This is a genomic window from Neptunomonas sp. (genome assembly GCF_016744175.1).
Taxonomy (GTDB): Bacteria; Pseudomonadota; Gammaproteobacteria; order Pseudomonadales; family Balneatricaceae; genus Neptunomonas.
The window spans coordinates 17,996-74,877 of record NZ_JADGEV010000009.1; the positions used below are offsets into that span (position 1 = coordinate 17,996).

Here is a 56,882-nt window from a genome sequence, read left to right on the forward strand (position 1 = left end):
CAATCATAAAAATATCAAACCAAGATGTAGCAACAGAGTTTGGTCTAAATATTGATAACAACCCCAAGCACCCTTCTTTTTGTAACAAAGACTGGGTCTTATCTGATTTTGATAGGGGTGAAGAGTATTTTATATACACAAGTGGAAGCATTGGTATTGGGTGTGTTGCTTTTGAAAGCCCCACACCTTCCATTTGACGTTCTGTACATGAATTTTGATGTAGTAAACTACTCGTAATCAGCAGGGGCAGCGGCTTGTCTATCAGTGTTTAGTCCGCCGTGATGCCAGCTTTATGAACGGCACAACTTACAGTAGAGGTGAATATGGCTGGATATGTTATACATCATTACAAGATCACTGATCGCAGTAGAATTGATGAACTCACTCAATTGTCGTTACCTATCAATGAGAAGTATGGCGCTAAAGTAATAGTCGGTAGCCCGACGAAAGCTCTTGAAGGTGAGATGTTAACTCATATGGTCATATTGGAATTTGAAAGTTTTGAAGCGGCACAACTCTTTTATCACTCTCCTGAAAATCAAGATCTCACTAAGCTCAGGTGTAGCATTACAGAAGGCTGGACAACAGTTGTTCCTGGAGATGTTGAAACCCAAAAAGTTGTGGCGTCTGGTTACTTCTCAAAATGATAGTAACCTGTAGATTAGTCGGTGCGGCTTTTTGCGGGTACTAAAACGTACCTATGATATACAACTATGATGTTGCTTAGAGGGATTTATGAATACTGATACTTTACTCATCTACATTTTGGTTTCATTTTTTTATGTTATCAGCCCAGGTCCAGCTATTTTGTTGGCTATCTATAATGGTGCGATGAATGGAAATAAAGTAGTGATGGTTTCTGCTTTGGGTAACATTATTGGTTTAATGTTCTTATCAACGTTATCTATTAGCGGCCTAAGTGCTGTGCTCTTGGCATCTTCGACTTTGTTTGCAGCTGTCAAAATCATAGGTGCTTCATATCTGATTTACTTAGGTATACGCCAACTTTCTTCAAAAAAAATTGGGCCAAATAATAAAACGTTATCGAGCAAAACCCAAAATACAACGGGTACAAACCGGACTTTGTTATCTTATTTTAAAGAGGGGCTATTTGTTGCGGCAACGAACCCAAAACCTATACTTTTCTTTGCTGCACTGTTCCCTCAGTTTTTAGATACGGCTCACCCGGTTATTCCGCAGTTCATGCTGATGACACTTATATTTATGGTGTTTTCTTTCTTATCATTGTCAACTTATGGCTATTTAGCACAGCGAGCAAAAGGCTTCTTATCCAATGAAAAAAACGTGAAGTGGTTTCATCGTTTAAGCGGTGGTTTGTTTATAGGTATGGGAACCAGTATTTTCTTCATAAAAACTGAAAGCTAGTAGGAGGGCGCTTTGTCTCATCTGATGCGATTTCAGAGAAAACTTTTCCGTTATCCTCTCTCGCGGCAGCTCAAAAAGAGTTCCTTGAGAAAAAGCATGTAGTAAATTTGTTCTAATCCCTTAGGTAATGGTATTAACCATCATGGATTTTCCTGAAATAGCCTTCAATTATCAAAAAGCCGGTAATATTGGTATTGAATCGATTCGTCTTGAAGATCTATATAACAGAGCTCAAGTTATCGAGCCTACTCCAATCACACCTCATCGCTTAAATTTTTATAATCTTATCTTTGTCGAGCAAGGGGCAGGTAAGCATCTTATCGACTTTATTGAATACAGTTTTGAACCAGGTAGTTTTATTCTGGTTCACCCTGACCAAGTACATGCCTATGATTTGGATGCTGAGACAAAAGGTGAGGTGCTACTTTTTACAGGATCTTTTGTAGAGCTGGTGCTTAACAATATGCGCATGCCTGGCTTTTCACCTAATCACTTGGGTGTTAACTATCAGCCTGTGATTAAACCTTATAAAGCAGGCTTGGCTAGCTGTGTACTGTTGATGGAGGAGTTATCTAAAGAGTTGGCAAACCCAAGTAGAGATGTGCTTATCTTAATGCATTTATTTTCTTGTTTGTTGCTGATGTTAAGAAGAGAGCAGCCTGAGGCCGATAATAATACGCTTTCAACGGGACAAATGGATAGACTTAATCGTTTTCTAAGTCTGCTGCATAGTAATTTTACGACGATGCGGGATGCTAGCCTGTATGCAGATAAACTACACACTACGTATAAAACGCTGAATCAAGTTTGTAAGAAAGGGACCGGACAAACCGCTAAACAATTAATCGACGCCTATACACTGCTGGAGGCTAAGCGACGTTTGGTGATAGACAACTGTACCACTCAGCAGCTGGCATGGGACCTAGGCTTTAATGATGCCAGTAATTTTGTGAAGTATTTTAAGAAACACGCACACTACACGCCTTCCGATTTTAGAAAGCTATATGCTCGTACTTCCTCTTAACGTGTCGTACTAAAAAATCACCCAAAAACGAATAAGGTTCGATATTCACCATTTTTAGGCTCTCTCTCACCGCGCTAATTCTGTTGCTCACTAGTAATCTATCGTCATCTTATTTGGAGACGAAAATGAATAAAAAATTCACGAAACTGATTACTAGCGCAGCAATGACTACTGCAATTTTGGCATCCACTGGATGCTTTGCAATAACCGAGGATAAAGAGATGAGCCTGTCTATCACAGATAAAGCGGTTAGCCTGATCAGAAGTATTGAAACGGGCGATCAAGCGCCTGTTGCTTACATAAATCCTGAGAAGTACATTCAACATAATCTTGCGGTGGGCGATGGTTTGGCTGGTTTTGGTGCTGTGCTTCAAGCGCTACCTAAAGGCAGTGCAAAGGCTGATGTTAAGCGCGCTTTTCAAGATGGTGAATACGTTGTACTGCACACCAATTATAATTTCTTTGGGCCTAAAGTTGGGTTTGATATCTTTCGTTTCGAAGAGGGGTTAATCGTTGAGCATTGGGATAACCTCGCTGAAAAGACAGAACCTAACCCAAGTGGTCGTACGCAATTAGATGGCCCGACTGAAATTCGGGATCTGGATAAAACCTTAGTAAATAAACAGATCATTGCCGGTTTTGTTGAAACTATCTTAATCAAAGGTGAGATGGATAAGATTACTGACTATATTGGCACAGAAGAGCAAAATTACTTGCAACATAATGCAGCGATTGGTGATGGTTTAGGTGCTTTAGGTGCCGCTCTTGGGGCTTTGGCAGAGCAGGGAGTGCCTATGGTCTATACGCAAAACCATAAAATACTTGGACAAGGTAATTTCGTGCTGAGTATTAGTGAAGGGCAGTTTTTAAATGAGCATGTTGCCTTCTATGACTTGTTCCGTCTTGAAGGTGGCAAAATTGTTGAGCATTGGGACACAATAGAAACCATTCCAGCGAAAGCAGATTGGAAAAATGAAAACGGAAAATTTAATTTCTAAGCGTTAAAGCAAATAATCAAAACGCAGTTGCTTAATTCAGAGCACTGCGCCTTTGTGTCTGTATTATTCTTTATATACTTATGTGTTAACTCATTGATTTTTAAAGTAAGTGGTTTATGCTCTTTCGGAATGTGCAAAGGTGAGTGCATGTTTAGTGTGGTGCAAGCTAAACATGCGCTACCCTGCAACTGTTCGCATTTTAAGTATAGGTTAGGAGTATTATCACTGTATGTCTGAGTTAACTATTCGCTCTGTAAGAGAAGAAGATCTTGATAGATGCTTTGAAATAGAGTCTGTGTCTTATGCTGGTGATGAGGCTGCTACAAAAGAAAAAATACTAAAGCGAATTACAACATATCCCCAAGGCTTTATTGTTCTAGAAAACCAAGAAGAAATCATTGGTTTTATCAATGCTGGAGCAACTCATAACGTAGTGCTATCAGACGAGGAGTTTAAAGAACTAATCGGTCATGATCCAAGTGGCGAGCATATTGTTATTATGTCTGTTGTTGTTCATCCAAAATACCAAGGCAACGGTATGGCTGATAAATTAATGAGCAGTTTCATTCGTATTATGCGAGAACTAGCCAAAACAGAAATATATTTAATTTGCCAAACTGAGCTAATTGACATGTACGCTAAGCACGGTTTTGTTCATCTCGGTGAGTCAGACTCTGATCATGGTGGGCTTCACTGGCATGAGATGTCACTCTCGCTGAAAAATACATAATTGAGTGTTGGCATGCATAGGGAGCGCTAGATGTTCCCATTTTGAACCACAACCAATCACTCGCCTTATGCTTAAAAAATCAAACCGCTGTGCGCCAGACCAAATAGGGCGTATAGTCAAACGGTTAGTCTTTCCCTGTATCGAGCCTACTGGCCAACACGCCTCTATCCTCCTTATCGCGATTCTATTTGCTCGCAAGCGAATAGATTAGATTCATAGCACCTGTTATTTGCATTTCTCTATCTTAATGAGAACAGCTAGATTTTTTGTGTAATTCTGTTCGTTTGAACAGAGAGACGCCGCGCGTGAAATTTTTTATGCGTGAATACAGGTGCGCCCTTTATTTGTACTTATTCCTTTTAGGAGCACCATGACCACAGGCAACGAAGAAGTCCAAGAGTTACAACCCACTATTATTTCCTATGTAAAAGATCTACCTAATTTGTGCTCACTTGCTGGATTAGCCTGCACGGTATTAGCGATCTACTTCAGCATTACGGGTGTTTACTATGCCGCAATGATTGGCATGATCTGGGCCGTTGCCTTTGATTGGGCCGATGGTCTGGTTGCACGAAGAATGAAAGGGCGTACAGGAAGTGATCGCATTTTTGGTGGTCAACTTGATCTGTTAATAGACATAGTGAGCTATGGCGTTACACCGGCAATTCTGTTGCTCAGTTTTGGGAAGTTTGATCCAATATTCCTGCCTGTCGCTTTTATCGTACTTGCTGCTAGCGCGATACGCTTGAGCTACTTCAGCACCTTTGGTTTGTCTGACGAGTCTAAATACACAGGGCTGGCACTGGATAACAACAACATTATATTGGTTTTTATCTTTCTTTTAGAGAGTATTTTTCCCATTGGATTTTTCTCAGTACTCCTCTATATCAGTGCCCTAGGGTTGGCAGTCCTCAATGTATCTCAGATTAAAACGCCAAAATTCTCTGGCAATCCAAGGAATGTTTTTTTGCTTGCGTTTTATACGCTCGGAATAACAAGTATTTATGTTTGGAAACTTTTGTAGCCGTTATTAGCAGTAATAAACCTGTTGATAGAAATTGGCACTGATAATTATTTTTGAGAGATTAAACAGCACATGATTGTATATACCGTAGGTACGTTTGATTTGTTACATGTAGGCCACCTTGCTTTACTAGAGTACTGTAAATCATTAGGTGGTGTTTTGGCCGTTGGCGTTGCCTCAGATCGAGTTGTAAATTCCTATAAGCCTAATGTGCCTGTTATTCCTCTTGAGCAACGCATGGAGATGCTGCAAGCTCTGCGTTGTGTAGATATTGTGCGTTCTTATGATGAGCTGGAATATGTATCTGGTTGCAAAGAAGTGAATGCTGATATTTTCGTGATTGGCGAAGATTGGGGGAACAAGCCTCACAATCTAGCGGTGGAGTCTTATCTGAAATCAGCAGGGAAGCAGATCAGCCAAGTGCTTTATAACCCTCGGACATCATCAACCACAATAAAACAGAATGTCATGGCTCAGTCTTATAAAGCGGGTAGTTCAAAGATAGCTGTTGCGGAAAGGCTTAATTAACAGGATTTTAACTGCCTACATATCTGTGATTGATAGCATTCTTTTATAACGTACTTGGATTTTGGGAATGGAGACGATAAATCTCAAGTGCGTAAAAAAGTGTAAAGTGAATAGAGAGTATTTAGACAGGGCTTGTAAAGCGAAATCAGATATGTGGATGAGAACACTAAATAGTCACTTTGATCATCATAAACACCCGTGCAGACAAGCCGTTTATGCGCATTAATGGAAACACTAAGCAATACTGTTAGTCTTAACGCATCAAGGTTCGGATATTTTCATGCATGTATTCATTCTTTACATCCTTGGCTTCTATTCTTGTGTAACAGGCACATCATTTCCTGGCCATCTTATAGAAGCCACTTTTTCAGCTTCTAATTCTATCTTGTTTTCGTAGGCTACCCTCTTCAATTTTTGCGTTACAATATTGAAAAATCTAATGATGTACCTTTCTTAATGCTTACTAAAAAATCAATCTATAGTCTTCTTATCATCTGTTTTGTAGCTTTTGTTAGCTTACTGATTTACAGAACCTTTTTGTTAAATAGCACTAAATTTGTCAGCTTTGATGAACAGTTGGAAGAAATATCGGGTATAGAGTTCGATAAAAAGCAGCAGTTGTGGGCCATAAATGATGGTGGCGACTTTCCCCGATTGTATCAGCTCGATGGTGTAGGGAAGGTTGAACGCAGCATTAAAATAGAAAATGCAAAAAACTGGGATTGGGAGGATATGACCCAAGACGATTTTGGACATTTCTTTATTGGTGATTTTGGCAACAATGATAATGACCGCCAATGGTTGACGATTTATAAAATTGAAAACCCTACCGATATAAAATCTGATACTACACGTGCAGAGATAATCAAGTTTACTAATCCTGAATTTAAGGCTGGTTTAGATGAAAACGTCCGTAAAAATGCGCATTACGATGTAGAAGCATTTATTTACTTCAAACGTAGCCTTTATCTTTTCACTAAAAATCGTTCTAGCCCATTTGATGGTAAAACACGCCTTTATCGTATTGGTGATTATGCCGGAAACTTTAAAGCACAATACATAAATGAGTTCTCTACCTGCACTATTATTAAAGAGTTATGTTGGGTGACCTCTGCGGCACTAAGTCCTGATAGGAGCAAGTTGGTGTTGTTAGATTCAGAGCGTTTATGGCTATTTGAAAACTGGCAAGGTGATGATTTTTTCTCTGGTGATATATATCAAATTGATCTTGGAATAGTGACTCAAAAAGAGGCTGTTGCGTTTTATACTGACAATATTATTGTTTTCACCGATGAAGTCTTTAGTGGGATTGGTGGTAATGGCTATGTTATTAAGCTGGATAATGTGAAGAAAAAATTGATTCGAAAATCTGGAAAGAAAACGAGTGACTCTAGTGTAAATACGCAACCAATAAGAGAAAAGTAAGTAGTTATTAGCTTTCTTCCCTCTAAAACGACCTACTTATAAATTCACTGAGTGGTATTGGTTTAGAATACAAATATCCTTGAGCATAATCACATTTCATTTGCGCAAGCACCTTTTCCTGCCCCTTTGTCTCTATACCTTCTGCGATCACTTTGATTCCAAGTCTATGTGCCATAACAACGATAGATTCACATAAAACGCTAGAATCAATAGATTCTGGCAGTTGTCTAACAAACTCTCTGTCTATTTTAAGGTAATCAATATCATATTGCTGGATATATGCCAGCGAGGAATAACCGGTTCCAAAGTCATCAAGTGCGACCTGAATACCTGCATCCCTAAAATTAATCAGTGTTGATAAGCTTTCCTCACTGCTTGTCATTAACAGCCCTTCGGTAATTTCTATAACGAGAGATGATGCGTTGATGCCATACTCCGTTAATTTTTCAAGCCATGGAAGGAGCCCCGTTTCTGATTCTAAAAACTGAACGGGGGATACGTTGATACTTAGTTCAAAGTCAGGTCCAAACGCTTGCTGTAATTGCTTTAATGATCGACAGCCTTCGTTGAACACCCACTCACCTATACCTGTTATGAGCCGCGTCTCTTCGGCAAGAGGTATGAAGTCACACGGCGGGACTAACCCATGTACTGGATGGTTCCAACGAATGAGGGCTTCAGCTTTGTATGCTTTTCCTGTCGTTAAGCAAACAATTGGCTGAAAATAAAGTTGAAACTGTTCAGACTCAAGAGCAAGGTGCAAATCATTGATTAACTGCATGCGTTGCACCACATCATCTTGCATTGACTTAGTAAAACAGTGGAAACAGTTTCGGCCAGATTCCTTGGCAGCGTACATGGCTTGGTCGGATGTCTTTAATAATTCGGCGCTATTACATCCATTGTGAGGGTAAAAGGAAATACCAATACTCACTGAGATATGTATTGCTTTTCCTTCAATCTCGAAGGGTTCGATGAAACTATGTCTGATTTCTTCAGCGACTCTAATGACAGGGGATGTGCTCGGGAGACTCCCCATTATAATGATAAACTCATCTCCGCCTTGTCGGCCAATCAGGTCTTCTGATCGAACATTGGCTGAGAGCCGTGTTGCAACCAGTTTAAGTAGCTGGTCACCCTTATCATGCCCTAGCGTATCATTGACGTGTTTGAATTGGTCGAGATCTAGAAACAGAGTGGCTAATAGAAGATCATGACGTTGGGCTTTGGTAATTTCGTGAGTTAGGTGGTCAATCAACGTTTTTCGATTGGGCAGTCCGGTAAGGTGATCGTAGTGCGCTTGTTGCCAAATTAGCTCCGTAGCTTTTTTCTGTTCAGAGATATCACGATAGAGTGCGACATATTGAACAACCTGATTATGTTCATCGTAAATGCTATTAATATTGAGCCATTCGGGAAAGACTTCACCATTTTTTCTGCGGTTGTAAATTTCTCCTTCCCAACACCCAAACTCTGTTAAGGCTGCCCACATCGTATTGTAAAAAGCTTTATCTTGATGACCCGATGATAAGGTGCTTGTTTTACGGCCTAGGATCTCTTCTTTTGTATAGCCAGTAACTTTGGTAAAAGCTGGGTTAACATCAATAATAGAGGCGTACTGATCGGTAACCATCATACATTCACTGCTGTTTTTAAAAACGGATGCCGACAATAACAATGACTCTTCATATTCTTTCTTTCGAGAAATATTTCGGATAACAAGAATAATGTCGCTAGAATTACTTATCGTATTTGCTCGTGCTTCAAAGAATTCGAGTTTCCCCTTAATTTCTAAGGGATATTCCCATGTAATTACTTTCTTATTATCAGCACATTCAAGAAGTTTTTCATGAAAAATATCGCCTATTTCCGGCGGTAAAACTTCTAGCATGTTGTGACTAAGAAATAGCTCAGGGGTAACGTAAAGATCATTTGGAGACGATGTGCGGTAATCAAGAATGATGTAATTTTTATTAAGTTTGAAATAGAGATCTGGTAATGCACTGAAGATAGCGTTTAATTCATTATTACGTTTCTTAGCGTCTTTTTCTGCCTGTAAACGTGCTTCAGCCATTTTTTTAAAGCGCTCACCGAGTATGGTTAACTCCATGGCTCCATGGGTTTGCAAACTTCCAGTTAGCTCACCTTGCTCAAGTTTTTCTGTGGCGCCTGTAATTTGTTGTAGAGGTTGTAAAATACTTGAACGTAACCCTTTTATTGCCAAGATAGTTACGAATCCTAGGAAGGCCAAAAAATACACAAGGTTTGTTATGAATTGATAATTTGCTTGCTCTAAAGCCTTGTCTACAGGGATTCCAACACTAACGGTTACTGTTTTTCCATTGGCTTTTTTATATAAAGTTTTATGTGTGAATATACGCAAAAGACCATCGGTACCTTGAATGACTTCAGTCTTGAGTTGGTATTCCCGTGATGCTTCTATGTTGACGTTGTACTGACGTGGTTTAAGGCCATGTAAAGAAATTTGAATAGGGAAATTTGCTACGATTGAAGTGTCTTCATCGGATATAAATGCAATTGAATCTAGAGGAAGGTTGTAATCTGAAAGTTGATTGCTCCACCAATCTAGTGAAACGACAACGACAGTCATTGCGGTTACTGTGCCATTGGAGTCGATGACCGGATATGAGAAATTAACACTGGTTCTTTGTGCTACCCGATCGTACTGATAGGTACCAATCGCAAATTCTTTATTCTTTAATGAGTGTTGAAAATAGGCTCTATCGAATACGTTTACCTTTTTATTTAAAGGTAAGGCACTACACAGTAATTCGCCATCTGATTTTGGTACGCCTATGTTGATATAGGCAGTATTTAGTTTAAGAATACTACCAAGAAAATTCTGGCAGGATGCGCTACTAGGGTTTTGGATCTCTTTAACTGAAGAGAGGTATTTTAGATACTTTTCAGTATCATTAATAATCACTTGTTGTGTCTGTGCAAGCCGCCGGGCCGTTTCAACAGCTTGGGCGGTATGCTCCTCAATTGCTAAGGCTCTCTCCTGTGTGGCTTGAAAAAAAATTGTTATTACACCAGGTAAAGCAACAATGAGAACTAAAATGTAAAGTCTAGACTTCAGTGAACTAAACATACCAACTGAAAGGCCTTAAGATTTATATGAGTATAGATAATAAAATAGCTGAATTTTAGATAACTATCGAGAAAATAGTCATTTTTAGTCTAGCTTTACGTTGACGTAAGTCGAGAATATTCTTGTTTTTACTTACGAAGTATTTAGCAGTAATAGCGATGATATTAAGCTCGCTAACACAAAGTAAAATTAGGTAAAGACCTGATTTTCTATCAGATCTTGTCAAGGAGCTGAGTAACGTCGATCAGTGGCTTTCAGTTTTATTTTTTTGTGCTTCAAAGTGCTCAATGTGCTGATCTAAATTCTCTTCTAACATTTCAGAGTATTGGTTTGAAAACCATGCCAATGCATCGTTGCGTTCTGCTGCTAAATCTTTTGATTTATACGCTGTTTCATGAGCACTAAAGCGTGCCGCTGCATAGCGTAATGCTGCGCCAACATCTTCTAAATCTTTATTGTCTGATGTCACTAAGCGATTAGCTACATCAATAAATTCATCGGCCATTTTGAATAAGTTTGCAGCAGCTTCTTTATCAATCATTTTGGGACTACCTAATTAAGTTGGGTTGTTATTAAGAGGTAAAACAACCTCCTACTTTTTTGGGTGTACTTTACAGCGGGTGTCTTGCTGGTGCAATTAGGCCTGATACTGAGCCTTGCGTGGAGTGCCTAGAAAATTAGTTTAACTGCAGGGCGTTGTATCCGCTTGAGGTGTTCTTAATTGTTGGTTGAGGTCATGCAACTGTGTTAATAAAGCGTTAAAGCATTCTGGTGCTAGCCCCGTTGAGCAGGCAACTTCTTTTTGGATAGTGGCGATATCATCATGTAGGGCTTTTGCTTTTGGAGTGAGGCTAATCATTACTTTGCGCTCATCATCGCTGGCTCTTTGGCGGGTGACGAGTCCAGATTGTTCCATCCGTTTTAATAAGGGGGTGAGTGTTGCTGAATCAAGATAGAGTGCTTGGCCTAGATCTTTGACTATCATTGAATCTTGCCCGCTTAAGACGAGGTACGCTAAGTACTGTGGGTACGTCATATTCAACTTTGCTAAGCTTTTTTTGTACTTTTTAATAATAGCTTGAGAGGTGGAGTATAAGGCAAAGCACAACCGCTCATCGATAGGGGAGAGTGTGGATGTGTTTGTCATTTTATTATTACCTATGAGAGCAGTTTGTGATTAGTGTAGCGCTCGTGTAGAGCAAGGCAAGTAGGTTTTTACTTCTGAGGCTGAGTTAGACAATAAATGGTTTTACTTAAGTAGCTCAGCCGTTGATAACGGGGTTGATTTTAACCCCGTTACAATAGTGTTTTATGTATGACCTATAAGAGACTTTTTTTACTTTAAAACTAGATTGAAACTAACTGGGATCGAATGCCCAATATTTGATAAACCTGCAAGTTCTCGCAGTTTCTCTATTCCTGTATCTAGGCCAAAATCAGCTGCTTTTATAATAATAGGCTGTTGCGTAGAGGCTAGAATCGTTTTGCCATCAGACATCATAGTGATATTGGCCGTAATAGGCTTCTTAAAACCATGAAAATCCAATACCCCATCAACGCTGGCGTTAAGAATGCCTCCTTGTTTAACGGCACCGAGTATTTCAGTTGATAGCTGTGCCTCTATCGTTGCCACTTTAAAATTAGTCGTATCAAATAAGTGCTCACGTAATCGTATATCACGGATATCGACTTGGGTCTTGATGCTATCTAAATCAAGCTTAACCTTTAATGCACCGGTGTCGCTTAAGCTACCCTGCAGTTTTGTTATCTGGAATATTTCTGCCGCATTTACTTTTTTAATAGAAATGAAACTTAATGAAGATTGCGAATTATCTACATGCCAATCTGCTTGTGCGCTTAGGCTCAGTAAGCTAGCAAAAGCAGCAGTAAGTAATACTTTGGGTAGAGACAGTTTAGGTGAACGTTTAATCATGGTAGATCTCCTTATCATGCATAATTTTACGATATGAGGTTTAGTATCACATCAAGGTTACCACGTGTGGCGTTAGAGTATGGACATACATGATGTGCTTTGTCGATCAACTCTTTTGCATGAGCACTCTCAATGCCTGGTAGAGAAATGTTCAATGTGGTGGTAACAGTAAAAGCATCACCGATAGGCCCAATACCGACTTCACCGGATACGATTGTACCTTCAGGGAAGGTTACTTTCTCGCGTGTGCATACAACGCGTAGTGCACCAATAAAACAGGCTGCATATCCTGCGGCAAACATCTGCTCAGGATTCACGCCAAATGTACCTGCACCGCCTAATTCTTTTGGTGTAGTTAGTGCTAAATCCAACGCACCATCATTTGATTTGATATGACCTTCACGGCCACCGGTTGCTTTTGCGTATGCGGTATAAAGAATTTTTTCTGGTTTCATTGTTATTCTCCAAACATTGTTTGATACGATTATTATATATCGCGCTATTCAATAGTGCGATATATAATTTTATATGTAAAGCATTTTTAATTAATGCAATGAGCCTTCTAGTGATAGCTGCTGTTGTAAGCAGTTATAAAATTTATCGCTAAGGTTAAGGCTCACTTGGTATGGTATTAGCTCTTTTACGCAAAAGTGTTTTGCCTATAAAAGCAATACAGGGCACCGTTAAGATATTGAGCGTGCCTGTGAGTGGGCGTAATCTTCCTCAATATTGTTTAATTCTTTAAAAGGTAATAGTTGGCTATGCAGACGAGGGATTATCGATCGCAGTTTTGGCAAGGGGTAAGGGATCTGATGCCACTGGTTTCAGGCGTGTTACCGTTTGGTTTAATTGTGGGAGCTAACGGTGTGGCTCTAGATATGAGCCCTGAACTCATTATGGGAATGACGGTGTTATTTTTTGCGGGGTCGGCACAGTTAGCCGCGATGCAGCTTATCCAAGAAAATGCAGCGTTTGTGGTAATTGTGTTGACCACCATCGTCATTAATTTACGTTTTGCTATTTATAGCGCTACGTTTGCACCGCTTTTTTATCCCCTGAAAAAGCGGTATCGATTGCCCTTTGCATATATTTTATCCGACCAAGCATACGGTTTGTGTATTGCACCCGATCAGCAACAGCGCTCGGATGCTGAGCGTATTAGTTATTACTTAGGCACGGCAGTGGCGTTGTTAGTGAGCTGGGTACTGTCTGTTATTTTAGGTATTGCTGTAGGGGCCAGTATCCCGCCTGAATGGATGCTAGGATTTACGATTCCATTGGCGTTTCTTGCAATGCTAATGTCGACGATTACCAATCGACTGTTATTAATTGTTGCGATAGTTTCAGGGCTAGCCGCTATTTTTATGCAAGGACTGCCGTATAACCTCGGTTTTATTTTAGCGATTGTGACGGGTGTTATTGCCGGACTTGTATTGCCTCGTTTAGCTGGCCGATCTTTCAACTCAGTTATGGGGCGCCCACATGAATGATCTTACCTTATGGGGTCTGTTTTTTGTGTGTGGTTTATCTACATACTTGATACGCCTTTCCTTTATTCAGTTACACGGAAAGCTAGGGCCGTTGTTAGCAAAGTGCCAGCCAGTACTTTTGCTATTGCCTCCAGCTATTTTGGCCGCTTTATGCATTCCTCCGATTGTTTTCAGTAAACAGAATGATGGTCTACAAGTTGAGCTGGCACAAATTCTTGCAGGGTGTGTTGCTATTGTTTTGGCTAACTATTTTAAAAGCCTGCTCTGGCCTATTTTGGGTGGTATGACCTTTTTATGGGGTTACCGTTGGTTAATCGGCTAACAGGTGAGTATGATAATGATAAAAGTCCAACCCTTCATGGTAGATAGATCTAATGAAATAGCTGATTTATTTCATCAGTCAGTTCATAGCATAGATACGTCTATATACACACCTGAGCAGCTAAATGTGTGGGCTTCGACTCCTCCTGATTATCTCCTGTGGTCAACGAGGTTAGCTGCTAAAAAGCCGTGGTTAGCTATGATTAATAATCGAGTAGCAGGCTTTATTGAGTTAGATACAGACGGACATATCGATTGCCTATATACGCATCCACACTTTCAGGAGCTCGGTGTGGCTGGTGCATTATATGAGCACCTGCTCACTGCAGCTAAGTCGAGGGGCTTTAGGCGTTTATATGTTGAGGCATCGATAGTAGCTAAACCATTTTTTGAGCGCCGCGGGTTTACAAAAGTTGCAGAGAATAATGTTCAACGAAAAGGTGTAAAGCTGATTAACTTCACTATGGAAAAATACTTGGATTTAAGTCAATAATTCACTGATTGGAATTTCCGTATGCATATTTATTTTATAACAGCCATATAGGCTTTTAAGTGGCTTTTTCATGTGCCTGATTATATGGTTTTATATTGTTCACTCATGCTTGTTCGAATTATTTTAACTTGTTTTTTTAATGTAACTGTTTGTTTGTTATGGTTATTATTCAGGTTTTTTTTGAATGTGTTTTCTTTGTTGTGTTTAGTGTTTGTATTATCAGTAAATTGAGTATTCGGTATGGGGTTATCTATTTTACTTATTAAGCCCTATATGTGGTATGGTTGTATTTAATTTGACGCGTCTTATCTTTTTGAGAAGACAAGTAAAGTCCTCATTTTTATCATTTAATCTCTCAACCTTTTGGCAATGAATTACGTGTTTTTTCATCGGTGCCATACACAGACGATATATTAAAACCTTCTTCGCTTATTTGTTTTTTAGGCTGTGGATTTCAGTATTTTACGCTGTGACATAAAAATATTTAAAGCACATAATAAATATATGTAATGAGCGAGTGTTTTAATAGAAATATTAAAGTTTAGTTAAAAACTCATGTGAGAAATGAGTTTATTAATCGCTTAAAAAAGGAGCGATATGAATAGTTTAATGGTCGGCGTTATTGGGACATCGAAAAAAGAAGACGAGCGACGCTTTCCCATTCACCCAGCGCATTTGAGCCGAGTTCCTGAACCGGTTCGCCGCCAATTGATATTTGAAGAAGGTTATGGAGCAGCATTTGGTATTACAGATGCTGAGATTGCCGCTCAAACGGGTGGTATTGCTACACGGCATGAAATACTGGCGGTTATCGGCAGGGTTATTATCTCCAAACCAGTACTCGCTGACCTACTAGAACTGAAAGAAGGCGGAACCCTATGGGGTTATGTGCATTGTGTACAGCAGCAAGATATTACCCAAGCGGCACTGGATCGTAAGTTGACACTCATTGCCTTTGAAGACATGTTTGTTTGGTCTCCAAATGGTAATGTTGGTCGCCACACATTCTATAAGAATAATGAAATGGCAGGTTATTGCGCTGTGTTACATGCCTTACAGCTTAAAGGCATTGACGGGCATTACGGGGATCAGCGCAAAACGATCATTTTCAGCTTTGGCTCCGTGAGTCGCGGTGCAATTTATGCACTTAAAGCACATGGGTTTAGAGATATTACCATCTGTATTCAACGCCCAGATCATGAAGTACGAGAAGAAGTACTTGATTGCCACTACGTTAAAATTCGCGAAGGCATTGAGGGTGAAGCTCGTATGGTAGTGGTGGAACATGATGGTTCTACGCGACCGCTGGCTGAACTGATTAGTGAAGCAGATATTATCGTAAACGGGACTTACCAAGAAACGAGCCATCCGACAGACTTTGTGACTGAAGCAGAAAGCTCATGCCTTAGACCCAATAGCCTGATTATTGATGTTAGTTGTGACGAGGGGATGGGGTTCTTTTTTGCCAAACCGACCACATTTAAGAGTCCGATGTTTAAGTATGAAAGCATCGATTATTATGCGGTGGATCATACTCCCAGCTATCTCTGGGAAAGTGCAACGCGTTCCATTTCAGCGGCTCTCATTGTCTACCTAGATACAGTTCTAGCTGGACGTGATGCTTGGCAAGCAAATGAAACTATTCGAAAATCGATAAATATTGATGCCGGTGTGATTCAGAATCCTTCTATTATATCTTTTCAGAATCGTGAGCCAAACTACCCCCACGCATTTTTAAGTTAGGTTTAATAGCCTCCTTAATTATACTGGCATCTTTCATTGCCATTAGATCAGCGCACTTTAGTTATACTGAAGTGCGTTTCTTTGATGGGTCCACAATCATAGGGCCAGTGTAGTTTGATAGTTACGGAACTTATACTTCAGCAACAATCTGTCCGATAAAATCTCCTACCTGCATATCGCTTAAACGGCCAAAGTGATTGAGCCTTATTTGCCCCTGTTGATCGATTACTATAAGCGTAGGAGTGCCTTGCATATGGTAGGCGGTCATCGTATGAGGGATAGGCCCTGTGCTTGATGGGGCATCCACCGCTATTGGGAATGTGAGTCGATACTCAGATGCAAAAACTTCGAGTGCTTCTACGGTCATCACTTTGTGGTGCTCAAAAACAGTATGTAGGCCAATGAGTTGTACATCGTCATGTGAATATAACTCATGTATGGCACTTGCTTGCGGAATGCCATGCACTACACAAGCCGGACATAACATTTGAAAAGCGTGGATGACGACAACCTTTCCTCTTAAATCGGATAAGGAGAGAGGTTTTTCCGTATTAAGCCACGTGACTGCTTCTAACTCGGGAGCTTGTCCGTAGGTGATGATGCTCTTCATGTTGTCACTCCTTTTCTTTATGCATCGAAGAAAGAAACATCCTTGTCGCTACGTTTGCTGTTTATTGGTTTGCTTTGCCTGGAAGGCTTAAATCGCCAGAAGCAACATCCATGACATTAACCACACATAACAGAGGAGCGTGTACACTTTGGTTAACACGTAAGCCTGCTGTGACGCCATCAAATGAGGTTTTCTCAAAAACTGTAATGTCATCAAAAGCGACGTTAACTTCTACAGTATCACCAATAAATACAGGATCCCAACCGGGGCTGTCTAGCAAGATAGGAAGTCCGGGCCAAGTTTTAGGTAATTTTGGTGTAGTGCCTTCGGGGATATCAACAACGCCGAGTGCTCCTTTACCGCACTGCTCATTGGGTTGTAGTACCACCCAGTGGCTGTGCCAAATATCGCCATCATTACCTGGGTTATTGTCTGAGTTTTCATCGTAGAGTGGCGTATCGTCAAAATCGGGGTGTGCTGTTACCGCCAGTGCCAAAATACCTGCGTTACTTTCAAATCCTACTGTCGCGCTATCAAGGCTGGTGGGCCATACGTATGAGTAAACCGAACTCCCCGCTAACTTGCCGCTCGCACTGGGTTTACTGGTACCTGCTTGTGAGGCGACTGCCATATGAAATGTGGCGATATTGTTTTGCGTAGTAATTTTGGTGTGAATAATGTCAAAGGTGGATTCAATATTTTGAGATGTGTTTGGCTTTGAATGTATGCCGTGATTGTGGGATTCGGCAAGGCTTGCTGAGCTGGCGAGCATTGCTGCAGTTAGCGTCGCTGTAGCCATTGTGGCTGTTGTTAGTGTGGAGGCGGTGAGAAAATTTTGAATCTTCATGGTTAATAACCTTTTTTAGTATTGAGTCGAAACTATATTATAATGAGGTGATTTTATTCACTTGTCAACAAGGTGTTGATTCGATACTATTTGCTTATGAATAAATTGATTAATCAACAATTACTGGAAAGGCTGGCGAGTTTACTGCGAAGTGAAAGCAGAGGAATGCTCCTAGAGCATGGTTTGCAGCCTGTACAGTTTGAAGCATTACAATACATCGCGAACTGTAATCGCTATTCAGATACGCCGATGGCAGTAACTGATTTCTTGGGACAAACCAAAGGTACGGTATCGCAAACACTTAAAGTGCTTGAGAAAAAAGCATTGATCGAAAAGCTCACAGATGAAAAAGATAAGCGTGTTACGCATCTAAAAATAACCGAAGCGGGGAGGTCAATAACACAACATATGTTGCCTTCCCCTATTCTAAAAACAGCCAGTGATCATATGAATACTGATGAGGTTGCCATGATCAACTCATCGTTACACACCTTGCTGTATCAACTACAGAGCGCTAATGATTTTAAACCTTTCGGCCAATGCTCTAGCTGTATCCATAATACTAAGCAAGCGTCTGGTGAGTACTTGTGCGGCCTGACTCAAGAACTGCTCACGCCAAATGATGTTCAGCTGATTTGTCGTGAGCATCAGTACTCTTAAGGGATAAAGGCATAGAAGGGCCTCTATCACGACTTTTCTTTACGGTGTTGAATAAAGACATATAGATTTATACCTAGTTAAACTAGGTGAATTGTTTGATTGTATTCAAAATCTTAATCTTATAATGTCACTAGGTTTACTCATATATAATATAAGTGCTTCGGTATCATCTATAGGTTGCTTAAATTGATCCATTGATACTCACCTTAACGGCCATATGAAATTTAGGAGATTAATGAAATGTCTACAGCTGAGCACCTAGCGCAGTACGGTGTCACCCTTGAGCAAGCTAAAGATTTTATTTTATCCAATATAGCTGCGCCTAACGTTATATATGAAACTTCCCTTCAGTTTGGAGTGACTGCTGCAATGCTGGCGGAAATCTATGGTGGAGTGACGAAGGAAGAGGTTGTAGGTTTTTTCGATGCTCAAGGGCTTAATGGTTCTGCATTGGATGCAGGAGGTAGTTCTACAACAACGGTATTACCCTCTGGCGGCATTTTTAATTTGAACTTTACTTTAGGAACGTCAGAAGCTGATCAAATTTTATCGGGAGCAGGATCGTTGCCTTCTTTAGCGGTGGCTATCGGCATGGAAGGAAATGACCAACTGGTTGCTAATAACTCTACAAGTACGGTACTGCTAGGTGGTAGTGGAAATGATACTTATACATTAGGAAGTAGTGGCCAATACTTGATATTAGATTCGTCCGGAAGTAACGATCATATCAATATGTCCACTTCTTTTTCCGAACTGGACGCAGAACTAATCAATGGAGGAAACGATTTAATACTCTTTGATAGCAGCTTGGCACTGTTGTTGCCTGACTGGAAAAACCCTGAAAATCGTATCGAAAGCTTTTCTCTCAATGGTGAAAGTTATACGTACAGCCATCTTGTTGCTGCCGTTAATGCTTACGGTGTCACTATTGATAATTTTTCTTTCAACGGGATGGATTCAAGTTCAATCGATAAACACCTTAAGCTGTTTGATAAACTAGCGTTAGTCGATTCTACGAATGCTGCGCAGGAGTTAGATTTTGATACCACTCAGGTTGTTGGTTCAGACTCACTGATCGATTACTACATGTTGTAAAATCCAGCGGTCAGTTTGGTTTTCACCTCGTTGACCGCATTTCTTCCTTCCCCATTTACTATTAAAAAGAGTGCACAGCATTAACACTTCTCTAGTGTCTATGCAAAAAAATGAAGGGCATAGTGGCGGAAGCGATCAGATTATTTCAATTATTATTACTTTTCTTGTTGGCGTAATACAAAAGTTTTGCGATCTATACCGCGATGCCTAGCCAACATCTCTTCAACCTTTGCTGGGTTGAGAGGGTCGTTGCCTTGTAGGTAGATTTCTAAATGTTCTTGCTGATCATTACCCCAGAAAAGCTCGTTGTCCACAATGAAGGTGGGTACTCCAAAAACACCTCGTGCAATCGCTTGTGTGGTTTCTTGCTGGAGTTGGGTTTTTACATCGTCTGTTTTAATTTCACTGAGCATTCCTATGCTGTTTAAACCGAGTGCATCCAGTACCTTGGCAAGGTCGGCTTCAGAGGCTAGGTCTATTCCGCGAGACCATCCTGCTTCAAAGATAGCGCTAATAACCTGGTGCTGGGCATCTCCTGCAACGCTGGGCAGTGATAAGCGTAATGCCGGTAATGGGTTGTATGGGTGGTTGCGGGGCGGATCAAAATCAAAGCCATTGAGCTGTGCGTAGCGGTAGCAGTATTTATAGAGCGCAGTTTTTTTAGGCGGTACTTCTGCAGGCCCAAGTTGCCCCCAGTGATCTAGTAGCTTTCCAAATACAACGGGGTGCGCATTTAACGTGAGGCCATATTTTTCACATAGCGGTTGTACCCAACGCCAGCTAAAATAGGCATACGGAGACAGGTAGTCGAAGTAAAAATCCAATTTCCGCGTTTCCATAACAACCCCTTTATAGTTTGTTTATTTCAGTGTTATTTTTGTTTTTCTATTTGAAAGCACAAACGACAAGATGCCAGATGTGAAAATGATTGCCAAGCCTATGAGGCTGTAAGCATCTGGCCATTCATTAAAGAGGAAGACGCCTAAAATAGCGGCGGCGACCAGCTGGGAATATACGAACGGCGCTACAATATTGGCATCTAAACGGCGGTTAGCTTCAATAATAATTAGGTTACCCAAGGCCGAGGCAATAGAAGAGACCAACACTAGCCAAATAATACGACTGTCGATTGTTTGCGGGATAGATTCAATACCGGCGGGTGTTAATGCGATGCTTCCTGCCAATAATGTTGATAGTAAAATCAAGCGTGGCCTAAAGAAGCCAGCCAGCCAGCGGTTAGCCACCAACATGCAGCCATAACAAACACCCGCAACGAGAGCGAATAGCATACCTGTGGTTATACCAATACCTGGTTTTACAACAAGCACAACACCACCAAAGCCAATAAAGAGTAGTAGCGAGCGCAGTAATGTTATCTGCTCTTTAAGCACGGCGGCGGCTAAAAAATAGGCAACAATGGGCCCGATAAAAAAGATACCAAAGACGTTGGCGATAGGCTCAGTTTTAAGTGCTGATATCATACAAAATATTGCGCTGGTAAATAATGCGGCACGTAGCAACATACGCCAGTCAAAGAGATGCTTTATCTCGGTGCGCACTAAGCCACTAAAGGGAAGAATAAATAAAAATCCCACTAACAGCCGGCTCCAAGCAACAAATACCGGAGAGACATCCATTTCTGTGAGCAGTTTTCCGGCAGAGTCGCCTATGGGAATTAAGCACATCCCCAGTAGGATCATCGCCAGTAGCATATGCTTATGTTGAGAAATCATTCGCTTTATTGCTACACCAAGAATATAAAGAAGCAGACAATCTAAGGGGTTAGCCGGTATAAATCGAGAGGTTTACACTAATAGAGGGAAATAAATACCTCTGGCCGTTATTTTTATATCGCCATAAGGTCATCTTACTGTGCACATCCGCGTTATTAAAAGGCTCGAATAACTTTATCTACCTAAAACATCTCTTAATTGGGGCGCTGCCCAGTCTAAAAAAGCTCTCACTCTGATCGAAAGTAAGCGGTTATGAGGGTAAACAAACTGTATAGGAATGGATGTTTTTTCATATTCAGGGAGCAGGCGGACTAGTTGGCCTTTGCTTAATGCTTCATCTACTTGGTAGTGGAGTAAGCGTGTCGCTCCTAAGCCACTGATAGCGGAGGCGAGGGTGCTATCGACTTGGTTGGAAGACATAACGGTATTCATGTCATAGGTGTTGAGTGTCTGGTTGTTATTAAACGTCCATTGGCTACTTTGCGGATTAAAAACAACGAGAGGCCAATGGCGTAATTCCTCAGGCGTGCTTGGTTTTCCCATTGTTTTTACTAAGGAGGGGCTGGCGCAAATGATATGGCGGTTGAGCCCTAAAGGCATAGAGATAAGAGATGAATCTGCAAGATGCCCTATACGTATGGCAAGATCAAAACCCTCATCAATAATATCAACAATACGGTCAATCAAGGTGAGCTCAACGCGCAGGCCCGGGTGCTCGATCAGGTAACGGTTCAGTAAAGGGACAATATGCAAACGACCAAACATCATGGGGGCTGTGATGGATAACTTACCCTCGGGTGCCCCGCGGCGGGCATCCAGTAAAAATTCTGCGTCGTTGATATCAGCCAGAATACGCCGACAGCGCAGTAGATAATCTCGTCCTTCATCAGTGAGGGAGATACGTCGAGTGCTGCGGTTAAGTAAACGCACACTTAAGTGGTTTTCTAAATCTGCGAGTGCCCTGACAACAGAGGCTGGAGAGCGATTAATTGCTTCAGCAGCCGCAGAAAGGCTTCCTCTATCGACGATCTCTACAAAGGTCGCCATCGCTTTGAGTTTATCCATGGTCGGCTCATTTGTGCATTTTATGCAAAGAACTTATCAGTATATGAGTATTTATTGCAACTGATGAATAAAAGATACTGTTGTCTCTTTCTATCAGGAGTAAATGATGAAAAGCATCCAACCTGTGTCGCCAATGCCTGAGATGATTCGCGCATTTGATCATATAGGTATTCGCGTCAGTGACCGGCAACAAGCTACGGCGTTTTATGCACGGCTCGGGTTTGTAGAGACTGCTTACTTTGCCGCATATGAGGCCAATGAGATGGTAGCGGGTGATGGAATAAGGATTAACCTAATCTTTAATGCAGCCAAGCAACCTCAATCTCGTAATGCATTGCTTGATATGCCCATTAAATACCCTGGCGTGACGCACCTAGCATTTGTAGTGGATGACCTATATCGGCTGCGGGATTGGCTCTTGGAAGAGGGTATTACTATTACGGAAGATGTTCATCCCATTGGCTCTCGTCGGGTAGCACTCTTCTTTCGTGATCCAGACGGTAATGTGCTCGAATTTAATCAATTGACTCAAGCTATTTCAAACTAATAACTTTCATATTATAAAAAGGACAATTAGGCATGAAACTTTACGATTTAGAACCTTCTGGTAACTGTTATAAAATTCGTTTGTTTGCCTCGTTATTGCAAATAGACCTTGAGCTTGAAGCGGTCGACTTTTTAGATGGAGCGCATAAGCGTTCTCCGGTCATTGATCTTAATCCGTGGGGGCAAGTTCCTGTATTGGTTGATGGTGACGTTGTGTTGCGTGACTCACAGGCCATTCTTGTTTACTTAGCTCGACAGTACGGTGGTCATGCCTGGTGGCCAGAAGGTGCTGCTCAACAGGGCGAGGTAATGCAGTGGTTGTCTACGGCCGCCAATGAAGTCCAAAATGGGCCGGGTGCTGCGCGTTTAGTCGACAAATTCTCTGCTCCACTTAATAAGCCTCAAGCGTTGGCAGTGAATGAGGGTATTTTGCCTTTATTAGAGAGTCATCTTTCTCAACATAATTGGTTAGCCCTAGGGCGCCCAACCATTGCTGATATTGCTGTTTTTCCGTACGTTGCATTAGCACATGAAGGTGGAATAGACCTCTCTTCTTATACGGCTATTTTGACATGGTTTGAGCGTATTAAGTCCTTGGATAACTACATCCCGATGTCGGGTATCTAGAACGATAAACACAAAGGTTTAATCATGCATGTAGCAGAGGCTGGTATGCTTTTGCTGCATTTATTCTTAATGCCCTGTTGAGCTCTGATAAAAAGTCTTAAGCTAATATATTGCTCTTCATTTATCAGAAAACTCTGTTTTGATTGTTTTGAACAGGTCAGCACAGGCAACCGCAGCTTCAACACACTGAGGGTCAAATAGCGCGCCGCTTTCAGCTTGGAGGTATTCTAGTGCTTCAGATCGGCTCCATGCTTTTTTATAAGGTCGTTCACTGGTCAGGGCATCATATACATCTGCTACTCTGATAATTCTGGCTTCTAATGGAATATTCTTTCCCGCTAGCTGGCCTGGATAGCCTGATCCATCCCAGTTTTCATGATGGTAAAAAACAATATTATAAAGAATCTGACTAAAAGATTTTCCTTCAATCTGAAGATTTGCTAGAGCTTTCTCTATGATGTTTTTTCCGTAGGTGGTGTGTTTCTTCATCTCAGAAAACTCAGCATTTGTTAAGCGTCCGGGCTTTAAGAGAATTTTATCGGGAATAGCTATTTTACCGATATCATGCAGCGGTGCGCACAGGAACAGATCTTCTATAAACTCATCATCCAAATAGTGCGATATGGCAAGGTATCTGGCTATGTGTCTACTGTAGCGGCTCATGCGCTCAAGGTGCTCTCCCGTTTCATTGTCTTGCAGGGCAGCAACATCTTTGAGGGTTTTTGCTGTTCCTTGTAAACCTTGGATAGCATAAAGTTCGCTGAAAATTAGTAAAGTGACGAGCTTGGCAGCAACATCTATTTGAGCTTGGGTCCGGTAATGAATAAACCTGTTTTTCTTGGAGGAAGAGAAAGAGATAATGCCCAAAAACTGCTTCTGTTCGAAAAAGGGACAATGTAGCTGCTCAAAAATCCTTCGTTAATTAGTTTTTGGGCGACAGTGTTTTCTGGTTCGTCTTCAAAATCTCTGATGATCCGCAAAGAGGGGGACGTTTTTAGGGAGTGAATTTCTTTAAAGCTATTCAGAGGTATTTCTAAATGAGAAAGAGGCTCATTGATTCCTGAGCTGCTTAAGTAAGACTTCAAGATATCTGAATGCTGGTCATACATAGCCACGGAAATACGACCTATATCCGAGTATCGGCTTTTTACAATCTCTAAAATTGACTCTAAATTGCTATTCAAAGACTCTCGTAAAGATAGTTTTTCAAAAGCTTCGTTAAGGCTCTCTGTTTTCGCATGAGTTGTAATAATCATTGACTAGGTCATCCTAGCTGAAGAGTAACTAATAGTGGGGTTGGTCCATTCCCTATGTCAAAGCTTCTAGGCTTTAAGTGCTAAGTCACTATGGCTAAAGCGTCTTTCACATGATGTCTATTAGATCGTAAGTTCATAAACTACATTGTAGTTCTCTTTCCGTCATTCGCCATTGTTAACCTTTTTCTAGGTATCATGAAAACATTTTTACTGCATAGGGAAGAGTTCCCAGCACCTGCTACTCATAGGGTTTATCAGAAAATTCTGCTTTGATTTTTTTGAATACGCCGGCACACGCTGCAGCGGCATCAACGCAGTGTGAATCAAATAATTTGCCGCTTTCAACCTGAAGGTAATCCAATGCTTCAGATTGGCTCCATGCCTTTTTATAAGGTCGTTCACTGGTCAGGGCATCATATACATCAGCTACCCTGATAATCCTCGCCTCTAGCGGAATATCTTTTCCTACTAGCTTACTCGGGTATCCAGTTCCATCCCAATTTTCGTGATGAAAAAACACAATATTGGAAAGAAGTTTGCTAAAAGGCTTGCCTGCAATTTGAAGATTTATCAGCGCTTTATCGATTATTTCTTTTCCGTAGATAGTGTGCTTTTGCATCTCAGAGAATTCGTCATCTGTTAACGCGCCTGGTTTTAAGAGAATCTTGTCTGGAATGGCAATTTTACCAATATCATGTAAGGGCGCGCAGAGGTACAGGTCTTCTATAAACTCATCATCCAAGCCGTGCGACTGTGCCAAATGTCTGGCAATGTGCCTGCTGTAACGACTCATGCGCTCTAAATGCTCTCCGGTTTCATTATCTCTTAGAGCTGCAACATCCTTAAGTGTTTTCGCCGTGCCTTGTAAACCTTGGATAGCATACAGCTCGTTAATAGTGAGGAAAGCTACCAATTTAGCTGCAAGATCTATTTGGGCTCGAGTGCGGTAGTGAGCAAACCGGCTTTTATTAAAGGAGGAGAAGGAAATAATACCCAGAAATTTCTTGTTATCAAAAATTGGGACTATATAGCTGCTTAAGTAACCTTCTTTTATCAGTTTGTTCGCTATAGCGTTTTCTGGCTCAGATTCAAAGTCCCTGATAATCCGAGAAGACGAAGTTTTTTTTAGGCAATGTATCTCTTGGAAGTTATCCAGAGAGATTTCCAAGTGAGAAAGAGGCTCATTGATTCCAGCGCTGCTAAGGTAAGACTTCAGGCTATCATTATGCTCATCATACATAGCTACCGAGATGCGGCCGATATCTGAATATCGGTTTTTTACGATTTCTAGAATCGACTCTAGATTGCTATTTAAAGACTCCCGTAACGACAGCTTATCAAAGGCTTCGCTAAGACTCTCTGTTTTTGCTTGAGATGTTATGATCATTTACAAAGCTGCCTCGCTATAACAAAACATGACTAAAGTTTCCTTTACAGGGATTATGAGACTGTAGTCATATTAGTTTCATTGTAGTTCTCTTTCGATCATCCGCCATTGCCGCCTTTACATCTATTAACTATATCAAGTTACTAATATTTCATAAGTTGGCTGAAAGAGAGTGGTACTCAATAGCCTTGAAGCCATATTTTGCCTATTAAATAGATATTTAGCTGAAAAAAAAGAGGAGTAAGGGCACAAAAGAATACTAGATAGAGTGTCGATTTGGTTAAGGTTTATTTTTAGTTTTTAGAATATATGACGCTAAATAGCTACAAAAATACAATTTAAGTATTATTTGTTTTTGTAAATGTCCTATAGTGTTGTGAAGGTGGCTTTGATATCTACCCGTTTTATGAGTCATGTAAGGAAGTCGTTAAGGTATGTTCGAACACTCCACCGGCCAGAAAGCTTCGAATAAACTTTTGAAGCTTTTGTTAAAGACTGCTCTCATCTCATCAGTGCTAATTATTGTGGTTGTTGGTTACGCTGTTTCTCTCCTTTATAGCCAACATGTTATTGAAGATGCCGAATATGATGCCATCAGTGTGGGGGAAGCTATCGTTTCATTTGAAAAGCACCAGTTAATTTCTGTTGATGACCAGAATATAGAGCACCTCAGAATTCCCCCAGATGGCTTTAAGAAACTTGATGTCACAATGCAAAAAGCCTTGGCTCCCTTTGATATCATAAAAATTAAAGTATTTACTGAGGACGCTACGATTATATACAGCACAGACCACTCTATTATTGGTAAAAGTGACCCCGATAACCCTAGCTTACAGATAGCTCTAGCGGGGGGCGTCAGCTCGAATCGAAAGACAACAGAAGAGGTTACAGACCTCTTAGGTGAGAAAAAATTTGATGTGGATGTGGTAGAAACCTATATCCCGATTGTTAACAGTCTAGGTAATATTGTTGGCAGCTTTGAAGTTTATCAGGATGTAAGCTCGAGTAATTATAAAAGCCAAGAAGGTATAGTTAAATCCTTAACCACGCTCACAATCGTTTTAGTCATCGTTTTTAGTTTGAGCCTGATAATAATAAGGGTGGCTGTAAAGGAGTTGAATTTGGCTCAGCATGAGCTACATAAAATGGCGACAGAAGATGCATTAACGGGATTAAAAAATAGGGGGGCTATAGTTGAGTCAGTTAAGCGAGAGGTTTCTCGCAATCAAGGGCTTAGTACAATAGATGAGGGTAATCCTGTTAGCCTGATTATGGTTGACGTTGATCACTTTAAATCTATTAATGATAGTTATGGACACCCTGTCGGTGATTCGGCGCTCCAAGAGTTAGCACGCATTATGGAAGTCACTATCAGAGACAATGACACGATTGGGCGCTATGGTGGTGAGGAGTTTCTTTTGGTGTTTCCAGATACAGACCAAGAGGAAGCAAAGCTTTTAGCCGAAAGGGTGCGTCATGATATTGAGAATATAGATTTTTTCTATGCCGGTAAGAAAATCACACTGACTGCTAGCTTAGGTGTTACTACGATAGGTGCTTGTGATACTGATTATGAGCAGGCGTTAAAACGAGCTGATGAAGCGCTATACCGAGCAAAATATGAAGGCCGTAATAGAGTATCTATCGGATAATTGATACTGAGAACTTCCCATATGCAGGAGTAGCACTCTATTTCACTCGTATATTGTTATTAAGCGTTGCTGCTTGTTTTTTATTGCTGCAAACGGGCCCCATTTACCTTTTGTCTTGGTTTAAGTAATGGTGTTAGTTGGCTAACAACTATAATGACTAGCATGCTGATACCAAAAACAGGGAACAGTATTGCTAGTGTCAAAATCATGCCCAATAGAGCCTTACCAACCTTAAATTGTGCAGGGACAGTGGGAAATCCCCAGCTCTTGTTTGGCTTTCTCTTGAGGTAGCTGATTAGCCCTGCCATGGTGCTGAGTGTAAACAATAAGCTAACGATGAGGACACCATACCAACTGGCCCGGCCGTATTCTCCTTGATGAAGCCGCATGGTTATCTGGCGTAAATCCATAAGAATGCCTACATCATCCCAAGTATGGTGCTTTAACACTTCACCTGAAAACCTATCAAGATACATAACCTGCTGGTCGCGTAACCAAAAGCTGTGGTTGGCAAGTCTATAGGTTCCCGTTGCTTCATTGGGCAGTGATAAGGTTAATTTACCAACAAGACTTTGGCTTTGTGCAATAGTAATGATTTCTTCTAATGAAAGTGTGTTGTCTTTCTCGGTGGATAGTAGCGTTGGTGCCTTGTGCCATGTTTCAGGGTAGCCCGTATCCGTGACTGCTTGAACCAGTTTTAGGCTACCACCAAATATATTTGTCCATGGCATTGCACCTGCGATGATGATTAACATAAAGATAGACAACCAGAACCCGCCAACAGAGTGAATGTCTCGCCAGAATATACGTTGTCCCTTTTTTGTACGGATGGTAAACATGCCTGCTATTGACCATTTCTTTATTGGCCACCATATGTAGATGCCGGTTATTAGCAAAATGATGAACCAGCTGGCTACCAGCTCCACTACCAAGGTGCCTGGTGTATGTAATAGGAGTTCGCCATGCAACTTTCGAACGCTATACATTAGACTGTCATGTTGATTGAACTCCCCTGAGACCGCCGCAGTGTAAGGGTTAATGTAGACTAATTCTCTTACGTGTCCTTTCGTTTCGATTCGAAAGCTAGCCGCTTCTTTTTCTGAAGAGGGCAGGCTTATTTGCATAATAGGACGGCCCGCATGCTGGCTCGCCGCGGCGAGTAGCTTATCAAAGCTGATATAACCGTTTTGGCGTTGGTTAGCGGTTGGCACAGCGGTGCCAACCTGTTGATATGCCCAACTATTGTAGTCATCCTTGAACAGGTAGAGTATCCCTGTAATGCAGAGCAGTAGGACTATCGGGAGGGTGATGAGCCCAGCAATAATATGCCAACGCCAGAACCATCGATTTAAATCTTTTTGTTTAAACATAATGAGTACTCTCAGATGACTAGACTAATACGAGATATTGTCCGCTTAAAATTTATAGGAAGCGCCGGCGTACAAGGCTCGCCCATCTGCAGTACGAAATTTTAATTTACCGCGACTATAAGTCGCTCTGTCTTCTCGAGTATCAGTGAGATTTAGCGCGTTTGCCCAAAAAGACCAGTTTTCTTTGTCGTAAGTCATTCTGATATTAAAGCGCTCGTCTCGCTTGAATCTTCCCGCAGGGGTGTTGGCATCATCGCTAAAATAAGAACTATAAAAATCTCCTTCTAATTCAACTACTAACTGCCCAATCGGTTGCCATGCAAGCCGCGCATTAACGTGATGTTTGGGTGAGCGGTTCATGTCATTCCCAGAAAAATCACCTTTTGAGCTTAGGAAACTATCGTATGTATTGAGTGCATATGTATGTGTAAATCCCACTCTCCAATTGGTTCTATAAGGAGCGTACTCAATGACAGACTCTATGCCTTTAACGGTAACTTTCCCTGCATTGGTTGTTCGTAAGTATTCGCTATCTTCTTCACCGAAGGTTTGCGTCACTAAATAGTTTTTTATTTCAGTGTGGTATACCGCAAAATCATAGGTAAAGTCGCCGCTGCTACCGCGCAAACCGATTTCCATATTTGTGGCATCTTCTGGTTGCAGATCAGGGTTACCAGACTCAATGTTAAACAGGCTTTTTAAATCAGGAGCATAAAAACCTTTGGAAATGTTTAACCACAACATTTTTCCTGCAGGCAAATCGTAAGTCAGGCCAAATTTAGGCGAAAGGTCAGAAAAATTAGCATCATCCTCATATAGACTGGATTGAAGAGCCACATCTTCATAACGTAAGCCAGTAGTAAGTATTAAGTTATCGGTGAGGTAAGCTTGATATTGGGCGAACCATGCATACAGTGTTAAGTCATTTTCGAAAGTCGTATAGGGCCCTGTCAATAATGTATCGGTACGGCCATAAGCTTTGGTGAACTGCTCACCTTTGTAGCTTTCAAAGCCGATAATGGCATTATTTTGTGCAAAGTTATGACGGTATATAACTTTAGAGCTAATGGCAGAATCATCTTCATCTTTGGGACCACTGTAACGAGATAGTCCTATGGTAGATTTTTCTCGCCATACGATAGAGGCATCTAAGGAGCCATCTTCAAAGTCTTGTTCAGCTTTAAGGGACACGTAATCTTGAGTGTAATCTGTATCAGAATTTAACCCTCCTGCTTGGCCTGGGTTATCTTCAAGCTCTTCACGGGTTAAATCTCCACGAACAATGGTATCTTCCGTTAAATGCTCAGCCCTTAAGGTCAAGCGGAGTGAATCATCTACATCATAAAGCAGTTTTAGACTGGCTTGGTCACGATCATTTTTTGCCCCCTCGCGCTGCCCATCTGTTCTTCTGACGTTTGCATCTACAAAATATCCGAGTTTATCTACTCGCCCTCCCGTGCTGATGCCTAAGCGGTTTCTTGAAAAACTACCGCTTTCTGCCCATATTTTTACTTCGGGTTCGACCGGTGGTTCTTTGCTTATTACGTTAATTACACCGCCAAAGGCATTGTTACCGTATAGGGCAGACGAGGGGCCTTTGATGACTTCAATACGCTCAATATCTGATGTGTTTACACGATCTAATCTTTGAGTCGCGCCCTCATAAGGGCTCTCTAGTGGCAGGCCATCGAGCATGGGGATAGTGTAACCTTTACCTCCGTTAGGTATGCGTAAGTTGCGTACTTGTGTTTCACCGGGGATACGGTCCAAAAACTCGTCTGGATCAACAAACTTTATCCGTTCTACTTCTTCGTGTGTAACTACATGAGCGTTTAAAGGGGACTGCTTCAGTGATGTACCACCGATGGTGGCTTGTTGGTCTGCGACACCGCCAATGACTGAAATGGTACCTATTGATAAATATTCTGTATCTGGTGTGGGCAGTCGTTCTCCTGCGGATAAACTGACAGGAGGAATGAGCATCATCATGGCGATGAATTGCTGAGTGTTCAAAATTTCTACCCTCACAAATTAAGTGGATCACTTTTTGGTGGGCATACTAATGAGGTTTTACATAGCTAGGAATGTGGCATATTGTCACGCAGTTAAAAATAGCAAGAGAGGAATACGAAAATAGTTATGCACGCAAGCTGTGGATAAGTCTATGCATTACGTATGCACATCTCGGCTATAGCCCGCTATATAAGGGCTACAGAGAAGTGTTGTTTTAATAGCCTATTTTTCAAGGTCCACTTATTATGAGTTGTTCTGGCTGTCTGATTGGGAATGCACGGTCGTAACCGAGCCCAAACAAAAAAGTATAAACTACGACGGCTGCCATCATGCCAATATCTAAAAGCAGAGCATTGATAAAGCTGAGCTCTAACCACCACATGATGATAGGCAGAGTAAAAAAGAGCAGGAAAAGCTCAAACCCTACCGCATGAAAAACTCGGTGTTTTACCGAGCGCTCTGTTGGTATCCGTCCTTGAGATACATCAAAATAGTCATAGGCATAGTTATAGAAATAATTGATAGCCATGGCGATAGTGCTAAGAATTAGCGCTAAGAAAGTTATCTCCATTAGGTCGCGTTTTAAAATGAAGGCAATAACGGCTGTTGAGCTTATGATTAAAATAATTTCAAACAACAGGGTATAACGTAGCCTGTCTAAGCCACTACGAGTAATGATATTTTCTGACTGTGCTTCTGAAATACTCAATGAAATAGTGCTCCCTAACTTTTACTCTGTTTATGTTTTAACTCATTGCTATACTAAAGATAATATTGATACATTGTAGTTAGTATCTATCTATTATTCAGATGGGTTGTTGTCTGCTACTGGGTGGTTTTTAGCGTGTATCTAAAGGAGTGTGAACAGAATGGCGAGCATTGAGCAGTTGACGTGTTTTGTGATCGCAGCAGAAACTGGGTCATTTTCTGCTGCGGCACGTCAGTTAGGCAAAGTTCAGTCTGCAGTGAGTACTGCTATTAACAATCTTGAAATTGATGCGAACGTCGAGCTTTTCGATAGAAGTAGCCGCAGCCCGGGATTAACAGACGCTGGCCAAGTATTACTTAAATCGGCACAAACCGTTTTGCATAGTCATCATGAGTTTAACGCTCATGCGGCTTCTTTGAGCAGTAGCAATGAAACGTCACTGTGTATTGCTATTGAGCAAAGTGTCGCATCACCTGCTTTGATAACAGTATTAGAGCATTTTTCAAAGGTTTTTCCATACATTACATTGGAGCTGCTTGATCCTGGCAGTGGAGATGTGGCTGAGTTGGTACGCAGTAATCGAGCTGATATTGGTTTAATGATAGAGCAAGAGTATTACCCTCAGGGTTTCAGTTTTTGCGGTGTAGGGCACTCACGCGTGATTCCTGTCTCGTCTCCGGGTTTCCCGTTAGCACAAAAGAAGCAGGTGACGCGTGCTGACCTTATGCAGCATAGGCAAATTGTTGGGCGTAGTTTAGATCCCAATAATCAAACACATGAGCGTTATACGGTCAGTCCACAAGTTTGGTTGTCAGAGAGCCCGTTTGTTATTTTAGAGCTGTTAATTGCCAATATAGGCTGGGCTTTTCTGCATGAAGCGGTAGTAGATGAAAAACTGAAGTTAGGAGAGTTAGTCGTGTTGGATCTGGTCTATCAACAAGTGGATATTCTTCAAGGTATTGATCTGGTGTGGGCAGAAAACCGTACCCTGGGCAAGGCCGGTCAATGGTTAATACAGCAGTTTCAGAGCTTAAATTTCAACTAAATGATTAGTATGTTAATAAATAAAGTAGTTGCAAGAGAGCTGTTGGTGTTTGATATTTGATATTTGACTTAGAGGGAATATGTCCCAAACTGAACTGAATATAAATATAGTATACAAATGTTAGCTTAAAACTTTTTAAAGCTTCATGGAGTAACACGGATGTCTGTATTTTCTAAAATGACGATAAAAACCAAGCTTTTTTTTGGCTTTGGGCTGCTAATAGCCATATCCGTTTTAAGCTCTTTATTAGTTTATAACCAATTAGAAAAAACTCTACATAAGCAAAAATTATTACTTGATGTTCGCTACCCAACTGTCGAGGCTGGTGAGCGTTTGTCAGGTGCTATTAGCCAGACATTGTCCGGTTTGAGAGGGTACCTTATTTTAGGTGAAAACCCTGCTAAAGCTGAAATATTTAAAAATGAGCGTGCTTTAGGGTGGCGTAAGCTAGATACAGCTCTGGCAGAGTTAAATACGTTTTCCCAACAATGGACCGTGCCCGAAAACATTACCAAGCTTGATAGGATGAAGCAGCTGGTAGGGGAGTTTAGGGTTTCTCAGCAAGAAATAGAGAATATTGCTCATACCCGCGATAATATCCCATCATTTGATACTTTACTCACAAATGCAGCGCCTAGAGCAACTAAAACAGTCGGTGCTTTAACTGCACTCATTGAAAATGAGATGGAAAATTCTGCAAACTACGAACGTAAGCGGTTGCTCAAAACACTCGCTGATAGCCGTGCATCTTTTGCTCTGGGCCTTGCAAATATTCGTGCTTATTTACTCTCTGGTGATGAAAAATTCAAATCAGCTTTTTTATCGCTTTGGACTAAGAACGAGGCTCAATTTAAAAAGCTGCAAGAGAGCCAAGCTCTGTTTGCATTTAACCAAAAAAAGCATTGGGATGAGTATAAAAAACATCGTGGCGAGTTTCGCCCGTACGTTGATGAGATGTTTGCATCTCGCGGCAGTTCGGAGTGGAATAAGGCAAATGCCTGGTTAGGAACGAAAGCCGCTCCTAAAGCCAAGGAAATTAAACAAATACTAGTAGATATGAGCCAGTCGCAGAAGCAGTTACTTACGGCTGACCAAGTAAAGTTAAGCAGCGCGGTTGATGCACTTTATTCTGTACTCTTATTTAGTTTGCTGTTAACCGCTCTACTTGGCTGTGCATTGGCTTATACCATTAGCCGCTCTGTGACTAAGCCTTTAGGTGGCGAACCCCAAGATATGGCTCTGTTAGCTGACTGCATTGCTAGTGGTGATCTCACCACAAGCTTTGACGCTAGTCATCAAGCTCACGGTTTGTATCTATCTATGATTAACATGAATGCAAAATTAAAAGGGTTAGTAAATGATATTCATACCCTTTCTCAATCTTTAGCAAGTACCTCCACAGAAACGGCATCAATTGCAGAGCAAACAAACAGCAATGTTCAAGCCCAGTATGAGCAAACCGAATTAGTAGCCACTGCCGTTGAAGAAATGACTGCAACGGTAAGTGAAGTAGCTGAGAATGCAGCTAATTGTGCACTCTTAACGGAAGAATCTGGAGACATTACTCTTAAAGGGCAAGAAAACGTTCAAAAAACTATTTCAACAATAGCGCTTCTTTCTGAAGGCATTAATCAAGCATCGAAAGTTATTTCTTCTGTACAAGAAAAAAGCCAATCCATCAGCTCTATCTCTGAGGTAATTGGAGGTATCGCAGAGCAAACTAACTTACTTGCATTGAACGCTGCTATAGAAGCCGCCCGTGCTGGTGATCAAGGAAGAGGTTTTGCGGTTGTTGCTGATGAAGTACGTTCTCTAGCGTCTAAGACACAAGAGTCTATATCGAGTATAAATAGTATTATTGATGCGTTGCAAATAAGCTCAAATGAAGCAGTATCTGTTATGCAGCAAAGCCAAGAAAAAGCGCAAGATACTATGAAACAAGCTAATGTTTCCGGTGAGTCCCTTACTCATATAGCAAGCTCAGTACAAAGACTTCAAGATATGGTGAGCCAAATTGCTGTTGCATCAGAAGAGCAAGCAGCGGTTACAAAAGATATTAGCCAGAATGTACACCAAATTAGTATCGTTGCTCAGCAGACATCAGTTGGAGCAAAAGAAACAGTTCAGGCCGGTGAAGATATGTCGCGACAGGCAGAATCACTACAAAGTTTAGTTTCAACATTTAAAGTGTAAATATACATCAATAGAGTTGGCTTGGTTATCTTGTACATAGACAGAGTTCTCTACTGAGGACTCTTTTTTTAGCCAAACTGGCCTCACTTGAAATAAAAGGTTATACCTTATAATCCAACTTTTTAAAGATGCCTCATTATGATGAATGAAATTCTTGAACTCAGGTCTGGCCAAGTTGCGTATATCAGTAGTTTGATGGCGGGGTTTTCTTTGTCTATTGCCGTACAAATTATTCGTGGTAAGGATCAACGTTTAGTGGCCACTGTTAACTACCTGCTTTTCATTGTGACTACTTTGTTGTTCTTAATTGCGTTGTACATTGATGTTTCGATTAGCTTACGGTTAGTAGGCATTGAAAGCTTTACAGAAGAGGCTCTTAATAAAATTGGACGAATCAGAAATTTTAGTACTTCTGCTGCAACGTCAGCTTTTCTTTTGTTTGTATTGTCGATCGGGGTTCTTGGTTGGCTGAAATCAAACCGAACCGGAATTATTAGTACCATTATGGTGGTGATTACTTTATCCACTATTATTGTTGCTAGGAACATGATCTCTGGATTAGATTTTTAGAACCGTAAGCAAAAAAATATCAATACTCGTATAGGACGTCCCTTTGACTGATAAGCACCTTAAACAACTGTGTGATAATGCGACCGAGGCTCACACTCGTATCAAGCATGATTTCAAAAACATAGACCCGATTGTTGGTGTAAGCCAACAAATGCGTAAGAGTGGAATTGCTGCTGATGTCATGACTATTGACTGTTTGAGAAGCGGGAAGCGTATTATTCTCATATTACATGATCAACAAGCAGATATTATTAGTTATCAATTTACGTTTAAAGAACAAGATCCTAAGGAGCAATTTGAGCATGTTCCTTTGGTTGATGTGTCTGCCGATAAGCTTTATGACTGGATGAAAAGCTATTTTTCTAGTGACATTCATGTCACGCATTAAGACTGGGTGTATGAATAGGGGTATTGTATTTGGTGAGCTTAAAGAAGACTTCATTACGCAATGAATGAATGTTCTTTTTTTCCGGAATATGGGTGGGAGGCGGCATAATAAAAAGCATATTATGCGCCATCCTTATTATTACTTATCTACAAACATGTGATTTGCTGCTGTTACCCCTCGATCATAAGTACAAAAGGTATCTGTTGCTGCAGAGGTTTTACTGTGAATCTTGATGTTAGTAATTACTTCTAATGCTCCTGCTTCATAACAGGCTTGCTGAGCTGCTTTAACAATATCAAGAAGTTGGTTTAGCTCTCCTTTCATTGTTGTTTCCATCGCACCTACTTGGTAAGGCACATCGGCAGCTTTTACAACAGCTATTGCCTTATCGACAACTTCAAAGTTGTTTCCTTCTTTTAATCGTGGGATAACTTGGAAAGCCAAAAATACTTCTTGTTGAGGTGTATTAGATTCTGACATGTTGTTTTTTGTGACTCTGTTGTAATGAGTGGATTGCGCTTATGTATAAAGGATTATTTCATTCGCTTCAATACTTCTTCGACTCACGCTGTGGGCTGCTTTCCTGACATCTTATGTTGTCTGGGTTACAGTTAAGATGAAGAGCAAGAAAGACTGATTATTTTTTCTGGGTAATGTTCACAACAGAACGTATCAATTTAATTAAAGAGATATATGCGCCTCGATAAATTTATTTGTAAAAGCACCGAGTTAGCAAGAACCGAAGCTACGGCTGTACTTCATTCTGGTAAGGTGTTGGTGAATGGTGAAGTTATTAAAGATGAGGCAACTCAAGTTCATGAAAATAACAGAATAACGTTAAGTGGTAAGCTCCTAACCGCTCGAGCATCACGTTATATTATGATTCATAAACCATTAGATACCGTTTGTTCTAATGTGGATGACGTTTACCCTTCGTTACTTAATCATGTGGATATTGATAAATCACGTGACCTACATTTTGTAGGGCGTTTGGACGCTGATACTACAGGGCTCGTTTTTGTAACAGATGATGGGCGTTGGTCTTACAATATTACAACGCCAAAAAAACAGTGTGCAAAAGTATACCGTGTGAACCTGCGTGATACTGTCGCTGAGGATGTCACAATAAAATTTCTACACGGAGTTCAGTTGCAAGGTGAAGCGTCGTTAACCTTGCCTGCGGTATTAGAAATTGTGAATCCTAGAGAGGTGCTATTAACTATTACCGAAGGTAAGTTTCATCAAGTTAAGCGTATGTTTGCTGCCATAGGGAATCGAGTTGAGGGGCTTCATCGAGAAAAAATTGGTGATGTGAGCTTGGATGTCGATATTGGTTCCTGGCGTTTTCTAACGGAAAGTGAAATACAGAGTTTTAAAAATGAAGCCTGACGTATGAAGAAATTTTTTATTGTTGTGTTAGCCATTATTGTTGTAAGCGAATGGCGTGATATTCGAAATGTATTTAGCCCTCCTCCTAATTTTTCTGCTGCGCATGAGGAGACAGCCGTACTTTATTCAACGCAATGGTGCCCCTTTTGTAAGAAAGCTCGCGAACTATTTGATGAAAAAGGGATCTCTTACTTTGAGTATGATATTGAAAGCTCAGAGGAAGGAAATGCTCAGTACCAGCGGTTGGGTGGAGGTGGTGTTCCTATCATCCTCATTAATGGTGAAGTGTTAAAAGGCTTTAACCGATCAACAGTATTAGCGTTAATAGAGAAGTAGCAAGACTATTACACGTGATTTTATCGGGTTGTCGGTCAACATATTTATAATTTTTGGGTGTGAAGGGCATGCAGGATATTCTGGACGAGATCGCAGCAAAAATGGCCCTTAGGGATGATCGAGGCCAAGTTGCTGATTATATCCCGCAACTTGCTAGTATTGACCCCAACCAATTTGGCATTGCGGTTGTACTGCCTGATGGACGTCAGTTTAGTGCGGGGTGTGCAGACAAGTCGTTTTCTATTCAGAGTATCTCAAAGGTTTTCACCCTGACCATGGCGTTAGGCAAGATTGGTGATGCTGTTTGGTCACATGTGGGGCGTGAGCCCTCAGGTGATCCGTTTAACTCCATTGTGCAGCTTGAGCATGAAGCGGGTAAGCCACGTAACCCATTTATCAATGCAGGTGCTATCGCTATTGTCGATGCTATTATGATGGGTCATCAGCCAAAAGAAACACTGGCCGAGATTCTTCAGTTTGTAAGATTTGTTGCCAATGACGAGCGTATTTTCTTTGATGAAAAGGTGGCGCAATCTGAGTTGCTTCATCGTGATCGGAACGCCTCGTTAGCGCACTTTATGGCATCGTTTGGACGTATAAAGCACCCTGTCGAGAACGTGCTGGGCACCTACTTTCATCAATGTGCTATTGCGATGAGCTGTACACAGCTAGCTAATGCAGGAAAATTTTTAGTCTCTGATGGTATGAACCTTAGTACGGGTGTCAGGGTTGTAACGCCACAACGAGCACGTCGTATCAACTCCTTAATGTTAATGTGTGGTCATTATGATGGTTCGGGAGAGTTTGCGTACCGAGTAGGGTTGCCAGGAAAAAGTGGTGTGGGCGGTGGGATATTAGCGATAGCACCGGGGAAGGCGTCCATTGCTGTTTGGTCTCCAGGCCTTGATGATATTGGCAATAGTAAGCTGGGAACAAAGGCATTGGAAATACTTGTTCAACACACGGGTTGGTCTATTTTCGGACACTAAGCTCTAGCAGGCTTTGATGGGTAGTTTAATTATGTCTAGAGAGTCATATCTATGAAACTGCATATTCTTTCGGACCTACATTTAAGCGCCAGTCCGTTTGACGTCCCTGTGACGGAGGCTGATTTAGTGGTGCTTGCTGGAGATATTGCTCGCCCTAAAGAGGCCATAAAATGGGCTAAACAAATTACCAAACCTGTAATTTATGTGCCGGGTAACCATGAGTTTTATGGCAGCAGTATTGCAGCGTCTATTTATGAGCTTAAGCAGTTGTCCCTTAATAGCAATGTACATGTTTTATGCGATGACGCTTTAGAAATAGAGGGTGTGCGTTTTCTTGGGACAACGCTATGGACTGATTTTTTATTATTCGGTGAATCAGGTAAACAACGTGATATTGCTGTTGATTCAGCAATGCTCATGATTAGGGATTTTAGCCGCATTACGGTTGACGACACCGGTGAACTGTTTACACCGCAGGACTCTGCATCACAGTTTAACCACCATGCTTGCTGGTTAGATAATAAGTTAGCCGAGGTGTTTTTAGGGCCAACAGTAGTAATAACTCATCACTCACCTTCGGCTAAGAGCATTCATCCGCGTTTTGCTGATTCACACCTGAATACATGTTTTGTTTCTGAGGCCGAATGGCTGTTTGATGGTGCTCGTACCGCTTTGTGGATTCATGGACACACCCATGACAGTTTTGATTATTCTATAAAGGGGACGAGAGTTGTTTGCAATCCGCGTGGTTATGCGCAAGCTGGAGTGAATGAAAACCTTAACTTTGATCCTAGCTTTATTGTAGAAATAACTTCGCAAGAATCCAGTGAGTTAGGTGCGTAATGAGTGTGCTTAATCAATACAACGAGCTAGACAAAGAGAGTATGAGGCAAGCTATGTTGAGTCGATATAATAGAAAGTGGGTGGCAGCCTTTATTGGTTGCGGGCTCTTGAGCGTTATGAATTTCGCAGTAGCAGATGATGTAAATATTGTCATGGCTGACTTTCGTAGCGCGGGCGGTGATCATTGGGCGGTGAATGTAACACTCAAGCATGATGATTCCGGATGGGACCATTATGCTGATAATTGGCGCGTAGTGGATGAAGACGGCAATGTTTTGGGTGATCGAGTGTTATTTCACCCCCATGTAGATGAACAACCTTTTACGCGTGGTATTAACAGCGTAGAAATCCCCGAAGAAGTCACTACTGTGTATATTGAGGCGCACGATAAAGTACATGGTTGGACTGAGAAACGCTTGCAGGTTGATCTGGGGAAGGCTAAAGGTGGGCATATTCGAGTGAAAGCTCAAGATATGAGCCATTAAATGCATACTTGGCGAGTTAAAAATCTAGGTGATGCCATGTTAGTCGATGAGGAGCTTGATCATATAAAAGCGCTCTTTTTAGCCGCCTATAAAAAAGCGGGCTTCCCTGATGATATGGCTATCTACATCCGCCATGAAGCAGAAGGACGGTTACATTGTGAGGTTAAAGTGTACTTTACGCCGGCGGTTAGCGATTTGGCTGAAGCTGTGAGTGCGCGATGCTGTCCATCACCGGCACCCGAAGGGCTTGGATTATTGGTAGGTTCCGAAATGGCCTTGTCAGTTTTATAATGTTTTCCTATTAAGGATTAGGTAATGTCCGATTTACATGAATCAGATCTAAGTAACTTTGCAATTACGGCTAAATGGCCGGCACTTTATCCTGAACGTTTACAGCTTTATTCACTACCGACCCCCAATGGTGTGAAAGTATCTATTATGCTTGAAGAGATTGGTGAGCCTTATGAAGCTCACCGTGTGAATTTTTCTAGTAATGACCAAAACTCATCTGAATTTTTATCGTTAAATCCAAATAACAAAATCCCTGCGATTATTGATCCTAATGGACCGTCTGATAAACCTCTGGCGTTGTTTGAGTCGGTTGCTATCCTGATTTATCTTGCAGATAAGTCTGGACAATTAATGCCCGATAACCCTCATGAGCGGGCACAAGCGATGCAGTGGTTAATGTTTCAGGTAGGCGGGGTTGGCCCGATGTTTGGGCAGGTAGGTTTTTTTAATAAGTTTGCAGGCAAAGATTTCGAAGATAAGCGCCCGCGTGATCGTTATATAAATGAGTCGCGGCGTTTGCTGGGCGTACTGAACCAAAGGCTAGCAGATAGTACTTGGATGCTAGGTGATGAGTACTCGATAGTTGATATAGCAACCTTTCCTTGGATTCGTAATTTGGTTAGCTTCTATGATACGGAGGATCTTGTCGGGATTAATGATTTTTTGCATGTGAATCGAGCTTTAACCGCATTCTTGGAGCGTCCTGCTGTGCAGCGTGGCCTGCTTATTCCCGAAGAGTAACCTAGGTTAGGTGCATGACGTAGAGCTGTTTTTAAAGGGGCCGACAAATGACATCATTTGAATATTTATTGGCGCAAGTACGCTCATGTACGCTTTGTGCAGAGCACTTAGAGCATGGCGTTCGACCCGTCTTACAGATCAGCCCTCAAGCGAAGGTGTTGATTGTGGGTCAAGCTCCGGGAAGAAAAGTGCATGAGTCGGGTGTGCCTTTTGATGATGCGAGTGGAGATCGGCTACGAGAGTGGTTGGGGGTCACGAAAGATGTTTTTTATGATCCAGAGAAGGTAGCCATTTTGCCAATGGGCTTTTGCTTTCCGGGTACGGGTAAGTCTGGCGATCTTGCCCCGCGCCCCGAATGCGCACCTGCTTGGCGAGAAAAACTGCTAGCGCATCTACCACAGTTAGAGGTGACTCTTTTGGTAGGGCAATATGCTCAAAAATATCACCTTGATAAGAAACCTTCCTCGTTAACAGCGACTGTTCAAGCATGGCAGTCATACTGGCCCGCCGTGGTTCCTCTTCCTCATCCAAGCCCAAGAAATAATATTTGGCTGAGTAAGAATCCATGGTTTGAAGAGACGCTAGTTCCTCGTTTGCGTTTACGGGTAGCAGAAGTACTAGGCAGCTGAATGAAAAACAACGATTGAAATAAAGAAAACTTAATTTTGAAACATTTTTACTATAATCGATTTAATCTTAGTCGTATCAAAAGGCTTATCAAGGATAGCATCGACTCCCGCATCGCGCACTTTGTTCAAATGGCTATCTTTGGCTTCTGAAGTCACCATTAACACCGGCACATGAGAATTTTCGGGAGACTTGCGCAAATATTCGGTTAGTTGAATACCATTGACCTGGGGCATATTATAATCAGTCACAAGAAAATCTATTTCTTGTGTTTTCAAATAATCAATAGCGTGACAGCCATCTTCAAATTCAGTTATATTATTTAATCCCAAATTATTTAGCGCGCGGGCAATAGCTTTACGAGCTAACTTGCTATCATCCACTAAGGCTACTCTTAAATTATTGACATCGTAGTTCTCTAAATAAAGATCTTCTCGGTTGAGAAACGTCATCGCTGAACGTAAAGCTCTTTGCAATACTTGTTGCTCAAAAGGTTTATGCAGAATAGCTAAAATCCCCGATTGCTTAAATATTTCCAGCTGTTCTCTGCGCTTCTCACTAGAAATCAAAATAAATGGTATGGCGGAAAGCTCCTCCTCCTTCTTTCGTAGCATTTGTAGTAATTCTATTGCTGTACCATCTTCGTAATACAAATTGGATATGATTAAATCAGGAGGATATTTAGTGATTGTGGCCAGCGCTTGCTTTTTATTCGAAGCAAATTCAACGTTAGTAACGCCTTCTTGATCCAGTTTTTTTAAAATAACCTTTCTCTGCATTGGAGACGATTCTACCAACAGCACACTTAATTCAGAATTATTTACGGCGTCCATTTTTTTCCTGACAAATTATACAGTTGCTAAGATTATTTATTATAGTAGAGTTCAAAAAACTTGCAGTAAGCGTATGACAACTAGGTAGCATTCAGGGAGAGTAGTGTAAAAACGCATTTCTCCACTTTGTACAGCGCAGTTCATCACGCTCTTCATAAAGACGAATAGCGGACGGTAGGTCAAGTGTAAAGCTGTGCTCATCGTCATTGCCTAAAGCAGTTAATAGCATCCCTTCCTACTTATCGCAGTGTGGTGAACTCTCAAACCCAGAGGATTTAAGACAACATAATTGTTTGCTCTACAGACTTGGTGGTCGACTCTTCAACAACTGGGGGTATACGAATCACTCGGGTAGTTACAGAGTGAAGGTAGGCAGTAACAGAGTCAGTAATGACACTGACATTGTTAGACGCTGGGCTATTGCTGGAAAGGGTATTGCTTATAGATCTCAGATAGATATCTCATCTGATTTACGCAATGGAAAACTAATACAGTTACTTTCAGGATTTCAATCACCCCCTGTTGAACTCTATTTACTTTGCCCAAGTAGAAAGCAAGTGACTCCTGCGGTAATAGCTTTCAGGGAGATGTTAAGAGAAAAGTGCGCACAGATGATGACGAAAGATAAACAGCCCGCATAAATGCGAACTGTTTATTGTGTTGAGTTACTAAGCGTTAACGCCTTCCTGTTCAGTGACAGGCTCTACTGCGTTATAGATAGACTCATCTAACTCGTTCTCGGACTTGGCAATTAATACAGAAACCATTAAGTCGCCTGATACGTTGACAGAGGTGCGCGCCATATCAAGAATACGGTCAATACCCGCGATAATAGCTAAGCCTTCCATTGGTAGGCCAACAGTCGTTAATACAAGTGACAGCATGATTAAACCCGCACCAGGTACACCTGCAGTGCCGACAGAAGCCAGTGTTGCAGTAGCAATGATGGTGAGGTAGTCGCCAGTGCTAAGGTCAATACCAAAAGCTTGAGCAACAAACAAAGCGGCTACACCTTGGTAAAGAGCGGTACCGTCCATGTTAATCGTTGCGCCTAATGGCAGAACAAAGCTGGCGGTTCCTTTGGAAACACCTAAATTTTCACGGGCGCAGCGAATACTAACAGGCAGTGTGCCTGAGCTGCTGGTAGAGGAGAACGCCATCATTTGTGCGTTAACAATCCCTTTAAGATATTGAACAGGGCTTAGGCGCGCGATAAAAGCAATTGCACCGCTGTAAACCACCAATACGTGTATTATGCAGCCGATGTAAACGGCACCAATCACTTTAAATAGCGGTAGTAGAACGTCCATACCGTATTTTCCTGCTACCCAAGCCATCAGCGCAAAGATGCCGTACGGTGCAAACTTCATTACAAGTTCAGTTAGTTTGAACATTGCTTCAGCAAGGCTGTTAAAAAGCTTGATGGCAGGTTCTCCTTTTTCACCGATCATGTTCAGTGCAATACCTAAACCTAAAGCAAAGACGATGATCTGTAGAATCTTACCGCCAGCAAGTGCTTCAATTGGGTTTTTAGGGATTAGGTTAATAATGGTAGAGACTAGGCTGGGAGCATCTTTAGCATCTTTAGCAACTGCGGCAGCGTTAGCATCAGCGACCATATTAAGGCCATCACCAGGGGCTAAAATTGTACCTAAGCCCAAGCCAATGGTGATAGCTACCGCTGTCGTTAATAGGTAAATAATAATCGACTTAATACCCATGCGGCCCATTTTTGCGCTGTCTTGCATCGCGGTAACGCCCACGACCAAAGAGCAGAATACCAATGGAACAATCAACATCTTGATAGCATTGATAAACAATGTACCGATGGGTTTTAGCATCTCTGCATTAGGCCCCATGATGGCGCCGACAATGATACCGGCGACCATGCCGATAAGAATTTTTTTCCACAGAGCTAGATTGCTCCAGCCTCCGCTTTGTTGTGCTGTTGTAGTGGACATAAATAAGCCTCTATTAGTTTTTTATCATTGTTTTTTAGCTTTCATTCAGTTTTTTAGAGCGCTTTACTAGCGCCCCGGACGAATCATATTTTCTGGTTTAAGGATGTCGTGTAATTGCTCGTCAGAGAGAAGTTGCTCTTCACGAACTAAGTCAATGACACTGCGACCGGTGGCAAGGGCTTCCTTGGCTAGCCGCGTGGCATTTTCATATCCGATATGCGGGTTAAGAGCCGTCACCACACCAATGCTGTTATCTACTTGTGCTCGACAGACCTCAACATTGGCGGTAATGCCACTAATGCAGCGGTGCTGTAGCATTGGCATGGCTTTGCTTAGTAGACGGATTGATTCCAATACGTTGTAGGCAATCAGCGGTTCCATCGCGTTAAGTTGTAACTGGCCAGCTTCTGCTGCAAAAGATACCGCTAGGTCATTCCCCATAACTTGGTAGGCCACTTGGTTGACTGCCTCAGGGATAACCGGGTTGATTTTCCCGGGCATAATTGAGCTGCCGGGTTGCTGTGGGGGTAAGTTGATCTCGTTTAGTCCAGCTCGTGGGCCCATGCTCAGCAGGCGCAAGTCGTTGGAAATTTTGGAGAGCTTGATAGCTAGCCGCTTTAGCATGCTGGAGAACAATACAAATGCGCCCATGTCTGAGCTGGCTTCAATCAAGTCGGTGGCTTGGATTAAGGGAAAGCCGCTGATGCGTGCAAGTTGAGATACCGCGCATTTTCCGTAGCGCTCATCTGCATTGATACCGGTTCCTATTGCTGTACCGCCAAGGTTGATTTCATGCAGTAGCTCAGCAAGACCGGCAATACGTTCAACATCTTCACCCAGTGTGGAAGCCCAACTCTGAAACTCCTGACCTAGGGTCATAGGAACGGCATCTTGCAGCTGCGTACGGCCCATCTTAATGACATCAGAAAACTCAGTAGCTTTAACAACCAGTGCTTGTTGTAACGAGCGTAAGGCAGTTACTAGGTCGGCGTGGCTAAGCAAAATGGCGACTCGTACAGCGGTGGGGTAGGCGTCATTGGTAGACTGAGACATATTGACGTCATTGTTGGGGTGCAGCTGTTGATAGCTGCCTTTATCGTGTTCCATCAATTCCAGAGCGACGTTAGCGATAACCTCATTAGCGTTCATATTGGTTGAGGTGCCAGCACCGCCTTGAATCATGTCGACAATGAATTGGTCGTGATATTTACCATCAATGACCTGTTGGCAAGCCGCATCGATAGGTTTTGCCCGGCTAGGTTCCAGGTAACCCAGTTGAAGATTGGCACGGCCTGCTGCTTGCTTGACCATTCCCAACGCGCGAACCAGTTGAGGAAAGTGGTTCAGTGTGACTCCGCTTAAGTCAAAATTTTGTTGTGCTCGCCAGGTTTGGATTCCGTAATATGCTGTTGCTGGAATATCGGCTTCACCGAGTAGATCTTTCTCTGTGCGTGTGGCGGTTGTAATAGCGGCCGCTGCTGAGGCTGAGTGCGTCATGAGTATGAATAGCTCTTTTTATTATTAGTTGTTGATTACCGTGCTTATTAATAGAGCAAGTCTGATGCCAGTTGTTTTGTGTTTATTTAAATTATTGTTTCTAAAGAGTTTTATGGTTTTTTTTATTGAGTTTATTTGATACAAATCGTTATAACTTTGGTTATAGGATGAAAGGTAAATCGTCGCTAGTATTGAGCTGTAGAGCAGTGTTAGTGCGAGATACGAGTGGATATAACAGGCGTTATGGTTATAACTTTTGTTATAGGGGATGGTTATGAGTGAGTACTTTTAGAAAGTCGATATATAAGTGTGTACAAGGCTTATCTATTCCTAATAGTTATAGATTGTTTGCGTGGGTTTCTCTGTTAGTGGTAGGTGTTTGGCTGGTAGAGTGCGGGCTCTTGGATAAGGGAACGACGATGGAACTAGATATAACGCTCATCATTGTATTGATCTTAACGGGCTTTGGTGCCGGTATGATTGACGCTATTGCTGGAGGTGGAGGCCTTATTACACTGCCCGTGTTATTGGCGACTGGTATGAGCCCAGTAGAAGCATTGGCGACAAATAAACTACAAGGAAGCTTTGGTACTTTGGCGGCGTCTGTTTACTTCGTGCGTAAAAAACTGGTTGATCTATCACAGATGAAACTAATGATCGTCTGTACTTTTTGGGGAGCTGTAGTGGGCACGTTACTGGTACAGCAGCTGGATGCCAGTTTGTTGTCAGCCGTTATGCCTGTGTTACTCGTGCTTATTGCTTTGTACTTTATGTTTTCTAAGCGAATGGGTGATGAAGACCGAGATAGAAAAATCGGTAATGCACTATTTGCGTTTGTGTTTACCTTCGCGATTGGTTTTTATGATGGTTTTTTCGGCCCAGGTACGGGTACTTTTTTTGCGGTGGCCTTTGTGTCTTTACTGGGTTTCAGTATGGCTCGTGCTACAGCGCATACTAAAGTATTGAACTTTACATCAAATATAGCTTCGCTTATTTTCTTTGCTATGGGCGGCAATATTATCTGGATAGCGGGGTTTATAATGGCGGCCGGTCAGCTGGTAGGTGGTCAGCTGGGGGCGAGAATGGTAGTGAGTAAAGGTGTGAGTTTAGTGCGCCCTTTAATTGTTGTTGTAACCTTGGTGATGTCTGCAAAACTGCTCTTTGATCAGTACCAGAAAGGCGATAGCCAGTTGCTCGGTCAGATTTTAAGTTATGTGTACTGAAAAAAGTGCTGTTTCAATTGTGATTGTAAACGTGCAATGCGTTCACGTTTTAGACTGCTGGGTCGGTAACAAAGGTGAACGGGTCGGCTGAGTGCTACAGGTGGCGAGTGAATGAGGTTGGGTGGAATCCGCATGATGTTGATCAGTCCGCGTGGGATTAATGCGGGGGCAATACCATCTATACCTAACTGCGCAACGGCAAAGTATGAGTCCATTTGCATCATAGGTTGCAGGTTGCTCTGTAATAATTGAGCTTGTAAGTAACGATTTGCTGGGTTCTGTAGATCGATTGTTAATACTTTTAGCTGTTGCTCAAAATTGACTGCTTGAGGGTAGACCAGAACAAAAGGCTCTTCTAATAATTTATCAATCTGCAAATCGTTAGCGGCAGGCAAACGGCCTGCACAGATACCTAAGGCTGCGTCACCCGCGCGTACTTGTTCCAAAATAACCGGTGTGTGATGTGTACGAAAATTAAGACTGGTATCTTGCTTTAGGTAATCACGTAACAAGGGGCCAAGATAAGCTGCCAGTACGGTTTCAGAGCAGGCTATCTGTAATGTTCGCTCATCAGTAAACGTCTGTTGATCAAATAATAAGCCTTTTAATGTGACAAGCTCTGGCCCAGCGGTAGCCAGCAGTTCACGAGCTTCTGCTGTGAGTTGTATATGTCGGCCACGCGGTTCTATCAGCTTTTTTCCCAGCCGTGCCTCTAGGTTAGCAATACGCTTACTCACTGCTGATTGGCTAATATACAGACGGCTACCAGCCTTACCCATTGTGCCTTCTTGCGCTAATACATACAGGGTTTCTAAGCCTTCAAGTAACACCTTATTCTCCTGGTCGGGCTTTTTTAAGTCGTTTGCTAAGAGCTGGCTGTGAGATACCCAATAGTCGCGCTGCCAACGATTGATTGTTATTAGCACGGCGTAATGCTTCTTCAACGAGCAGGCTATCCATCTGCGCTAGTGTTGGTAAAGGCTCCTCAGCATTGAAATGGGATGGGCTGTTATTTAATTGGTCCGTTGGGTGTTCTGTCATTTCAATGTTTTTTCCTATTACTTGGCGAAATACCTCCATAGATAATAGGTGTGAGCGGTGTTGGCTGAGAGCATCAAAAATAAGTGCGCGTAGTTCGCGAATATTCCCAGGAAAATTATAGTTACTTAATAAAACGGGTAACTCCGGAGGGTAGCTAGGTACGGGTTTATCCATCTCTTGTGCCGCCTGAGCTAAAAAGTGCTCAAGCAGTAAGGGTAGATCTTCTTTGCGTTGGCGTAGTGGTGGAATATGAATTTGATGCGTACATAAGCGGTAATACAGGTCGCGACGAAAGCTCCCTTCTGCTTGGCGCTGCTGTAATTCTTGATGAGTTGCTACAATCACACGCGCACGGATTCTTTTAGGGCGGTCACTGCCTAAGGGATAATATTCGCCTTCTTGCAATAGACGCAGCAACTTTACTTGCGAGGCCATGCTGAGATCTCCAATCTCATCGAGAAACAGTGTGCCTCCGGCGGCTTCTTCTATTAACCCTGCACGGCTGCGTTCGGCACCGGTAAAGGCGCCACGCTGGTGGCCAAATAAAGTATCGGCAAAAACATTGTCATCCAGCCCTGCAACATTAACAGACACCAGTGGCCCAGCTCGGTTACTGAGCTGATGCGCGGCTTTAGCCAGTAATTCTTTACCTGTTCCGCTTTCCCCACAGATCAGTAACGGCTGATTACTTGGCGCTACTGATTCAAGGTATTGAAAGACAGCCCGCATCTGCTTACTACAGCTAATAATTGGGTCAAAGACATGCGGGTTTTCAAGGTTATTGTTGAGGATGCGCTGCCCTAGTGCCTGGTTCTCTCTGCGCATCTCTTGCATACGGATGGCGCGCTTTATGCCTTCTATTAAGCGGCCTTCTTCACTGGTTTTTACGAAGTAATCAAATGCCCCTTGTTGTAAGCATTTAACGGCAGATTCAACGTGGTTTAAACCGCTGATGATAATGACCGAGATATCAGGATGTTGCTCCGTGATTCTTTGAAGAAGCTGCTGCCCCGAAATATGAGGCATAGTAAGATCAAGTAGTATCAGACCAATCGATTCTTGTTGAAGAATGTCCATAACATTACGGCTATCACTGCAGCGATGAATATGAGTAATGCCGCCATTGCGTTCCAGTGTAATGCTTAAACTACGTAGGAATGATGCTTCATCGTCAACCAGTAGTATGCCGAATTCAGGGTAGAACGTTTGGTTGATCATGTTTTCTTTCCGTTGATTGGCAATGTCATAGTGACGGTTGTACCTTGGGAAGGAATTGAATCAAAGTGTAGAGTACCGCCGTGTGTTTGTACTATTCCGCTTGAAACCGATAAACCTAACCCGGTACCGCCATGTTCACGCCTCGTGGTGAAAAAAGGATCAAGTAGACGAGATAAGTTACGTGCTTCGATACCGTAGCCTTCATCGCTGATTTGTAAACAGATTTGTTGTGTTTCACTTATCAGGTAGGTGCTTACTGCAATCGCTTTACTACGGTCATGTAATGCTTGGCAGGCATTCAGAAGCAGATTAATGACAACTTGCTCGATTCTTTGGGCGTTGCCGTAAATAGTAGGAAGCTTGGCACTGTAATCGCAACTAAAATTGTCTGTGCTGTTGTGAATTGAGTTCTCGGCTAGCCTAACGGCCGTGGTTACCACTTTGTTCAGGTCAAATGCTTCATAGATGTCTTCGCTTTCTTGACGGGAAAAGTCCTTTAGGTCATTAACGATACGTTTTATACGCCGTGCACCATCATGCATATCACTCATTAGCACAGGGATTTCGTTGCGCATTTGAGAATAGGCTAGACCTCCAAGCAAAAAATCGCCGTGCTGCTCATAATGCTGCTCGAGTATCTCTTCACAGTCTTGCCATGCTTCTTGTATAACGGGCATGTTTAGCAGCAATAGCCCCGTCGGGTTGTTTATTTCATGGGCTACACCTGAGACCAAAATCCCCAGAGAAGTCATTTTATCTGCTTGGATTAGCTGTTGCTGCTGCATATCTAACTCGGCTGTTCTTTTATCGACTTGGCGTTTCAGCATGCGATTCCAGGTGATACTGCCGCCAAGAATCAGTAATAACAGGGCAGAAAAAAATGCAGCAAGTTTACCCAACTGTTTCCAGGGAAGACTTTTTTCCTGCAGTGGTCCGAGCCATTTATTATAAATGAGTTGTTGGCGGCCAGTATTTTTAAGAATAGCTAATCCTTCGCTAAACTGTGCGAGTAAGTCTTCGTTACCTTTAAGAACGGCATATCCATAGTGTTGTGCCTGAAAGGGTTTGCCAACAGGGATGATGTTAGACAGTCCCAATTCTTTACCAAGGTATAAGCCTGGTAAGTTAGCAACAAGTGCATAGTCATGTTTGCCCGCAGCGAGTTGGCGTAAGGCATCGGCATGGGTTTCGACAGTGAAGAGTTTTGCGCCAACATCATTTTGGAGTAAGTAGTCATGCATAATGCCATTTTTTTGGACGACGACTTCTTTGTCTTTTAATTGTTGTAATGAAGTGGCACGCGGGGTGCCTTGTCGTGCAAATATAGATTGATGAATAATGGCGTGTGGCGGACTAAAGTCAAAGGTTTCGCGTCGTTCAGGTGAGTTGACCATGCCTTGTAAAGCATCGATGTTGCCTTCTTTAAGAGATTTTCGAACTTGTGCCCAGTCTGAAAAAATGAACTCTACTTTCATTCCCATCACTTCTGCAATAGCGAGTGTTAGCTCGACATTGTACCCACTGGGTTGGCCTCCATCATCGAGAAACTCATAGGGAGGGTAGTTATAATCTCCACCTATCAGTACGGTTTGATCAGGAGATAAGTTGCGTGCGCTGGCAAACGGACTGATGAACGCTACCAGTAGCAATAGTAGCAATAGTAGCAATAGTAGGCATAGTGGTTGTCTATGATTTAAATACATAATGACCAAATAGTGTAGACTTTAGTCGTGATCATAGCGGTATTGAGTAACGGTTCATAGATAGTAGTTATATCAGTACCTGCATTTTTCTTCTAGGAGGTTATTGGTGAAGTCCCATCCGCAGCGTCAAGAGATTGCTGATGAAGTGCATGCGCGCCCCTTTCAGCAGTTGAGTTCTCCTCTTAAAGTGATGCACTTTGCTGTAATGAATGCTGAGCATAGTGTAGAGGAGGTTCTTCATTCTGTTTCTGCTTTGTATGAGGTCTGTGGTGCAAAGCCACTTGCAGAGAATGCTACTTTTGGTTTCCAAGATGTTGGTCAGTTATCACTGCGCTGGGAAGCGCATAACGAGTTTTATACCTTAACTTTTTACTATCGAGGTGAGGAGCAAGATTGGCTGCAGTCTATACCGGGGATACCACAAGATTGGGATGAGCATGTTGTAGGAGAGCTTATTACTGGCGTACAAATACTGGTTAAAGCACCGCAAGAAGAAACTGAATTATCAGAAGATTCAGCTTCTGTTTCCGATAATTTAGCGATTGGTTCACACATTATGCGAAAAGCTGCCACGTTGTGGACTGATTTTAAGGGACAAGCTGAAGTTGCTATTCTATGCGAGAATCCTGTTTTAGATGGGGTCTTTGGTGACAATCAGGCTATTGGTTCGCAGGTCATGCGTAAGTCAGCCACCTTGTGGACTGATTTTAAGGCTCAAGGGGAGTTCGGGTTAAATTGTATCTTGTTGCACGATCATCATTTACATGGTTTTCAGTGCGGCCGATTGATTCAGCGCTTGTGTGAAATTGATACTTACCGTGCTGTTGCTTTGCTAGGTTTGTCTCCAGCCCGTTCTGCTATGAAGCAGGTAACAAATTTAGGAAATGAGTTATCAGTGATTACTAACCACTTAAGTAATCTAGGGGCAGGGGAGGAGCCTGAAGCATTATCAGCTTTGATGGTGATGGCTGCAAAAGTAGAAGAAATTTCAGCAGAAACCGCGCACCGTTTTTCTGCCTCAGAGGCGTACTATGCGGTAGTGAAAATGCGCATTTCTGAATTGGAAGAAACACGAATCGAGGGACTACAAACTATTGAGCAGTTTATTGAACGTCGTGTAGATCCTGCCATGCGTACGTGTAAAGCGGCATCTGTGCGGCTAGATCGTATCTCTCAGCGTATTGCGCGTGCCAGTAATTTATTACGCTCTAAAATTGATCTGTCGACTGAGCAAAAAGTACATGATTTGCTTAGTTCGATGAATAAGCGGACACGCCGTCAATTAACACTCCAAGCAAAATTGGAAACGTTTTCTATTATCGTCGTGACTTATTACTTGTTTGATTTAATCGATCGTACGGTTCATTACCTTACTTCAGGTAAAACAGAAGAGATGGCTACCAATGGCTTGGTATATTCGCTACCGGCTGTCGTTTTGGGCGTTTGGTGGTATGTGCGTAGAGTGACTAAAGAATTTAAATCAGACGACTAACGGAGCACTCACAGATAATTAGCTCGGAGTGGTCCGTTGTATTAGATAGTAGTTATAGCACTGGTGCATCAAAGTCGTTAGGTTCATCGCTGTAAACACAGACGTTCCATTGATCAACAGTGCCATTTTCAGCAATACAATTTGTGTCGAAAAATGCAACAATCTCTTTACGCTGGCAATGTGCTTCAAAAGCTGCAATATCACTCCATATTTCATGAAACACGATAGGGTAGCTTTCGCCTTCTGCAAATGGGTTGGCGATACGGCGGGTGACCGTATATTGAAGGCATCCGTCTTCACGTTGTGCATTAGGTTCCAGTGCTTGCAGTGCTGCAAAAACTTCTGCTTCTTTACCCGACTTTGGCAAAAATTGGGCAGTACAATAAACTTTTTTAGACATATGCTTCTCGTATTTCTTTTTTATGTGTACTGAAAACAAAAAAAGCCTCCATTATTAATAAGGAGGCTTTTTTAGTGTCGCTGTTTAAAAAGTAATGACTATTTAGCAGCTTCGTACATTTTAACGCCATCAATGATAGCTGCACGTGCTGCGTCAGCACCTTCCCATCCATCAAGCTTAACCCATTTACCTTCTTCAAGGCCTTTGTAGTTCTCGAAGAAGTGCTTGATACGAGCAAGTGTCATTTCAGGCAGGTCGCTGATGTCGTTAACATCTTTGTACATTTTAGTTAGCTTGTCGTGCGGTACTGCTAGCAGCTTAGCATCCTGGCCCGCTTCGTCAGTCATGTTTAGGATACCAATTGGACGGCAACGGATAACAGAACCTGGAATAACTGGGTAAGGTGTCAGCACTAGTACGTCAACAGCATCGCCGTCATCAGCCAGTGTGTTGTTGATATAGCCGTAGTTGGCAGGGTAAAACATAGGTGCTGCCATGAAACGGTCAACGAAGATCGCATCTTCTTCTTTCTCGATCTCGTATTTTACCGGGGAGCTTTCCGCCGGGATCTCGATGATCACGTAGATGTCGTTCGGTAGATCTTTACCAGCAGGCACTTTTGCAAAGCTCATGCGTTCCCTTCCTGTTCTGAAAAATAAAAATTTTGTATTCAGTCATTATAAGAGTCGTACGCGTTAGTTTGTATACGACTATCAGATGATTATGCCTCTTTTGTGCTTTCAACTTGTGCGTGGTATTCCATTAGCGCTTCAACTTCTTTGCGCGAGCCTAATGAAACAGAAACACGTTCATGGATGTCATCCGGTTCTACATCCATGATGTCGGAGTAGCAGTTAGTCGCTAATCCGCCAGCCTGCTCAATCAGCATGCTCATTGGGTTGCCTTCGTACATTAGACGCAATTTGCCCGGCTTCTTCGGTGAGCGAGCATCCCAAGGATAAGTGAAGATACCGCCGCGAGTAAGAACGCGGTGAACTTCAGCTACCATCGCAGCAACCCAGCGCATGTTGTAGTTTTTCTCACGCGGACCGTCAGCACCGAGTAGCAAGTCATCCACGTAGTTACGCATAGCCGGTTCCCAGAAGCGGTGGTTTGACATATTGATGGCAAACTCACGAGTTTCTTCAGGAATCATAACGTTTTCACGTGTTAGTAAGAAATCACCGGTGTGAGACATGGTAAACATGTTGACACCTTTTCCGGTCGTTAATACTAAAACGGCTGAAGGTCCATACAAAACATAACCCGCAGCGATCTGTTTGCGACCGCTTTGTAGGTAGGGATGTTCAGTGCTGTAGTCTTGGTCTTTTGGCGCTTCAAGAATGGAAAATATAGTACCAACAGAGACATTGATATCAATATTTGAAGAACCATCTAGAGGGTCAAAAACGACTAAATAACGGCCGTCTGGGTTACCCGGTACAGATTCGCTTTCTTCTTCAGAAGCTACGCCTGCCACCAGTGAGTGGTTAAGCAAGACGGTTTTCATGATCTCATTAGAAATCACGTCTAATTTCTTCTGTGTTTCTCCCTGAACGTTAGTGATATCGGTCGTTCCGAGCACTCCCGCTAATGCACCTTCACGCAGTTGTAACGCGATCTCTTTACAGGCGACCATGAGTGTAGCAATCAGGTCCATTAATTGTTCGTCAGTGTCGTTGCGTCTCAGAAACTGGCTCAGCAGTTGCATGGGGGATAATACCTTTGAGTATGTTAAAAAAAGGGCGAAACAAATTTTGTAGTAATTTTACGTGATTAAGATGGGAAAATCATGTGATGAAGTTCAAAAAAGGGTTATAAATCGCGCCCTTTTTTCATAATTGCCGGTATTATTATCTGAATTGATTTATTGATTGTTTCTTAGGAGTGACACTTTGCATATTCATGTTCTGGGTATCTGCGGAACCTTTATGGGTTCGTTGGCTATATTGGCGCGCGAGTTGGGTTATCGAGTGACGGGTTCAGATGCCAATGTATACCCACCTATGAGCACTCAGTTAGAAGCTCAGGGTATTGAGTTAATGGAAGGGTATTCATCGGAGCATCTCAGCCCTGAACCAGATTTGGTAATTATCGGTAATGCGATGTCACGGGGTAACCCAGCCGTAGAATATGTTTTAGATAAAGGTTTGCGTTATATTTCCGGGCCTCAATGGTTATGTGAGCATGTGCTCCAAGAGCGTTGGGTGCTAGCTATTGCGGGTACGCATGGCAAAACAACGACTTCTTCGATGCTGGCGTGGATTTTGGAATATGCGGGTATGGAGCCGGGTTATTTAATTGGTGGTGTGCCGAATAATTTTGAGGTGTCAGCACGTTTGGGTGGTTCGCCTTTCTTTGTTATTGAGGCAGATGAATACGATACCGCTTTTTTTGATAAGCGTTCAAAATTTGTACATTATCGGCCTCGTACGTTGGTGCTAAATAACCTTGAATTTGATCACGCCGATATCTTCCCCGATTTAGCCGCTATCCAGCGACAGTTTCATCATGTAGTACGTACTGTTCCTGCTAATGGCCAGGTAATTATTCCTCAACAAAATGAAGCCATCAAAGAAGTAATCGATATGGGCTGCTGGACACCGGTAGTCAACGCATCGGTTGGTGAGGGTGGTGAATGGTCTGCACAACTGGTTAGCGAAGATGGCAGCACTTTTAATATTTTGCACGAAGGTAAAAACCTTGGCCAAATCTGTTGGGGTATGACGGGGCTGCATAATGTTGAAAATGGCTTGATGGCGTTAATTGCAGCGCGCCACGTAGGCGTGCAGCCTCATCATGCTGTTGAAGCATTGTCTGTTTTTGGCGGTGTTAAGCGCCGTATGGAAAAATTAGCTGAAGTAGCAGGCGTGACTGTTTATGACGATTTTGCTCACCACCCCACAGCCATAGCAACAACGCTACAAGGGCTGCGAGCACAAGTGGGTAGTGAAACCATTGTTGCAATTATAGAGCCACGCTCAAACACTATGAGATTAGGGGCGCATCGCGCTGCATTAGCTGATTCATCTGAAATGGCAGATGAAGTCATTTGGTATCAGCCTACAGGTTTGGGTTGGTCGCTGGATGATATTGTAAGTGGGCGCGAAGATAAAATGCGTGTAGCAACCAGTATTGATAATATTATCAGCACTGTAAAAGCTTCAGTTACCAAAGGAACACATGTAGTGGTGATGAGTAATGGTGGCTTTGAAGGCATTCATCAGCGTTTGATTACTGCGCTGGAAGAGCGCTTCTCTGAGGGCAATAATCATGGCTGAGTTTACGCAAAGAGTTACTCTAGCGGTTACCGGTGCATCAGGCGTGCAGTATGCGGTGCGCCTAATGGAATGCTTGGTGGCTGCTGATGTACAAGTGCTACTGATGATCTCCCGTGCTGCACAAGTAGTAGCAGCAACAGAAACCGAATTGACTATTCCTGGTGCAACGGCTGCGCAGCAAGTGTATTTTACTCAGTTGTTTAACGCTAAAACGGGTCAAATTAAAGTATTCTCACGTGAGCAGTGGATGGCACCGGTTGCTTCCGGCTCGGGTGCGCCAGCGACTATGGTGGTGTGCCCTTGTAGCACGGGTACCTTGTCTGCTATAGCGACAGGTGCGAGTAATAATTTGATAGAGCGAGCGGCTGATGTTGCTTTAAAAGAACGTCGACAACTGCTGTTGGTGCCTCGTGAGGCACCGTACTCTGAAATTCATCTAGAAAACATGCTGAAACTGACACGTATGGGCGCGGTAATTCTGCCTGCGAGCCCTGGTTTTTACCATAAACCTGAAACAATTAACGATATGATCGACTTTGTGGTGGCTCGAATCCTCTCC

The 56,882-nt window shown here is 42.2% G+C and carries 60 protein-coding genes and 1 pseudogene (1 of these 61 cut by a window edge); 35 read left to right on the forward strand and 26 right to left on the reverse strand.

Annotated features, from left to right (window positions below):
• The 9 genes and pseudogenes from QZZ55_RS05700 to QZZ55_RS05740 all read left to right on the forward strand — a co-directional run.
• Positions 1-197: pseudogene (locus QZZ55_RS05700) on the forward strand (GNAT family N-acetyltransferase); the annotation flags it as partial.
• Positions 198-323: 126 nt separating this feature from the next.
• Complete coding sequence (locus QZZ55_RS05705) at positions 324-647, forward strand: DUF1330 domain-containing protein (protein WP_293266229.1); 324 nt, start codon at positions 324-326, stop codon at positions 645-647.
• Between the two features lie 88 nt (positions 648-735).
• The gene (locus QZZ55_RS05710) at positions 736-1,386 is read left to right on the forward strand and encodes a LysE family translocator (RefSeq protein ID WP_293266231.1); all 651 of its coding nucleotides are present in this window, start codon (positions 736-738) and stop codon (positions 1,384-1,386) included.
• Between the two features lie 142 nt (positions 1,387-1,528).
• Positions 1,529-2,410 (forward strand): helix-turn-helix transcriptional regulator, encoded by an 882-nt coding sequence (locus QZZ55_RS05715; RefSeq protein WP_293266233.1) that lies wholly within the window; start codon positions 1,529-1,531, stop codon positions 2,408-2,410.
• Between the two features lie 125 nt (positions 2,411-2,535).
• Positions 2,536-3,408 (forward strand): hypothetical protein, encoded by an 873-nt coding sequence (locus QZZ55_RS05720; RefSeq protein WP_293266235.1) that lies wholly within the window; start codon positions 2,536-2,538, stop codon positions 3,406-3,408.
• Positions 3,409-3,637: 229 nt separating this feature from the next.
• Complete coding sequence (locus tag QZZ55_RS05725; protein WP_293266237.1) at positions 3,638-4,138, forward strand: GNAT family N-acetyltransferase; 501 nt, start codon at positions 3,638-3,640, stop codon at positions 4,136-4,138.
• Between the two features lie 370 nt (positions 4,139-4,508).
• Complete coding sequence (locus tag QZZ55_RS05730) at positions 4,509-5,162, forward strand: CDP-alcohol phosphatidyltransferase family protein (protein ID WP_293266239.1); 654 nt, start codon at positions 4,509-4,511, stop codon at positions 5,160-5,162.
• Between the two features lie 72 nt (positions 5,163-5,234).
• The gene (locus QZZ55_RS05735; protein ID WP_293266241.1) at positions 5,235-5,690 is read left to right on the forward strand and encodes an adenylyltransferase/cytidyltransferase family protein; all 456 of its coding nucleotides are present in this window, start codon (positions 5,235-5,237) and stop codon (positions 5,688-5,690) included.
• Between the two features lie 537 nt (positions 5,691-6,227).
• Entirely contained in the window at positions 6,228-7,115 is an 888-nt protein-coding gene (locus QZZ55_RS05740) for a hypothetical protein (RefSeq protein ID WP_293266243.1), read from the forward strand.
• A 22-nt stretch (positions 7,116-7,137) separates the two neighbouring features.
• On the opposite strand, the gene QZZ55_RS05745 is transcribed toward QZZ55_RS05740, so the two are convergent.
• From QZZ55_RS05745 to QZZ55_RS05765, 5 genes are all read right to left on the reverse strand, one after another.
• Positions 7,138-10,227, reverse strand: coding sequence for an EAL domain-containing protein (locus QZZ55_RS05745; RefSeq protein WP_293266245.1), 3,090 nt, complete (start codon positions 10,225-10,227; stop codon positions 7,138-7,140).
• A 244-nt stretch (positions 10,228-10,471) separates the two neighbouring features.
• Entirely contained in the window at positions 10,472-10,768 is a 297-nt protein-coding gene (locus tag QZZ55_RS05750; RefSeq protein ID WP_293266247.1) for a DUF3144 domain-containing protein, read from the reverse strand.
• A gap of 141 nt (positions 10,769-10,909) precedes the next feature.
• Positions 10,910-11,374 carry a MarR family transcriptional regulator gene (locus tag QZZ55_RS05755; RefSeq protein ID WP_293266249.1) on the reverse strand — a complete coding sequence of 155 codons (465 nt, stop codon included), beginning with the start codon at positions 11,372-11,374 and terminating at the stop codon, positions 10,910-10,912.
• A gap of 189 nt (positions 11,375-11,563) precedes the next feature.
• Positions 11,564-12,160, reverse strand: a complete 597-nt coding sequence (locus QZZ55_RS05760; protein ID WP_293266251.1) for a YceI family protein — start codon at positions 12,158-12,160, stop codon at positions 11,564-11,566.
• 26 nt (positions 12,161-12,186) lie between these two features.
• A complete protein-coding gene (locus QZZ55_RS05765) occupies positions 12,187-12,615 on the reverse strand; it encodes an organic hydroperoxide resistance protein (protein ID WP_293266253.1) in 429 nt (142 codons plus the stop codon).
• A gap of 306 nt (positions 12,616-12,921) precedes the next feature.
• On the opposite strand from QZZ55_RS05765, the gene QZZ55_RS05770 reads away from it, so the two are divergent.
• The 4 genes from QZZ55_RS05770 (at position 12,922) to QZZ55_RS05785 (ending at position 16,207) form a co-directional block, all read left to right on the forward strand.
• Complete coding sequence (locus QZZ55_RS05770; RefSeq protein ID WP_293266255.1) at positions 12,922-13,650, forward strand: AzlC family ABC transporter permease; 729 nt, start codon at positions 12,922-12,924, stop codon at positions 13,648-13,650.
• A complete protein-coding gene (locus QZZ55_RS05775) occupies positions 13,643-13,972 on the forward strand; it encodes an AzlD domain-containing protein (RefSeq protein ID WP_293266257.1) in 330 nt (109 codons plus the stop codon). The genes QZZ55_RS05770 and QZZ55_RS05775 overlap by 8 nt, the downstream gene beginning before the upstream one ends.
• 15 nt (positions 13,973-13,987) lie before the next feature.
• The gene (locus QZZ55_RS05780; RefSeq protein ID WP_293266259.1) at positions 13,988-14,464 is read left to right on the forward strand and encodes a GNAT family N-acetyltransferase; all 477 of its coding nucleotides are present in this window, start codon (positions 13,988-13,990) and stop codon (positions 14,462-14,464) included.
• Between the two features lie 597 nt (positions 14,465-15,061).
• A complete protein-coding gene (locus QZZ55_RS05785) occupies positions 15,062-16,207 on the forward strand; it encodes a N(5)-(carboxyethyl)ornithine synthase (protein WP_293266261.1) in 1,146 nt (381 codons plus the stop codon).
• Positions 16,208-16,337: 130 nt separating this feature from the next.
• Here QZZ55_RS05785 and QZZ55_RS05790 read toward each other — a convergent pair whose 3' ends face one another.
• Both QZZ55_RS05790 and QZZ55_RS05795 read right to left on the reverse strand, forming a co-directional pair.
• Positions 16,338-16,817: a redoxin domain-containing protein gene (locus QZZ55_RS05790; protein WP_293266263.1), complete on the reverse strand. Its 480-nt coding sequence runs from the start codon at positions 16,815-16,817 to the stop codon at positions 16,338-16,340.
• Between the two features lie 61 nt (positions 16,818-16,878).
• Positions 16,879-17,664: a hypothetical protein gene (locus tag QZZ55_RS05795; protein ID WP_293266265.1), complete on the reverse strand. Its 786-nt coding sequence runs from the start codon at positions 17,662-17,664 to the stop codon at positions 16,879-16,881.
• Positions 17,665-17,760: 96 nt separating this feature from the next.
• Here QZZ55_RS05795 and QZZ55_RS05800 point away from each other — a divergent pair, with 96 nt between their 5' ends.
• Both QZZ55_RS05800 and QZZ55_RS05805 read left to right on the forward strand, forming a co-directional pair.
• A complete protein-coding gene (locus QZZ55_RS05800; RefSeq protein WP_293266267.1) occupies positions 17,761-18,324 on the forward strand; it encodes a MarR family winged helix-turn-helix transcriptional regulator in 564 nt (187 codons plus the stop codon).
• Positions 18,325-18,564: 240 nt separating this feature from the next.
• On the forward strand, positions 18,565-19,419 hold the full coding sequence (locus QZZ55_RS05805) for a hypothetical protein (RefSeq protein WP_293266269.1): 855 nt from the start codon (positions 18,565-18,567) through the stop codon (positions 19,417-19,419).
• Positions 19,420-19,574: 155 nt separating this feature from the next.
• Here the strand turns inward: QZZ55_RS05805 and QZZ55_RS05810 are convergent, their stop codons facing one another.
• From QZZ55_RS05810 to QZZ55_RS05820, 3 genes are all read right to left on the reverse strand, one after another.
• Positions 19,575-20,258, reverse strand: coding sequence for a 2-hydroxychromene-2-carboxylate isomerase (locus QZZ55_RS05810; protein ID WP_293266271.1), 684 nt, complete (start codon positions 20,256-20,258; stop codon positions 19,575-19,577).
• A gap of 21 nt (positions 20,259-20,279) precedes the next feature.
• Positions 20,280-21,152, reverse strand: a complete 873-nt coding sequence (locus tag QZZ55_RS05815; RefSeq protein WP_293266273.1) for a DMT family transporter — start codon at positions 21,150-21,152, stop codon at positions 20,280-20,282.
• Between the two features lie 174 nt (positions 21,153-21,326).
• A complete protein-coding gene (locus tag QZZ55_RS05820; protein ID WP_293266275.1) occupies positions 21,327-22,217 on the reverse strand; it encodes a LysR family transcriptional regulator in 891 nt (296 codons plus the stop codon).
• Between the two features lie 103 nt (positions 22,218-22,320).
• Between QZZ55_RS05820 and QZZ55_RS05825 the strand changes: the two genes are divergently transcribed.
• Both QZZ55_RS05825 and QZZ55_RS05830 read left to right on the forward strand, forming a co-directional pair.
• A complete protein-coding gene (locus tag QZZ55_RS05825; RefSeq protein WP_293266277.1) occupies positions 22,321-22,764 on the forward strand; it encodes a VOC family protein in 444 nt (147 codons plus the stop codon).
• 32 nt (positions 22,765-22,796) lie between these two features.
• Positions 22,797-23,390, forward strand: coding sequence for a glutathione S-transferase family protein (locus QZZ55_RS05830; RefSeq protein WP_293266279.1), 594 nt, complete (start codon positions 22,797-22,799; stop codon positions 23,388-23,390).
• Between the two features lie 117 nt (positions 23,391-23,507).
• On the opposite strand, the gene QZZ55_RS05835 is transcribed toward QZZ55_RS05830, so the two are convergent.
• The 3 genes from QZZ55_RS05835 to QZZ55_RS05845 form a co-directional block, all read right to left on the reverse strand.
• Complete coding sequence (locus QZZ55_RS05835; protein WP_293266281.1) at positions 23,508-24,257, reverse strand: HD domain-containing phosphohydrolase; 750 nt, start codon at positions 24,255-24,257, stop codon at positions 23,508-23,510.
• Positions 24,188-24,646, reverse strand: coding sequence for a hypothetical protein (locus QZZ55_RS05840; RefSeq protein ID WP_293266283.1), 459 nt, complete (start codon positions 24,644-24,646; stop codon positions 24,188-24,190). Before QZZ55_RS05840 ends, QZZ55_RS05835 begins: the two co-directional genes overlap by 70 nt.
• A 238-nt stretch (positions 24,647-24,884) precedes the next feature.
• On the reverse strand, positions 24,885-26,033 hold the full coding sequence (locus QZZ55_RS05845; protein WP_293266285.1) for an HD domain-containing phosphohydrolase: 1,149 nt from the start codon (positions 26,031-26,033) through the stop codon (positions 24,885-24,887).
• Positions 26,034-26,467: 434 nt separating this feature from the next.
• Between QZZ55_RS05845 and QZZ55_RS05850 the strand changes: the two genes are divergently transcribed.
• Positions 26,468-27,685, forward strand: a complete 1,218-nt coding sequence (locus QZZ55_RS05850; RefSeq protein ID WP_293266286.1) for a GGDEF domain-containing protein — start codon at positions 26,468-26,470, stop codon at positions 27,683-27,685.
• A gap of 80 nt (positions 27,686-27,765) precedes the next feature.
• Here the strand turns inward: QZZ55_RS05850 and QZZ55_RS05855 are convergent, their stop codons facing one another.
• From QZZ55_RS05855 to QZZ55_RS05865, 3 genes are all read right to left on the reverse strand, one after another.
• Positions 27,766-29,055, reverse strand: coding sequence for a PepSY domain-containing protein (locus QZZ55_RS05855; protein ID WP_293266288.1), 1,290 nt, complete (start codon positions 29,053-29,055; stop codon positions 27,766-27,768).
• A gap of 45 nt (positions 29,056-29,100) precedes the next feature.
• The gene (locus QZZ55_RS05860) at positions 29,101-31,068 is read right to left on the reverse strand and encodes a TonB-dependent receptor (protein ID WP_293266290.1); all 1,968 of its coding nucleotides are present in this window, start codon (positions 31,066-31,068) and stop codon (positions 29,101-29,103) included.
• Between the two features lie 229 nt (positions 31,069-31,297).
• Positions 31,298-31,777, reverse strand: coding sequence for a PACE efflux transporter (locus QZZ55_RS05865; protein ID WP_293266292.1), 480 nt, complete (start codon positions 31,775-31,777; stop codon positions 31,298-31,300).
• 160 nt (positions 31,778-31,937) lie between these two features.
• Between QZZ55_RS05865 and QZZ55_RS05870 the strand changes: the two genes are divergently transcribed.
• The 4 genes from QZZ55_RS05870 (at position 31,938) to QZZ55_RS05885 (ending at position 35,973) form a co-directional block, all read left to right on the forward strand.
• The gene (locus QZZ55_RS05870; protein ID WP_293266294.1) at positions 31,938-32,822 is read left to right on the forward strand and encodes a LysR family transcriptional regulator; all 885 of its coding nucleotides are present in this window, start codon (positions 31,938-31,940) and stop codon (positions 32,820-32,822) included.
• A 159-nt stretch (positions 32,823-32,981) separates the two neighbouring features.
• Positions 32,982-35,015, forward strand: coding sequence for a methyl-accepting chemotaxis protein (locus QZZ55_RS05875; protein WP_293266296.1), 2,034 nt, complete (start codon positions 32,982-32,984; stop codon positions 35,013-35,015).
• A gap of 138 nt (positions 35,016-35,153) precedes the next feature.
• Positions 35,154-35,585, forward strand: a complete 432-nt coding sequence (locus QZZ55_RS05880) for a hypothetical protein (RefSeq protein ID WP_293266298.1) — start codon at positions 35,154-35,156, stop codon at positions 35,583-35,585.
• 43 nt (positions 35,586-35,628) lie between these two features.
• On the forward strand, positions 35,629-35,973 hold the full coding sequence (locus QZZ55_RS05885) for a hypothetical protein (RefSeq protein ID WP_293266300.1): 345 nt from the start codon (positions 35,629-35,631) through the stop codon (positions 35,971-35,973).
• Between the two features lie 138 nt (positions 35,974-36,111).
• Here QZZ55_RS05885 and QZZ55_RS05890 read toward each other — a convergent pair whose 3' ends face one another.
• Entirely contained in the window at positions 36,112-36,453 is a 342-nt protein-coding gene (locus tag QZZ55_RS05890) for a thiamine-binding protein (RefSeq protein ID WP_293266302.1), read from the reverse strand.
• Positions 36,454-36,666: 213 nt separating this feature from the next.
• On the opposite strand from QZZ55_RS05890, the gene QZZ55_RS05895 reads away from it, so the two are divergent.
• From QZZ55_RS05895 to QZZ55_RS05930, 8 genes are all read left to right on the forward strand, one after another.
• A complete protein-coding gene (locus QZZ55_RS05895) occupies positions 36,667-37,362 on the forward strand; it encodes a pseudouridine synthase (RefSeq protein ID WP_293266304.1) in 696 nt (231 codons plus the stop codon).
• Between the two features lie 3 nt (positions 37,363-37,365).
• Entirely contained in the window at positions 37,366-37,698 is a 333-nt protein-coding gene (locus QZZ55_RS05900; RefSeq protein ID WP_293266306.1) for a glutaredoxin family protein, read from the forward strand.
• A gap of 68 nt (positions 37,699-37,766) precedes the next feature.
• The gene (locus QZZ55_RS05905; RefSeq protein ID WP_293266308.1) at positions 37,767-38,687 is read left to right on the forward strand and encodes a glutaminase; all 921 of its coding nucleotides are present in this window, start codon (positions 37,767-37,769) and stop codon (positions 38,685-38,687) included.
• A gap of 51 nt (positions 38,688-38,738) precedes the next feature.
• Entirely contained in the window at positions 38,739-39,530 is a 792-nt protein-coding gene (locus QZZ55_RS05910) for a metallophosphoesterase (RefSeq protein ID WP_293266310.1), read from the forward strand.
• Positions 39,530-40,015, forward strand: a complete 486-nt coding sequence (locus QZZ55_RS05915; protein WP_293266312.1) for a hypothetical protein — start codon at positions 39,530-39,532, stop codon at positions 40,013-40,015. Before QZZ55_RS05910 ends, QZZ55_RS05915 begins: the two co-directional genes overlap by 1 nt.
• The gene (locus tag QZZ55_RS05920; protein ID WP_293266314.1) at positions 40,016-40,306 is read left to right on the forward strand and encodes a hypothetical protein; all 291 of its coding nucleotides are present in this window, start codon (positions 40,016-40,018) and stop codon (positions 40,304-40,306) included.
• A gap of 24 nt (positions 40,307-40,330) precedes the next feature.
• Positions 40,331-41,047 (forward strand): glutathione S-transferase N-terminal domain-containing protein, encoded by a 717-nt coding sequence (locus QZZ55_RS05925; protein WP_293266316.1) that lies wholly within the window; start codon positions 40,331-40,333, stop codon positions 41,045-41,047.
• A gap of 47 nt (positions 41,048-41,094) precedes the next feature.
• Positions 41,095-41,676, forward strand: coding sequence for a uracil-DNA glycosylase family protein (locus QZZ55_RS05930; protein WP_293266318.1), 582 nt, complete (start codon positions 41,095-41,097; stop codon positions 41,674-41,676).
• 30 nt (positions 41,677-41,706) lie between these two features.
• Here QZZ55_RS05930 and QZZ55_RS05935 read toward each other — a convergent pair whose 3' ends face one another.
• Entirely contained in the window at positions 41,707-42,507 is an 801-nt protein-coding gene (locus tag QZZ55_RS05935) for a response regulator (RefSeq protein ID WP_293266320.1), read from the reverse strand.
• Positions 42,508-42,713: 206 nt separating this feature from the next.
• Here QZZ55_RS05935 and QZZ55_RS05940 point away from each other — a divergent pair, with 206 nt between their 5' ends.
• Positions 42,714-43,148, forward strand: a complete 435-nt coding sequence (locus tag QZZ55_RS05940) for a substrate binding domain-containing protein (protein WP_293266322.1) — start codon at positions 42,714-42,716, stop codon at positions 43,146-43,148.
• A 27-nt stretch (positions 43,149-43,175) separates the two neighbouring features.
• Here the strand turns inward: QZZ55_RS05940 and QZZ55_RS05945 are convergent, their stop codons facing one another.
• Together QZZ55_RS05945 and QZZ55_RS05950 are read right to left on the reverse strand one after the other, a co-directional pair.
• Positions 43,176-44,468: a dicarboxylate/amino acid:cation symporter gene (locus tag QZZ55_RS05945; protein WP_293266324.1), complete on the reverse strand. Its 1,293-nt coding sequence runs from the start codon at positions 44,466-44,468 to the stop codon at positions 43,176-43,178.
• 66 nt (positions 44,469-44,534) lie between these two features.
• Positions 44,535-45,965 carry an aspartate ammonia-lyase gene (locus tag QZZ55_RS05950; protein ID WP_293266326.1) on the reverse strand — a complete coding sequence of 477 codons (1,431 nt, stop codon included), beginning with the start codon at positions 45,963-45,965 and terminating at the stop codon, positions 44,535-44,537.
• Positions 45,966-46,243: 278 nt separating this feature from the next.
• Between QZZ55_RS05950 and QZZ55_RS05955 the strand changes: the two genes are divergently transcribed.
• Positions 46,244-47,188, forward strand: a complete 945-nt coding sequence (locus QZZ55_RS05955; RefSeq protein ID WP_293266328.1) for a TSUP family transporter — start codon at positions 46,244-46,246, stop codon at positions 47,186-47,188.
• Here QZZ55_RS05955 and QZZ55_RS05960 read toward each other — a convergent pair.
• From QZZ55_RS05960 to QZZ55_RS05970, 3 genes are read right to left on the reverse strand one after another with little or no spacing between them, the layout of a single operon-like run.
• A complete protein-coding gene (locus QZZ55_RS05960; protein ID WP_293266330.1) occupies positions 47,176-48,018 on the reverse strand; it encodes a LysR family transcriptional regulator in 843 nt (280 codons plus the stop codon). The genes QZZ55_RS05955 and QZZ55_RS05960 overlap by 13 nt on opposite strands.
• 1 nt (position 48,019) lies before the next feature.
• Positions 48,020-49,447, reverse strand: coding sequence for a sigma-54 dependent transcriptional regulator (locus QZZ55_RS05965; protein ID WP_293266332.1), 1,428 nt, complete (start codon positions 49,445-49,447; stop codon positions 48,020-48,022).
• Positions 49,444-51,114, reverse strand: coding sequence for a transporter substrate-binding domain-containing protein (locus QZZ55_RS05970; protein WP_293266334.1), 1,671 nt, complete (start codon positions 51,112-51,114; stop codon positions 49,444-49,446). The genes QZZ55_RS05965 and QZZ55_RS05970 overlap by 4 nt, the downstream gene beginning before the upstream one ends.
• A 142-nt stretch (positions 51,115-51,256) precedes the next feature.
• Here QZZ55_RS05970 and QZZ55_RS05975 point away from each other — a divergent pair, with 142 nt between their 5' ends.
• The gene (locus tag QZZ55_RS05975; protein WP_293266336.1) at positions 51,257-52,642 is read left to right on the forward strand and encodes a DUF3422 domain-containing protein; all 1,386 of its coding nucleotides are present in this window, start codon (positions 51,257-51,259) and stop codon (positions 52,640-52,642) included.
• 52 nt (positions 52,643-52,694) lie between these two features.
• Here the strand turns inward: QZZ55_RS05975 and QZZ55_RS05980 are convergent, their stop codons facing one another.
• The 3 genes from QZZ55_RS05980 to QZZ55_RS05990 all read right to left on the reverse strand — a co-directional run bounded on the left by QZZ55_RS05980 (position 52,695) and on the right by QZZ55_RS05990 (position 54,753).
• Entirely contained in the window at positions 52,695-53,042 is a 348-nt protein-coding gene (locus tag QZZ55_RS05980; protein ID WP_293266338.1) for a putative quinol monooxygenase, read from the reverse strand.
• A gap of 98 nt (positions 53,043-53,140) precedes the next feature.
• Positions 53,141-53,674, reverse strand: coding sequence for an inorganic diphosphatase (ppa, locus tag QZZ55_RS05985; protein ID WP_293266340.1), 534 nt, complete (start codon positions 53,672-53,674; stop codon positions 53,141-53,143).
• A gap of 89 nt (positions 53,675-53,763) precedes the next feature.
• Entirely contained in the window at positions 53,764-54,753 is a 990-nt protein-coding gene (locus tag QZZ55_RS05990) for a class 1 fructose-bisphosphatase (RefSeq protein ID WP_293266342.1), read from the reverse strand.
• Positions 54,754-54,937: 184 nt separating this feature from the next.
• Between QZZ55_RS05990 and mpl the strand changes: the two genes are divergently transcribed.
• The gene (gene mpl / locus QZZ55_RS05995; protein WP_293266344.1) at positions 54,938-56,323 is read left to right on the forward strand and encodes a UDP-N-acetylmuramate:L-alanyl-gamma-D-glutamyl-meso-diaminopimelate ligase; all 1,386 of its coding nucleotides are present in this window, start codon (positions 54,938-54,940) and stop codon (positions 56,321-56,323) included.
• Positions 56,316-56,882, forward strand: partial view of a flavin prenyltransferase UbiX gene (locus tag QZZ55_RS06000; RefSeq protein ID WP_293266346.1) — the 5' portion only. The gene runs 84 nt beyond the window's last position; only the first 567 of its 651 coding nucleotides appear in the window; it begins with the start codon at positions 56,316-56,318; its stop codon lies beyond the right edge, outside the window. The genes mpl and QZZ55_RS06000 overlap by 8 nt, the downstream gene beginning before the upstream one ends.

Excerpts from the sequence above, each read along its gene's own strand:
- QZZ55_RS05815 (WP_293266273.1), bottom strand. The coding sequence starts at position 21,152 with ATGATTTCTCAACATAAGCATATGCTACTGGCGATGATCCTACTGGGG.
- QZZ55_RS05825 (WP_293266277.1), top strand. The coding sequence starts at position 22,321 with ATGATGAAAAGCATCCAACCTGTGTCGCCAATGCCTGAGATGATTCGC.
- QZZ55_RS05830 (WP_293266279.1), top strand. The coding sequence starts at position 22,797 with ATGAAACTTTACGATTTAGAACCTTCTGGTAACTGTTATAAAATTCGT.
- QZZ55_RS05950 (WP_293266326.1), bottom strand. The coding sequence starts at position 45,965 with ATGACGCACTCAGCCTCAGCAGCGGCCGCTATTACAACCGCCACACGC.
- QZZ55_RS05725 (WP_293266237.1), top strand. The coding sequence starts at position 3,638 with ATGTCTGAGTTAACTATTCGCTCTGTAAGAGAAGAAGATCTTGATAGA.
- QZZ55_RS05765 (WP_293266253.1), bottom strand. The coding sequence starts at position 12,615 with ATGAAACCAGAAAAAATTCTTTATACCGCATACGCAAAAGCAACCGGT.
- QZZ55_RS05915 (WP_293266312.1), top strand. The coding sequence starts at position 39,530 with ATGAGTGTGCTTAATCAATACAACGAGCTAGACAAAGAGAGTATGAGG.
- QZZ55_RS05855 (WP_293266288.1), bottom strand. The coding sequence starts at position 29,055 with ATGTTTAAACAAAAAGATTTAAATCGATGGTTCTGGCGTTGGCATATT.
- QZZ55_RS05800 (WP_293266267.1), top strand. The coding sequence starts at position 17,761 with ATGAATAAATTGATTAATCAACAATTACTGGAAAGGCTGGCGAGTTTA.
- QZZ55_RS05790 (WP_293266263.1), bottom strand. The coding sequence starts at position 16,817 with ATGAAGAGCATCATCACCTACGGACAAGCTCCCGAGTTAGAAGCAGTC.
- QZZ55_RS05820 (WP_293266275.1), bottom strand. The coding sequence starts at position 22,217 with ATGGATAAACTCAAAGCGATGGCGACCTTTGTAGAGATCGTCGATAGA.
- QZZ55_RS05805 (WP_293266269.1), top strand. The coding sequence starts at position 18,565 with ATGTCTACAGCTGAGCACCTAGCGCAGTACGGTGTCACCCTTGAGCAA.
- QZZ55_RS05745 (WP_293266245.1), bottom strand. The coding sequence starts at position 10,227 with ATGTTTAGTTCACTGAAGTCTAGACTTTACATTTTAGTTCTCATTGTT.
- QZZ55_RS05785 (WP_293266261.1), top strand. The coding sequence starts at position 15,062 with ATGAATAGTTTAATGGTCGGCGTTATTGGGACATCGAAAAAAGAAGAC.
- QZZ55_RS05845 (WP_293266285.1), bottom strand. The coding sequence starts at position 26,033 with ATGATCATAACATCTCAAGCAAAAACAGAGAGTCTTAGCGAAGCCTTT.
- QZZ55_RS05705 (WP_293266229.1), top strand. The coding sequence starts at position 324 with ATGGCTGGATATGTTATACATCATTACAAGATCACTGATCGCAGTAGA.
- QZZ55_RS05930 (WP_293266318.1), top strand. The coding sequence starts at position 41,095 with ATGACATCATTTGAATATTTATTGGCGCAAGTACGCTCATGTACGCTT.
- QZZ55_RS05755 (WP_293266249.1), bottom strand. The coding sequence starts at position 11,374 with ATGACAAACACATCCACACTCTCCCCTATCGATGAGCGGTTGTGCTTT.
- QZZ55_RS05710 (WP_293266231.1), top strand. The coding sequence starts at position 736 with ATGAATACTGATACTTTACTCATCTACATTTTGGTTTCATTTTTTTAT.
- QZZ55_RS05810 (WP_293266271.1), bottom strand. The coding sequence starts at position 20,258 with ATGGAAACGCGGAAATTGGATTTTTACTTCGACTACCTGTCTCCGTAT.
- QZZ55_RS05720 (WP_293266235.1), top strand. The coding sequence starts at position 2,536 with ATGAATAAAAAATTCACGAAACTGATTACTAGCGCAGCAATGACTACT.
- QZZ55_RS05715 (WP_293266233.1), top strand. The coding sequence starts at position 1,529 with ATGGATTTTCCTGAAATAGCCTTCAATTATCAAAAAGCCGGTAATATT.
- QZZ55_RS05990 (WP_293266342.1), bottom strand. The coding sequence starts at position 54,753 with ATGCAACTGCTGAGCCAGTTTCTGAGACGCAACGACACTGACGAACAA.
- QZZ55_RS05900 (WP_293266306.1), top strand. The coding sequence starts at position 37,366 with ATGAAGAAATTTTTTATTGTTGTGTTAGCCATTATTGTTGTAAGCGAA.
- QZZ55_RS05760 (WP_293266251.1), bottom strand. The coding sequence starts at position 12,160 with ATGATTAAACGTTCACCTAAACTGTCTCTACCCAAAGTATTACTTACT.
- QZZ55_RS05795 (WP_293266265.1), bottom strand. The coding sequence starts at position 17,664 with ATGAAGATTCAAAATTTTCTCACCGCCTCCACACTAACAACAGCCACA.
- QZZ55_RS05920 (WP_293266314.1), top strand. The coding sequence starts at position 40,016 with ATGCATACTTGGCGAGTTAAAAATCTAGGTGATGCCATGTTAGTCGAT.
- QZZ55_RS05775 (WP_293266257.1), top strand. The coding sequence starts at position 13,643 with ATGAATGATCTTACCTTATGGGGTCTGTTTTTTGTGTGTGGTTTATCT.
- QZZ55_RS05875 (WP_293266296.1), top strand. The coding sequence starts at position 32,982 with ATGTCTGTATTTTCTAAAATGACGATAAAAACCAAGCTTTTTTTTGGC.
- QZZ55_RS05770 (WP_293266255.1), top strand. The coding sequence starts at position 12,922 with ATGCAGACGAGGGATTATCGATCGCAGTTTTGGCAAGGGGTAAGGGAT.
- QZZ55_RS05880 (WP_293266298.1), top strand. The coding sequence starts at position 35,154 with ATGATGAATGAAATTCTTGAACTCAGGTCTGGCCAAGTTGCGTATATC.
- QZZ55_RS05925 (WP_293266316.1), top strand. The coding sequence starts at position 40,331 with ATGTCCGATTTACATGAATCAGATCTAAGTAACTTTGCAATTACGGCT.
- QZZ55_RS05750 (WP_293266247.1), bottom strand. The coding sequence starts at position 10,768 with ATGATTGATAAAGAAGCTGCTGCAAACTTATTCAAAATGGCCGATGAA.
- QZZ55_RS05780 (WP_293266259.1), top strand. The coding sequence starts at position 13,988 with ATGATAAAAGTCCAACCCTTCATGGTAGATAGATCTAATGAAATAGCT.
- QZZ55_RS05910 (WP_293266310.1), top strand. The coding sequence starts at position 38,739 with ATGAAACTGCATATTCTTTCGGACCTACATTTAAGCGCCAGTCCGTTT.
- QZZ55_RS05895 (WP_293266304.1), top strand. The coding sequence starts at position 36,667 with ATGCGCCTCGATAAATTTATTTGTAAAAGCACCGAGTTAGCAAGAACC.
- QZZ55_RS05935 (WP_293266320.1), bottom strand. The coding sequence starts at position 42,507 with ATGGACGCCGTAAATAATTCTGAATTAAGTGTGCTGTTGGTAGAATCG.
- QZZ55_RS05870 (WP_293266294.1), top strand. The coding sequence starts at position 31,938 with ATGGCGAGCATTGAGCAGTTGACGTGTTTTGTGATCGCAGCAGAAACT.
- QZZ55_RS05730 (WP_293266239.1), top strand. The coding sequence starts at position 4,509 with ATGACCACAGGCAACGAAGAAGTCCAAGAGTTACAACCCACTATTATT.
- QZZ55_RS05965 (WP_293266332.1), bottom strand. The coding sequence starts at position 49,447 with ATGATCAACCAAACGTTCTACCCTGAATTCGGCATACTACTGGTTGAC.
- QZZ55_RS05980 (WP_293266338.1), bottom strand. The coding sequence starts at position 53,042 with ATGTCTAAAAAAGTTTATTGTACTGCCCAATTTTTGCCAAAGTCGGGT.
- QZZ55_RS05890 (WP_293266302.1), bottom strand. The coding sequence starts at position 36,453 with ATGTCAGAATCTAATACACCTCAACAAGAAGTATTTTTGGCTTTCCAA.
- QZZ55_RS05945 (WP_293266324.1), bottom strand. The coding sequence starts at position 44,468 with ATGTCCACTACAACAGCACAACAAAGCGGAGGCTGGAGCAATCTAGCT.
- QZZ55_RS05840 (WP_293266283.1), bottom strand. The coding sequence starts at position 24,646 with ATGATTATTACAACTCATGCGAAAACAGAGAGCCTTAACGAAGCTTTT.
- QZZ55_RS05905 (WP_293266308.1), top strand. The coding sequence starts at position 37,767 with ATGCAGGATATTCTGGACGAGATCGCAGCAAAAATGGCCCTTAGGGAT.
- ppa (WP_293266340.1), bottom strand. The coding sequence starts at position 53,674 with ATGAGCTTTGCAAAAGTGCCTGCTGGTAAAGATCTACCGAACGACATC.
- QZZ55_RS05850 (WP_293266286.1), top strand. The coding sequence starts at position 26,468 with ATGTTCGAACACTCCACCGGCCAGAAAGCTTCGAATAAACTTTTGAAG.
- QZZ55_RS05735 (WP_293266241.1), top strand. The coding sequence starts at position 5,235 with ATGATTGTATATACCGTAGGTACGTTTGATTTGTTACATGTAGGCCAC.